Source organism: Dorea sp. 210702-DFI.3.125, assembly GCF_020560945.1.
GTDB lineage: Bacteria > Bacillota > Clostridia > Lachnospirales > Lachnospiraceae > Dorea > Dorea formicigenerans.
Genome location: NZ_JAJCNF010000026.1, coordinates 1 through 53787, shown reverse-complemented (window position 1 = coordinate 53787; position 53787 = coordinate 1). Strand labels below are relative to the sequence as shown.

Sequence of the window (53787 nt, the reverse complement as noted above, 5' to 3'; positions counted from 1 at the left end):
AAACTGTCGGCGTTTAATCTGTATGCGGTTGCCATTCATAATGAGCCAGCCAGCGCCCTTGTTTTCCTCTGCCAAGCGTCTTAACTTGTTTTCTCCGATACGGAAATACTTTGACGCTTCTTCAATGGTAAGGGTATATTTTTCCCATACGGGAATATCCTGTGCATTACTCATAAAACACCCCCTCACTTTCGATTACATCTGCTATATCCGTACACATCTGTTCTACAAGCATTTCCTGTTTTTCGGAAAGGTGGGTACATTCATCAATCATTTTCATGTAGTTTGAGCCTGTCAGCCTGTCGATTTCCTCTATCATCACGATTGACGGCATGACCTGTCTTTCCAGCCATTGCAGAGTGCGTTCCATATTGACAGGTACGGGGTTCATTTCAAAAGGTAAACTGTCATGGGAAATGAATATCTCCCACAGCGGATAATCGGGAAATTGCACAAAATCAGTAATAAGGTAAAACACCAACCCATGAGGGTTATATGTCAATAACAATTCCTCAACTGCCTGTACTGCCTTTTTATCACGCAGACGAATTTCAAAACGGTTGATAATATCCGTATGTTTCTTTTTGGTTGCCTGCTCCTTTTGTTTTTCATACAGGCAGAAATATTTTGTGCTTGCCTTTGAGCCGATATAAAGGGTACTTGCTAAATTACGTTTTTTTTCGCTTAGTTTTCCACCTTGTACATTTTCATAGTTTTTACAGCGACAATCCGCACCGCCATTTTTGTATTTTTCAGACAAAACGGGAATATCCAGCAGACCGCACATATCATTGATTGCCAAGTCAAAACGTCGGATAACACCGCCACAGTCAAGACAGCGGTTTAAAAATGAATACCAATCCCTGTTCTGTGCCTGTAAGACATATTCCATGTTGCGTGAGCCTGCCCCTTTTAATTCTAAAAATACACCCATGTGTTCATCATCAGAAGCCATGACCTTGATTTCCCCGTAGGCATAATGCTCCTTATAGCCATAATACCCATAGTCATAATGGATAAAATAGTCCGCTTTCATGCCAAGCACCTTTCGGATAACTTCTAATGCGTCAGTCGTTGGAAAACGGACAGACAGATAATCAACGAGCAGATAAAAAGGCTTATCACAGACATAGTAATTCAGACAACGCAGGATAATGTTCTGTGTTTCTTTACTTGCGTTGGCTTTTCCGTTCTCAAAGCGGTTGATACTATATCTTGATACATGGGTAAGACTTGCAAGTTCTCCTTGTGAAAGACCGCTTGCAAGACGTTTGTTCTTCATTTCAAGTGCAAATTCTAAATTGTTCATTGTATTCCTCCAATCCCACAACAGCCTTGAAATACCTGTAAACCACTATTCAAAAGAATGTGAAATTACTATCTTCTTAAAACTTCTCATTACTACTCACAGGTTTGGGGTTGTATGGTTTTTGACTTGTCTTTTGTGAAATAGTGCCCCCCTGTTAGATAACGGGGGCACAGTCAAGGCTCGCAGGCTCGCCAGCCGACAAAGCATTTCTTCCCCTTGACACAAGATGTCATGGCGGTAAGCCTGAGAGGCTTCCGCCACCGTGTCAGAAATACTTTGTCAGCAAGTCCTGTTTTGCCTTTTCTAACAAGTTCCATTTCAACCAATATTCATATCTACGGGTTTAATCAGATGGGGATTTCTTTTTGAATGTTTTTGTATTTCATTCTATTGTACTTATTCACTCACAATAGCATAGTAATTCTTATATGCTTATTTGTCAATATCTTTTTTTGTCTTTACAAATCATATTAAGCATGATAGACTTATAACAGTGAAGATATAACGAGATATGGAGGGTTGTGCAATGAAAATAAGCCATTTAGGAAATAATATACAGACCATAAGAAAATTTAGGGGAATGAAACAACAGGAACTTGCGGACAAAATCGGTATCAATATGCAGAGCCTTTCCAAGATTGAAAGAGGGTTGAACTATCCTGCTTATGAAACGCTGGAAAAGATAATGGAAGTGCTGGACGTAACGCCGAATGAATTATTATCGGGAGAATGGAAGTATGTCAATCAGTCTGAAAAAGAAGTCTGTCAGTTTTTAAGAACAGAAGAACGTCTAAATGCAGAACTGAAACACGGACACTATGATAACTTCTTTGACAGCGAGGAAGAATGGCTGGAATATGAATTGGAAAAGTTACGGGAATACATTACAGACTATATCAACGGGAAAAGCATTGAAGCGTCCGACCTTTACCCAATCAAAGAATTTATCCAGCATTTGAAGTTTCAAAAATTACTAGACCGCTATGATGATTTATACAGTATGGATATGTTTGGGGAAAGCATAGAGGGACATAAATATAGGACACCTTATCAAGTCGTGAAAATGATAAATCCGAACTCAAAAGAGGATATGGAACTGTTACGGGAAGTATTAAGAAATAACCATTTTGATGATGAGGACGAGTAATCTTTTTCCTCTTGCGAGAAGATACAGCAAACAAAAAGCCCGATCAAGAGTGCAAAGCACCACCAATGGTGGCAAGCTCTTGACAGGGCTTTTTCTTTTCTGTTGTGGGTACTCAAGAGGAAAAAAGGAAAAGTGTGATGTCTCAATTTTTTTATCTTGCACGCATAAAAAGATTGAAAGAGGTGTTTGTTTCCAGTATAATGTTTTTTGTATAGAAGCAAGGATTGAATTTTTTTGAAAGAAAGGGTTGACAGTCATGTTCACACATTGTTACGCTTGCGACAGACAGACAGACAGACAGACAGACAGACAGACAGACAGACAGACAGACAAGTAAATTCTGCCCTTTTTTCAATTCTATCAATAATAAACAGAACGCACAGATTATCCAGTTATAAAGGGGAGTTTGTGCGTTTTTCTATGCAAAGAATTTATGAAAAATAAGGAGTGAACAAACTATGAAGAAAAAACAAGTCCTTGCAGTAAGTTCCGCATTGATGATTGGAACAACAACTGCACTTACAGGGCTTCCTACTCCTGTCATGGCACAGGAAAACACAGAAGTTGTGCAGGAAGCCGTTGTAGAAGAAAACAAGACAGAGCAAGTTCCTGTGGAACAGAAAACAGAAAACGCAGAAGTACAAGAGAATATAACAGACAAGGAACAGGAAGAAACTGCTGAAAATGCAGAAACTTTAAAAGAAGAAAGTACAAAACAGGAAACACCTGCAACACCAGAAAAAGAAGTGGTTACCGAAGATAAGACCGTTGAAGCAAGCAAAAATACAGAAGTAAAAGCTGGAAGCATTGCTATTGATGAAACACATTTTCCAGACAAAGTATTTAGAGAACAAATCATTGCAGAATTTGATAAAGACGGCGATAGTGTGTTATCTGTTGATGAAATATCAAAAGCCCAATTCTTAAACTTACATGGTATGAAAACGATATCTTCATTAGAGGGTATTCAATATCTAACAAATTTGCAGTCTTTAGATGTTTCTACGACTTCTGTTTCAGACTTAAGTCCGGTTAAAAACTCATCTTTAAAAAGATTAGATTGTCGTTCTTCAAAAGTAGGAAGCGTTGATTTAACACGTTATCCGAATTTGGAAGCTTTCCTTTGCGATAATACATCAATTAACAGTCTTGATGTATCTAAGAATGAAAAATTGAATACGTTATTTGCAGATAGTACCTCTATTTCCAATTTAGATGTAACAAACAATCCTAACTTAGAACAACTATCTTGTAGCAATACAGGATTAATGGAACTTGATGTCACACATAATCCGCAATTAGTCACTTTAGATATAGGAGATACAAAAGTAAAAACACTTGATATAAGTAAGAACCCTAATTTGAAACAACTATCATGTTATATGACAAATATAGCTGAATTAGATGTAACAAAAAACACAAAACTGACACGCCTTTTTTGTCATGATACAACTATTAAAAAATTAGATTTAAGCAATAATTTAGAACTTGAAATGCTACGTTGCGGTGAAATTTTTGAACAAGGGATAAGAGGTCTTGATATAAGTAAAAACACAAAAATTAAAAAATTAATTTGCGATGATTTATACTGGTTAAATGTCGGAGAGAATAAAGTTCTTGAAAATAATCATGCTTTTGTAGGCAACGGTTATATTGATATTAAAGGGAATAAAATCGACTTAAAAAAAGATGTTGAACAAGGAATAGATATTTCAAAAGTAAAAGTTACTGCAAATGGAACTTTAGATAAAGATACAGGAATTATAACGGTAGATGATGTAAAAAAACCAGTTACTTATGAGTATGATTGCGGTACTTATAAAGACGGAAACGTTGTTTTAAAAGTAGAATTATCGTTAAACTCACAAGGAGAAGATAATACAGCACCAACTATTTCTGCAAATGATGTTACATTGAATGTAGGCGATACTTTCGACCCATTGGCAAATGTAACAGCAACAGATAAAGAGGACGGAACTATCACTTTGACAAAAGATAATATTGTTGCAAATGATGTAGATACTTCTAAGGCTGGTACTTACCATGTGACTTATAAAGTAACAGATAAAAACGGAGCTTCTGCTAAAAAAACGATTACTGTAACTGTGAAACAAAATACAGGCGACCTTAACTCTGCTCCAATCATTTCAGCAAATGATGTTACATTGAATGTAGGCGATACGTTCGATCCATTGGCAAATGTGACAGCAACAGATAAAGAGGACGGAACGATTATTTTAACAAAAGATAACATTATTGCAAATGATGTAGATACTTCTAAGGCTGGCACTTATCATGTAACTTTCCGTGTAGTAGATAAAAATGGTGCAATTACTGAAAAAACAATTACAGTTACCGTAAAAGAAAAAGCAACAAATAAACCTGTAAGTCCACAACAGCCACAGAAACCGAGCAAGCCAACTACTCCAACAAAGCCTAGCGGACAAAAGAACCCTGTAAAAACAGGTGATATGACAAACGTAGGATTGTTTACTTCTATGTTTGCTGGTTCAACCGGTGTATTAGCTGTTTTATTCGGTAAAAAACGTAAAAGAAATAAGAACAATTAACAAAATGTATAATAACAATCAATAGCGACTAATGATTTTCATGTAAAAGGACACCAAACTATACGGTGTCCTTTTCAAATTCTTACGTCATATCAAGGCTCATTCAATCGTGGTAAATTCGTGGTAAAATGAGTGCTTTCCTATATTTCAAAATGCTTGAAAGTATAGTGTTTATGCGGATAATCAAAAATCAGATATAAAATTTATATAAAATAATCATAATATTTTTATAATTTTCTCGTAATATAAAAAGATCCCCCATTTATTAGAATGACTTTCATAATTCTGATAAATGGAGGATTCTTCTTTATATGTTACAGAAAAACAATTTTATGACCTTTGGAGTGTTTCCAGTCTTTTTGGATCAAGGATTGTGATTTTGCCGCGGGAGAGTTTGACGAGACCCTCGCCTTGAAAGTATCGAAGCATTCGAGTGATAACTTCCCTGTGGGAACCAAGATGATTAGCAATCGTCTCATGAGTGATTTTCAGCTCGTTTGTTCCTTCGATAGAGGTCTCTTCTAAAAGAAATGAAGCAACACGCTTATCCAAACTCTTCCACATGATTTGTTCAATCAGCCACATGACATCAGAAAAACGGGTGGCCATTAACTCATTGGTATAGTTTGCGACGGGAGCAGATTCCTTCATAATGCCCTTATAGATTTCAGCAGGGATGATCCAAAGATCAGTATCTTTTTCTGCTTCAATGGTTACTTCAAATTGAATGGAGCGTATGATACATGAGGCGGATAAAAGACACATATCCATATCGAACAGACGGTAAAGTGTAATCTCTCGTCCTTCATCTGAAAGTATGTAAGTTCGAAGCTGCCCGGATTTAACCAGTAATAATCCAGTACAATCTAGGTTTCCATTGTGAATGATTGTCCTTTTTTTTACATACTGTGTGATTAAATTGTCTGAAATTATTTTTTTCTGTGCTGTATTTAAGTCATTCCATAGTGGAAAACAATTTTCGAAGTTCATAACCGTTATCTCCTTTACGAACATAGTATACTTGCTTTTTTTAGATGCGTCAATTATATAACTGGCATATGCCATAAATAGAAATAAAAAGAAGTGTAATAAAGTAAATTATCTTTTCTGTAATATCATCACGGAAGCAAGCACTTATTTGGGGTATATTAAGTTCAAATAGGAGAAGGAGTTGAAAAATATGACATCTATAAATATAAATAAAGAAAAGTTTGGACAATTAATTCATAAGGAAAAACAGGTTTTGGTTGATTTCTGGGCACCTTGGTGTGGTTATTGCCGTAGAATTGGAGCGGCTTATGAAAAAATAAGTGAAGAATACAGCGATATTCTTATTGCTGGAAAAGTAAATATTGATGAAGAACCACAGATTGCAGAAGCTGAAAAGATTGAGATAATTCCTACGCTGGTTTTATATCGAGATGGAAAGGCAATAGATTCTATTGTTGCACCTAAATCAAAAATAATGATAGAGAATTTTATTAATGAAGCATTGGAAAAATAAAAGGAGGACTGCTGTATGAATGAAAATCATGTTTACGATATGATTATCGTGGGGGGAGGACCTGGAGGGTATACTTCAGCATTATACGCAGCTAGAGCAGGATTTGATACAATTGTTTTAGAAAAATTATCTGCAGGTGGTCAGATGTCATTGACCTGGCAGATTAATAACTATCCTGGTTTTGAAAATGGAATTGACGGATTTTCATTGGCAGAGAAAATGCAAAAACAGGCGGAAAAATTTGGCGCTAAAAGTGAATATGCTGAAGTTTTTAATATGGATTTAACAGGAAAGCTTAAGAGAGTAGAAACTAGTTCGGAAATTTATATTGGGAAAACAGTAGTGATTGCTACTGGAGCAAATCCAAGAAAACTTGGTCTCGCTAAAGAAAAAGAATTGATAGGTCATGGGGTTGCTTATTGTGCCTCCTGTGATGGTATGTTTTATAAAGATAAGATCGTGGTGGTTGTTGGTGGGGGAAATTCTGCTGTATCAGATGCTGTTCTTTTAAGTCGAATTGCTAAGAAAGTCATCATTGTTCATCGAAGAGATACATTACGTGCAACGAAAATCTACCATGACCAGCTGATGAAAACTGAAAATATAGAGTTACGATGGAACAATACAGTAAATGAACTGATTTATGGAGAACGATTGACTGGTGTGAGGTTGAAAGATACAGTTACAGGAGAAGAAAACATTATAGAATGTGACGGCCTATTTGTGAGTATAGGAAGAAAACCGACAACAGATTTTTTAGATAATCAGATAGAACTGGATAATAAAGGATATATTGTGGCAGGTGAAAACACTGAAACGAGTATTCCGGGTGTTTATGCTGTAGGAGATGTCAGAACAAAGTTACTCCGTCAGATAGTAACAGCAGTGGCAGATGGTGCTATGGCAGTACATATGGCAGAAGAGTATGTGGAGAAATAATAATCAGAATTTGAATAGTGAACTTTTTATACTGAAATATGTACGATTCCAATAATGATATGAACTTATGGGAACATATTGCGGATATTTTGTGAACTTTATTCTGATACAATGATTATGCTGATGAAAGAAGGCATAGATAACTGAATACAATAAAGAGACGAAAGCCTCAGTAGTTAAGAAAAAACTACTGGGGCTTTTTTTCGTGCCTGAATTTCTCAGCCAATAACTGCGGGCGTATCCCGGCAGGATAAAGGCGGAGCAGGCATGATCCTAAACAGAGGTCCGCCTTCTGGATTTGAAACGAGCAACAAGATTTCAAATTCAGGAGGAACGGATATGTATATTGAACACCCATATTTTTATGAAGGAAAGTATTGCGCAAAGTTATTTGACTTTAGTAATTAGAGGAAGTTAAAGGACTTCCTAAAATGAACCATGATAACTGAATATCCAATAATAACTGACGTGACATTTCATGCAGAGAGCACGAGGAAGATGTCGCTATAGGATTATAAGGACGTAAGAAACTATTTAGAGTCAATAATGCTGCGAAAAAGCACTGACCAAAGCCAGTCGGCAGGCTGGTGATGCGATGACATGTGTGAGATGCGATACACTTGCAGACCCTGAGAAGTCTGTAACTGGTAAACCTATGAACTGCTGGAGCCTGAAAACGAGAGTTTCCGGGTTGTGGTCCGGAGTATGCATCCGGGCAGGTTATTATTCCCTTCCTGCATATGCGGGAGTAATGATTCGGGGTATCGAGGATAAATAGAATCGAGCGAGCACTGTTTAATAATCAAATTGGCTATAGAGGTTATGCGGCAGAGCTTTCCTTATGGGAAAGAAACTCTGCCGTATTCCTGTGGAGCAAATATAGCGCTATGGATGCTTTACAAATAAAAATAACAGATTGGAGAGAGGACAAATGACAATCCGCAGAGGAGATATTTTATGGGCAGATCTCGGTATGTTTCCTACAACATCTGTTCAGGGTGGAGTAAGACCGGTGATCGTAGTAAGTAACAACAAAGCCAATACATACAGTTCAGTCATTACAGTAGTTCCGCTGACATCAAGAATATATAAGAAACGGTATTTGCCAACACATGTATTTATCAGTAAATATGATATGACGGGAATCCGAAAAGGAAGTTTGGCACTGGCTGAACAGGTTATGAGCATTTCCACAAAATGTATTATTGAGAAATGCGGAAGAGTAAATAAGTGGAGCCTGGATCGGGTACTGAAAGCAGTACGGATTCAGATGGGAATGGAAGGAGAAGGGCATGACTGCAGAAGAATATAGAAACTATCTGGAAACGGATTTTGATGATGTGGATCTGAAGGAATTGAAGGATATCCGAAAAATAAGGATTGACCGGAATAAGACGAAGGAAAAAAGAATAGCTCAATATCTCAGACAGGTGGGGATAATTCCAGTACGGTTTCTTCGGTTAGTGCAGAAGTAGAAGCATACGAACCACTAATCCGTCAGTATGCAAATCAATATGGCATTGGAGAGTATGTGGAACTAATCAAAGCCATTATGATGCAGGAATCAGGTGGGAGAGGACTTGACCCGATGCAGTGTTCAGAAGGGAGCTTTAATACAAAATACCCCAAACAGCCGAATGGAATCACTGATCCAGAGTATTCGATTTCTTGCGGAGTGCAGGAGATAAAAAGCTGTCTGGAACGTGCAGGGGTAAAAAATCCTCTGGATATGGAAAATATTAAACTGGCATTGCAAAGTTACAACTATGGAAATGGATATCTGGAATGGGCGAAAGCCAGAGGTGGATATACCCTTGCAAATGCAGCAGAATTTTCTGATATGATGGCACAGAGAATGGGGTGGAGCAGTTATGGGGACAAGCAGTATGTACCGCATGTGCTTCAGTATTATGCATTTGGAAGAATCCCGACAGGCATCGGTAATCAGGCAATCGTTCAGGTAGCAGCATCTCAGGAAGGAAAAGGCGGAACAACCTACTGGAGTTGGTATGGATTTGGAAACCGGGTAGAGTGGTGTGCCTGCTTTGTGTCATGGTGTGCAGACCAGAGTGGAGCTATTCCAAAATTCTCTCTTTGTTCGGACGGTGTGAAATGGTTTGAAAGTAAAGGCAGGTTCCGGGACGCCAGTTATACCCCGGTGGCAGGAGATATTATTTTCTTTGACTGGGGGAATAATGGAACGATTGACCATGTTGGAATTGTAGAGAGTGTCAGTGGTGGAACCGTCAATACCATAGAAGGTAACAGTGGAGATAAAGTGGCAAGACGGAGTTACAGTATCGGAAGCAGTAACATTTATGGATATGGTGTTCCGGCATATTAAAAGGCAGGAGAAAAAGTGTGATAGTCTAATGGTGAATCTGGAGTATACAATTCCTGAAAATAGACTTGACTTTCAAATATTACAAGTGTAAGATTTAAGAAACAAAAAAATTAGAAGAAAGGAATATCTATGAAAAGAAGACGAAAAAAGCAAAATATCCAAAAATCTTACGCTTGTAAGATTTTTGGGCTGATAGTAGCTATAACAGTAATTGCTGTTTCAGGAGGTGTTTTATTAAAAAGGACGATAACGGAATCACCAGAAGACACACTGGTGGAATATATGAATCATATTGAAAAAAAGGAATATGAAGTAATGTATACTATGATAGATTCAGATGAAAAAGTTTATCTGACAAAAGAAGAATACATACAACGAAATTCTAAGATATACGAAGGAATAGAGGTCAGTGACATTAAAATCAGTCATATAGCTGTGAAAGAGAAAAAAGCAGATACAGTTACGCTTTCGTATGAATCATCATGTAATACAATTGCTGGAGCAATACAGTTTGATAATATGGCAGAACTGAAAAAAACAAAACAGGGATATAAATTAGTATGGCAGGATAGCCTGATTTTTCCAGATTTAGAGAGTGATGATAAAATAAGTGTTACTACATCAAAAGCGGAGAGAGGAGAAATATTAGACCGAGATGGTAAAATGCTTGCAGGAAAAGGAGTAGCAACATCAGTTGGCATTATACCGGGAAAGCTGGAAGACAGGAATGTATCTATTGAAAAAATAGCGGAGTTATTAGAGATAGATGTAGAAACAATAAATAACAAACTCACAGCAAAGTGGGTAAAAGAAGATTCTTTTGTACCAATTGAAACTATTCCGAAAGTAGAAGAAATAGATTTAATGAAAATACAGCCAGAAGAAAAGACACTTGAGGAGCAGGATTGTCAGAATAAACTTTTGGAAATTCCAGGGGTTATGCTATCAGATGTGGAAGTTAGAACCTATGAGTTAGGGGAGGCAGCAGCTCATTTAATAGGTTATGTACAGTCTGTAACAGCAGAAGATTTGGAAAATCATCCAGGGGAAGGATATTCAGCAGAAAGTGTAATCGGAAGATCTGGGGTGGAAAAGTTATACGAAAAGCAATTAAAAGGAAAAGATGGTTGTGATATAAAGATTTTGGATAGTGATGGGGAAGTAAAAGAGGTTCTTGCAAGTATTTTTAAAGAAGATGGTATGGATATAAGATTAACGATAGATTCCGATTTGCAAAAATCATTATACGAGCAGTTTAAAGAAGATCCGGGGTGTTCTGTCGCAATGAATCCTTATACGGGAGAAGTATTGGCTTTGGTAAGTACCCCATCTTATGATAATAATGAATTTATACGGGGCATATCATCAGAGAAATGGACATCATTAAACGAAGATGAAAAGAAACCATTATATAATCGTTTCCGTCAAGTATGGTGTCCTGGCTCAACATTTAAACCAGTTGTGGCAGGAATTGGGTTGAAAACGGGAAGCATAGATCCAAAAGAAGATTTTGGAAATGAAGGTTTGGCATGGCAGAAAGATTCGTCTTGGGGATCTTATCAAGTGACAACACTTCATGAATATGAACCGGTTATTATGAAAAATGCAATTATCTATTCTGATAATATTTATTTTGCAAAGGCAGCTCTTAAAATTGGTAGTGAGAATTTTATGAATACTTTAAATGAAATAGGATTTAATCAGAATATGCCGTTTGAGATTGCGATGCAGGAATCAACATATTCCAATACAGATAAAATAGAAACAGAAATACAATTGGCAGATAGTGGTTATGGGCAAGGGCAGATTCTTGTAAATCCATTACATCTGGCAAGTATTTATACTTCATTTTTGAATGAAGGGAATATGATAAAACCGTATTTGAAATACAAAGAAGAAGCATCTGGTGAAACATGGATAGAAAATGCGTTTAGCAAAGAAAATGTAGAAGAAATTATGCAAGGGGTGGAAGGTGTTGTAAATGATCCGGAAGGAACCGGATATGCTGCACATCGTGACGATATTTTGCTTGCTGGAAAAACAGGGACAGCCGAGTTGAAGGCAACGAAAGAAGATACTTCTGGCAAAGAAATCGGGTGGTTTTCGGTGTTTACGGCAGATAAAAGCGTGGACAAACCAATTCTTCTTATCAGTATGGTTGAGAATGTGAAAGGAATCGGTGGAAGTGGTTATGTTGTTAAAAAGGATGCAACCGTATTGGAGGAATATTTTGAAAAATAAAAAAATTTTTACGGGGAATTATTACATATGTAAGAAAATTGCGATGATATTGATAGTTCTTATTGTTTTTACAGGATGCGGCCAAAATCGAATTACGGAAAAAGAAGAAAAGAAAGAAACCGTAGAATCTGAAATGAATGCAGAAGTAAAAAAAACAGCGCAAACTTTTCGGTCTGTTTATATGAAGGAGAAGTCGGAGTTAAATACATTAAAGGCGAAAAGAAAAATTATCAATTGTCTGGAAGAGAAAGGATATGCGGCAGTAGATTGTGATAATCAGATTGATATGGTCAATCGTGAAAAAGTAGAAGAATTTTGCAAAGCAGCGGAGAAAGAAGAACAGGCAGCAGTTGATATTGTTGTTGTATTTGATGAAGGGGAAATTATACAATATCATTTAGAGTCAATGAATGGAAAGATAAATGTTCGATTATGTCAGGTTAAATGGAAAGATAATAGTCCACAGGCTAATTATTATGATGAATATGAAGCATATGAGTGGAAATATACAGAAAAAGGATATTTGTTTCTGGAGGAATATCACCCACCGGGATTTGATGGAGCACCGGGTGAAACTGGATTCAGAGTGCAGCCATTAGATAAAACATGCCGGGAATTGAATCGAAAATATGTTATGCCGTTGGGGTATGCACTTAATAATCTGTTGATTACAAATTGGGATAACCAGAATTATACGGAACTTGATTTTTATGATCTTTATGAAAAAATGTATTATATGAAATATGGAAAGCAAGTTCCATATGAAGCAAATTATGGTGGAGTAGAATATGAAGTTCCAGAAGATGAGTTTGAAGAGGTTATAAAGACCTATTTACCATTTAGTAATACCGAGATTGAAAAGGGAACTTTTTATAACTCTAATAATAAAACTTTTAGATACAGACCGCGAGGGTTATATGATTGTGAATTCCCATATGAGCCATATCCGGAAGTTATCTCATATGAAAAATTACAAGATGGAACATTAAAACTTACGATAGAAGCAGTATGGGAAATCAGAATGGTAGATCAGGCAATCACCAGTGAATTGATGATAAAACCTATGGAAGACGGAAGTTTCCAGTATTTATCAAATAAGGTAATCAGTTCAGATCAAAATGCAAATGCAGGGTGGTATATGCCAAGGTTAACAGAAGAAGAGTGGGAAGAGAATTACAGTAATAATTAGGGGGCAATATGAAAAGAAAAAGTATTTTGTTAGTACTTTGTATAGGAATGATTCTGACTTCCTGTGAAAGTAAGATATCGTTAAACAGCACAGATGTAAAAAATGAGAAGAATCAGAAAAACACTACCATGGAAAATCCGGATAAGGGATATAATCTACCAATCGATGAAGACAAGAAAAAGGAAGTTGTGAACGATTGTGAAGAAATTATGGGCATTGTCCGAGACATTTATTCTGAATATAATGGAATACAAGAAGCAGATCAGAACACTGCTGAGCAAATGATGAATCGGATGAAAGAAATTATCAAACAAAATGGGAATCCGGTCATTGGTTCCGATCATTATTCTGTTATGGATAATTATCAGAAGATGGAACAATTTTTAAAATCTGCAGAACAAGAAGAAAAAGGAAGTGTAATTTTATATGAAGCAGATACAGATGGTGGAATTACTAGAAAAGAATATAGTTATGATGGAAAAGAAATGAGTGTGATGTCCGCAAAAATGATCTGGAGTGAGGATACAGAGCCTGTACTTACATACATATCGCTATCAAAAATAAAAGAATGGGCATATACTGAAAATGGGAATTTCTGTTATGAATTATGCGTACCTGAACCACCGGAAGTGACAGAGATTGTAGATGGAAGTTGTATTATCCGGGTAAAGCCTTTGAGTGAGGAGTGTCGGGAATATTCAAAAAAATATGTGAGTACGTTCGGCTATCAGGGAAACAATCTGTTATGTTCAAACTGGAATGCGGAGGATATGCAGGGGTTGGATTATAATGGACTTTATGAATATTTTTATCAAATGAAATATGGAGAAAAATTTACTGCAGAAAAAGAGGTTGTGGGAATTCCAGCAGAAGAGTTCGAAAATGTAATTATGACATATCTTCCTGTTACAAAAGAAGAATTGAAAGAATGGGCGGTCTACGATGAACAAAGTAATATGTTTATCTGGGAACGATTGGGATGTGGTAATTATTCACCAACACATTTTGGCTTGTCTTTACCGGAAGTAACAGAAGTCAGGAACAATGAAGATGGAACCATTGTTTTGACAATTCATGCAGTATGTGATTCTGTTGTATGTAATGATGTTGTTATTACACACGAACTTACGATGAAAATTCAGGATGATGGAACGATTCAGTATGTTGGAAACAGGATTTTAGATAATGGTATTGATAATATACCGAGGTATCAGTACCGGTTAGGTAATTTGCAGAATTGATCAGTAGAGAAGAATGAAATAAAGAGAACTGATAACGGGAAATTATGCTATCAGTTCTCTTTATTTATTTCCAAATACCAAGATTAGAAAGTACAGATTCTGTTATTTCGGTAGCCTGACTTCCAGTTGCATCAGAAGAGGATTGAATATTTGTTGCGAAGTAGTAAGTATTATTCGCTGTTTCAATGTATCCGATAAACCAACCATTGACATCTTTACCATTGACACGCCCAGTACCTGTTTTCCCGTAAAGAGAACCGGAAGAAGTAGTGGAAAGCAGCAGGGCTTTTTTTACTGCCTGGATATTTTTACTGTCAAAATGAAAATTATTTTGATAGAAATCCTGTAACAATTCCACCTGTTCTATGGGTGATATCTTCAGAGAGAAATCTGTCCAATAGAGATTTAGATTTGTTCCAGTATTCTGATTCCCATAGTTTATTGTCTGTAAAAATGTTCTTACGGCTTCAAAACCTGCCTGTGAATCAATTGCCTGAAAATACCAGTTTACGGAATTATGTATAGCCGAGGTTAAATCTTGATCGGCTTCCCATGAATTAAAAGGATATGGTTCTCCATTCCATGTGAAAGTGGAATGTTCTGGTGTAATAATTCCAGATTCCAAGCCAAGTAATGCATCATATATTTTATAAGTCGAATTCGGTGATACACGTGTGGAAGCATGCTCCATATTATAAATATTCCATTTATCAGCAGACTGATCATATAAAACAAAACTTCCAGTGTAGTCCCCAAAATTGGAAGAAAGATTTAGCTGAGTAATATTCTTTTCGGTTGTGTCAAAATGATAGCCAGTCTGATCAGAAGCATAAACAGAAAGTATGGGAATGCATCCAATGATGATAGTAGAGACGAATATGCATATAAGATATCCACGAATTTTTTGTTTAAAAGTAGGTTGGTGGAATGATGCAATATTTAAAATGCGTCCTTTTAACTGTTTTATATTTCCACTAATTCCCATAGTAAGAGGGAATGGAGACAGAGCTATTGTTTCGGCAAAGTTAATCAGTGTATTTCCATATGACTTGTATTCTGTTTCTTTCAATAATTGTAATACAGCACTGTCGCAGGCAAGTTCCCGTTCCTGTCGTATTCTTTTTAGAAAATACCAGATTAGGGGATTGAACCAGTAGAAAACATTTACTGTATTTATCAAATATCCAATTAGAATATCTTTATGCTTGTAGTGCTGCAGTTCATGAAGAAGCATATATCGAATATCAGTTGCGCTTATAGTTCCAGCGTTAAAATCTGAAATCAAGTGAATTGGAAGATAAATGCGAGGATGCAGGAAACTAGCCAAAACAGGAGATTTCAAAAATGCTGTACTATAAATCGGAATGGTATGCTTGCTGTTCACTTCGTTTAAACATTCTATATAAAGAGCGTTGAGTTCTTCATTTTGAAGAGGTAAAGCAGAACTATGTAAGGCTTTTACTTGTTTTACTGAGCGGTAGAGAAGAAAAAACATTATGAATATACCGATACTCCAGAAAAATACAAGTAATGTGTGAATAAAAGTTGGTATTTGGGTGCTGACAGAGACAGCAAAATCATTTATTTTATCCAAATTATAACCATTACCAGAAAGAAAAGTGGTTTGAATGTCACCATTGGTACTTGAACTGGCTGTCAGCAAATGGCTCCACGATATAGAAGATGGGGCAGAGTTTATCGGTAAAAAGGGAACAATTAGAACGGCAAGAAATATAATCGAAAGATTATATTGCATACGTGCGGATAATTGCCTTTGCAATAAATTTTTTAATCCCAGTAAACTACCTAAAAAAATACAAATGATGGCATTACAGAGTAAAAATCGAAAACTAAAATATATCAAAATATGCTCCTCCCATGGTTAATGATTGGAAAGAAGATTCCGTAAGCTGGCAATGTCTTCTTCAGACAATTTATCATCCTCAATGTAAGAGGCAAGCATAGAAGTGATATTACCATTATAATATCGCTTTAAAAAAGAATTACTTTCCTGCCGAATATATTCGTCTTCCTTGACTAATGGAGTATAGACAAAAACCCGGCTTTGTTTTTCATAGGTTAGTGCTTTTTTAGAAACGAGACGTTTAATCAATGTCTGAATTGTTTTAGGACTCCAACTGGAAATTTGTGTTAATTTTTCAGTAATTTCATTGGTGCTGATTGGTGCGTATTTCCAAACGATTTTCATAACTTCAAATTCAGCTTCTGAAATTTGAGGCAGATTTCTCATGTGATATTCCTCCAAATCTTACAAATGTAATAAAAATATTATATATTGAAAACGTCTGATCTGTCAATGGAATGAAAAAGTTTGACTTTAAATCTTGCAGATGTAAGATTTAAAGTGTGGCGAGAAGGATGGAGATGGAAAAATCAGTATTACGATTATTCAGAAATGGTTGAAATAGACTTAATCCTGGAGGAATATTTCAACGCAGCATGATGAAAAATAGAATAGTGGTGATAAAAAAGTACAAATGAAAATCGAACATTTGTACTTTTTTCTTGCCTTCATCTATATACTTTCAAAAAAATGTCTGATATAATAGGGACTGTTAATACTAAAATGATATGTTTTATAAGTAGCTAAAATAAGAGGATAAATAAATGAATCAAGAACATAAAATTGTTTTATATCAAGTGGAAGACACTAATATTTATGTGAATGTAATGTTTAAAGAAGATACTTTTTGGATGACACAAAAAGCAATGGCAGATTTATTTGAATGTACAACAGATAATATATCCTTGCATTTGAAAAATATTTATAAGGAAGAAGAATTAGATGAAAATCGAACTACCGAGTTTTTCTCGGTAGTTCAAAATGAGGGACAGCGTAACGTTAAAAGAAAAGTAAAATGTTATAATTTAGATGCAATTATAGCTGTTGGATATCGAGTAAATTCTAAGAAAGCTACACGCTTTCGGCAGTGGGCTACTAAAACATTAAAAGAATATATTACAAAAGGGTTTGTGTTGAATGATGATATGCTTAAAAACGGCAGACCTTTTGGAAAAGACTATTTTGATGAATTACTTGAACGCATTCGTGAAATCAGAGCCAGTGAGCGCAGAGCCTATCAGAAAATTACGGATGTATTTGAACAGTGCAGTTATGATTATGATAAAAACAGTGAGATAAATAGAATATTATTTGATAAACTTTTTAACCAAAGTTAGTAATTATGTAAATTTAGGAAGATTATTCAGGAGAAATCATATGGATCATTTTGAATTAGTATCAGAATATAAACCAACCGGCGACCAGCCACAGGCAATCAAAGAACTAGTCGAAGGTTTTAAAGAAGGCAATCAGTGTCAGACATTGCTTGGCGTCACCGGATCTGGTAAGACATTTACGATGGCGAATGTCATCCAACAATTGAATAAACCAACGCTGATCATAGCACACAATAAGACACTGGCAGCGCAGCTTTATGGGGAATTTAAAGAGTTCTTTCCAAATAACGCAGTGGAATATTTTGTCTCCTACTATGATTACTACCAGCCGGAGGCTTATGTCCCATCCTCAGACACTTACATTGCGAAGGATTCTTCTGTCAATGAAGAGATCGATAAGCTGAGATTATCTGCGACAGCAGCATTGATCGAGCGAAGGGACGTAATTGTAGTTGCCAGCGTTTCCTGCATCTATGGTCTTGGTGAACCGGAAAACTTTGAGCAGATGATGGTATCGCTCCGTCCGGGGATGGAGAAGGACAGAGATGAAGTGTTACGCCAGCTGATAGATATTCAATATGACAGAAATGATATGGATTTCAAGCGGGGAACATTCCGGGTGCGCGGAGATACAATAGAAGTTGTACCGGCAGACCGTGGCGATACAGCTATCAGAGTTGAATTTTTCGGGGATGAGATTGACCGGATTTCGGAGATAGACATGCTTACCGGAGAGATTAAAAATACGCTGAATCATATTGCAATATTTCCGGCATCCCATTACGTTGTACCGAAGGAGCGTATGGAAAAAGCAATTAAAAATATTGAGATTGAACTGGAAGAACAGGTGAAATATTTCAAAGGTGAAGATAAACTTCTGGAAGCCCAGAGAATTGCGGAGCGAACGAATTTTGATATAGAAATGATGCGAGAGACAGGTTTTTGTTCCGGAATCGAGAACTACTCCAGACATCTGGCAGGGCTTGCACCGGGGCAGCCACCCAATACTTTGATTGATTATTTCCCGGACGATTTTATTATGATGATTGACGAGTCTCATAAGACAGTTCCGCAGATTGGCGGTATGTACCACGGAGATCAGTCCAGAAAGAGAACGCTGGTGGACTATGGATTTCGGCTGCCGTCTGCGCTGGATAACCGTCCACTTAGTTTCGAAGAATTTGAAAGTAAGATTGATCAGGTACTGTTCGTGTCTGCGACACCTGGACAGTATGAGGAAGAGCATGAACTTTTACGTGCACAGCAGGTGATCCGTCCGACAGGACTTCTGGATCCTGAAATCGAGGTGCGCCCGGTTGAGGGACAGATTGATGACTTGATTGGTGAGGTGAAGAAGGAGATTGCAGGAAAACATAAGATTTTGATCACTACATTGACGAAACGAATGGCAGAAGATCTGACCGATTATATGCGGGAACTTGGTATTCGTGTCCGCTATCTGCATTCGGATATTGATACGCTGGAGCGGACAGAGATCGTGCGGGATATGCGTCTCGATGTTTTTGACGTTCTGGTCGGAATCAATCTTCTGCGAGAAGGTCTGGATATTCCGGAAATCACGCTTGTGGCGATTCTGGACGCGGATAAAGAGGGATTCCTGCGTTCAGAGACATCTCTTGTGCAGACAATCGGACGTGCAGCACGTAATGCAAAAGGTCATGTTATTATGTATGCAGATAATATGACAGATTCCATGAAGAATGCGATTGAAGAGACGAAGCGTCGCCGCAAGATCCAGATGGCATATAATGAGGAACATGGTATTACGCCAACTACGATTCAGAAGAGTGTCCGTGACCTGATCAGCATTTCTAAGAAGGTTGCTGCCACAGAACTTCAGATGGATAAAGATCCGGAATCTATGAGTGAGAAGGAGCTTTTGAAGTTGATTGCCGATGTGACAAAGCAGATGAAGAAGGCAGCAGCAGAGCTGAATTTCGAAGCAGCAGCAGAGCTGCGTGATAAGCTGATCGAGCTGAAGAAGATGCTTAAAGAGTAGTAAAGGTCATTCCACCATTGTGTAAGCATAGGAAGTTTTGAATCTTTTAAACCTGTTATCAATAAATGAACAGATATAGCATCCGGCAGGGCGCACATTGTCCGGTGGACAATGGTTTTGCGCCGACCGAAACGGAGTGTAGACTTGCAGAGGTGCGCAGTAGAAGTATGTCAAGCAATTACATGACGCGCACCTCGCAGCAAGAATTCCGAGGCATTCTTGAAATAATAAAAGGAAAGTTTAAAATATGGCAGCAAAAAATGAAAAAAGACAATTTATTAAAATACGAGGTGCAAATGAGCATAATTTGAAAAATATAGACTTGGATATTCCAAGAAATGAACTGGTAGTGCTTACCGGACTTAGCGGTTCAGGAAAGTCCTCTCTGGCGTTCGATACCATTTATGCGGAAGGACAGAGGAGATATATGGAGTCTCTGTCTTCTTATGCAAGACAGTTCCTGGGGCAGATGGAGAAACCGGATGTGGAGAGTATTGAAGGACTTTCTCCGGCAATTTCCATTGACCAGAAATCCACGAACCGCAATCCAAGATCTACAGTAGGAACAGTGACGGAGATCTATGATTATTTTCGTCTGTTATATGCGAGAATCGGAATTCCACATTGTCCGAAATGTGGACGTGAGATTAAGAAACAGACGGTAGATCAGATGGTAGATCAGATCATGGAACTGCCGGAGCGCACGAAGATCCAGCTCCTTGCGCCAGTTGTCCGTGGAAGAAAAGGACGCCATGAAAAGCTTCTGGAGAGAGCGAAGAAAAGCGGATATGTACGTGTGCGTGTGGACGGTAATCTGTATGAATTATCCGAAGAGATCGCATTAGATAAGAACATCAAGCATAATATAGAGATTATCGTGGATCGACTTGTGGTGAAGCCGGGAATTGAGAAGCGTCTGACGGATTCGATTGAAAATGTACTGCATCTGGCAGAGGGGCTGATGATTGTAGATATTATTGACGGGGAGCCGATGAATTTCAGTCAGAGCTTTTCCTGCCCGGACTGTGGAATCAGTATCGATGAGATAGAGCCGCGAAGCTTCTCTTTCAACAATCCATTTGGCGCATGCCCGGAGTGTTTCGGGCTTGGATATAAGATGGAATTTGATGAGGATCTGATGATCCCGGATAAGAGACTGAGCATCAGCGAAGGAGCGATTACCGTAATGGGATGGCAGTCTTGTACGGATAAGAAGAGTTTTACCTATGCGATTCTTGACGCGCTCAGTAAAGAATATGATTTTTCTCTGGACACACCATTTCAGGACTATCCACAGGAAATCCATGATGTGATTATCCACGGAACGAATGGACGTGAGGTGAAAGTTCATTATAAAGGCCAGCGCGGAGAAGGTGTCTATGATGTTGCATTTGAAGGACTGATCCGTAATGTAGAACGCAGATACCGGGAGACTTCATCTGAGACAATGAAGGCAGAATATGAAGAGTTTATGAGAATCACTCCGTGTAGAAAATGTGGCGGCCAGCGACTGAAGGCGGAAGCGCTTGCAGTGACGGTCGGTGGTAAAAATATCGCAGAAGTGACAGAGATGTCCATTGAAAACCTGCAAACATTTATGGGCAGTCTGGAGCTTACGCAGCAGCAGAAGATGATCGGAGGACAGATTTTAAAAGAGATCCAGGCAAGAATTAAGTTTTTGATGGATGTAGGTCTGGATTACCTGACTCTCGCCCGTGCTACCGGAACATTATCCGGAGGAGAAGCGCAGAGAATCCGTCTTGCGACACAGATTGGTTCCGGTCTGGTGGGAGTGGCTTATATTCTGGACGAGCCGAGTATCGGCCTGCACCAGAGGGATAATGACAAACTGCTCGGAACACTGAAGCATCTGCGTGATCTCGGGAATTCTGTCATTGTCGTGGAACATGATGAGGATACGATGCGTGCGGCAGACTATATTGTGGACATTGGACCTGGTGCCGGTGAGCATGGAGGAGAAGTAATTGCATGTGGAACCGCAGAGCAGATCATGAAGAATAAAAAATCCATCACAGGGGCTTACCTTAGTGGAAGAATGCAGATTCCGGTACCGGAGCACCGCGCGGATCCGTCAGGCTGGATTAAGATTAGAGGAGCAAGAGAGAATAACTTAAAAAATGTGGATGTAGAGATCCCGCTTGGTGTGATGACCTGTGTGACAGGTGTGTCTGGATCTGGAAAGAGTTCGCTTGTAAATGAAATCCTGTACAAACGTCTTGCAAGAGATCTGAACAGAGCAAGAGTGATTCCGGGAAAACATAATGCCATTGATGGCCTGGAGCAGCTGGATAAAGTGATTGCCATTGACCAGTCACCGATTGGAAGAACACCGAGATCAAACCCGGCAACCTATACGGGAGTATTCGATCTGATCCGTGACCTTTTTGCATCTACAGCAGACGCAAAAGCACGTGGTTACAAAAAAGGAAGATTCAGTTTCAATGTGAAAGGCGGACGTTGTGAAGCCTGTGCCGGAGACGGAATCCTGAAAATCGAGATGCATTTCCTGCCGGATGTTTATGTACCTTGCGAGGTTTGCCACGGAAAGAGGTATAACCGGGAGACACTGGAGGTAAAATACAAAGGAAAGAGTATTTATGATGTACTCAATATGACCGTGGAAGAGGCATTGCATTTCTTTGAAAATGTACCAAGTATCCGAAGAAAGATGGAGACGCTTTATGATGTGGGACTTTCCTATATCCGTCTCGGTCAGCCTTCCACACAGCTTTCCGGAGGAGAGGCGCAGCGGATCAAGCTGGCGACAGAACTGAGCCGGAGAAGTACGGGAAAGACCATCTATATATTAGATGAACCTACGACAGGATTACATTTTGCAGATGTGCATAAACTGACAGAGATTCTGCATAGATTATCAGCGGACGGCAATACAGTCGTAGTCATTGAGCATAATCTGGATGTGATCAAGACAGCAGATTATATTATTGATATGGGACCGGAAGGCGGTGACAAAGGCGGAACTGTTATTGCAAAGGGAACGCCGGAAGAAGTGGCTGAAAGTCCGGTATCATACACCGGAAAATATATCAAGCCGATGCTTGAAAAATAAGTATCTTCACAAATATTTAAGGAAAAAAGGGTTGCACTTCCTGAGAAAACGAAAGATAATGATATGGATAAAAGGGATAGCAGAAAGAAAGAGGTTATATCATGGCAGTAGATATTGGAATAGATCTGGGAACAGCCAGTATTCTTGTATATGTGAAGGGAAAGGGAGTCATACTCAAAGAACCTTCTGTCGTTGCATTTGACAGAGACAGCAATGAAGTGAAGGCAATCGGCGAGGAGGCACGTCTGATGCTGGGAAGAACGCCAGGCAATATTATCGCAGTGCGTCCTTTGCGTCAGGGAGTTATTTCCGATTATACTGTGACAGAGAAGATGATCAAGTATTTTGTTCAGAAAGCACTGGGAAGAAGAACATTTCAGAAACCACGTATCAGTATCTGTGTGCCAAGTGGTGTGACGGAAGTTGAGAGAAATGCGGTACAGCAGGCGACATTTGCGGCAGGAGCCAGAGATGTCTATCTGATCGAGGAACCTGTGGCAGCAGCAATCGGGGCAGGCATCGACATTTCCAAAGCATGTGGTAATCTGATCGTAGATATCGGGGGAGGTACGACTGATGTGGCCGTGATCTCTCTTGGAGGTACGGTAGTCAGTACCTCACTGAAAGTTGCCGGAGACGATTTTGACGAGGCAATTGTACGTTATATGAAGAAAAAACACAATCTGCTGATCGGAGACCGGACCGCAGAAGACATCAAGATTAAGATTGGAACGACGTATCCTCTGATTGAAAATGAAGCGATGGAGGTCAGTGGACGGAATCTGGTTACAGGACTGCCAAAGACAGTTACGGTGACTTCGGCAGAGACAGAACGGGCACTTCAGGGAACATCCAACCAGATTATTGAAGCAATTATCAGCGTTCTGGAGCGTACGCCGCCAGAGCTTTCCGCAGATATTCTGGAACGCGGGATCATGCTGACCGGAGGCGGAGCAAAGCTTCGCGGGCTGGAAGAGATGATCGAGGAGAGAACCGGAATCAATACAATGACTGCAGAGGAGCCTACGCAGGTCGTAGCAATCGGAACCGGAGAATATGTGGAACTTATGAGCGCAAGACGGGAACTGTAAAGAATGCCGAGGCATTCTTGAACTGTCGGGCAGATTTGGGACAATAGATGGAAGAGATTAAGGGATATGTAGAGCACATTGTATACCGGAATGAAGACAACGGGTATACAGTATTTAATTTGAATAATGATGACGGAGACCTGACCTGTGTAGGAAAGTTTCACTACATTGAAGAGGGAGAACTGTTGGAACTGACGGGAGAGTACATTGTACACAAAGTGTATGGAACCCAGCTTCAGGTAGAGACTTCGAAGGTATGTCAGCCGGAAGATAAGGTGTCGATTGAACGTTATCTTGGTTCCGGAGCCATCAAAGGTGTCGGACCGTCGCTGGCAGGACGGATCGTGAAGAAGTTCGGTGGTGATACATTCCGCATTATTGAAGAAGAACCGGAGCGTCTTGCCGAGGTAAAAGGGATCAGCGAGCGGAAAGCCAGAGAGATCGCCATTCAGGTAGAAGAAAAAAAGGATATGAGGGAAGCCATGATCTATCTGCAAAAATATGGCATTTCTACGACACTGGCGGCAAGGATTTATCAGCATTATGGTCAGAGCGTTTATCGCGTAATAGAAGAAAATCCATATCAGATGGCAGATCATGTGCCGGGAGTTGGCTTTAAGACGGCCGATGAGATTGCGTCGAAGGTCGGGATACACACAGATTCCGATTACCGGATCCGAAGTGGTATTTTCTATACATTGATTCAGAGTGTCAGTGAAGGACATGTCTATCTTCTCCAGGAGGTTCTGCTATATCGTGCCAGTCAGCTTCTTGATGTAGAGGTTCAGCACATTGAAAAGTATGTGATGGATCTTGCCATGGAGAAAAAAGTTGTTCTGAAAGAGTCTGATGAAGGACTTCGTGTTTATTCCGCCCATTATTATTATATGGAACTCACGGTTGCAAAGATGTTGCATGATCTGAATGTAGATTTTGATGTGACACCGTCTGTTTTGGAGCATCGCATCCATATGATAGAAGAACAGGCAGAACTGGCACTGGATGACAGACAAAGAGAAGCTGTAATGGAAGCAGTGCGGCACGGAATTCTGATCGTGACTGGAGGACCGGGAACCGGAAAAACGACGACGATCAATGCAATGATCCATTTCTTTGAGGAAGAAGGAGCAGATATCCTTCTTGCAGCACCGACCGGACGTGCGGCGAAGCGCATGACAGAGGCAACCGGCTGTGAGGCTCAGACCATTCATCGCCTGTTGGAAGTCAGTGGCAATCCGGAAGATGATGATAAGAGAGATAAGGTCGGATTTGGAAATGGATTTGGAAGAAATGCAGAGAATCCGCTGGAGTCAGATGTGATTATCATTGATGAAATGTCCATGGTAGATCTGCCACTTATGAAGGCACTCCTTGACGCGATTATGCCGGGGACCAGACTGATCATGGTCGGAGACGGAAATCAGCTGCCAAGTGTAGGCCCTGGAAGAGTGCTTAAAGACATGATCGCATCGGATTGTTTCCCAGTTGTAAAACTGGAGAAAATCTTCCGGCAGGCAAAAGAGAGTGATATTATCGTAAATGCACATAAAATTAACCGTGGAGAACCAGTCATATTGGACAATAAAAGTATGGACTTTTTCTTTTTAAAACGGTCTGATCCAAATGTGATCATCAGTGTTGTAATTACGTTGATCCAGAAAAAACTTCCAAAGTTCGTAGATGCCTCACCTTATGACATTCAGGTGCTGACACCGATGCGAAAAGGAAATCTGGGCGTGGAGAGGCTGAATAAAATCCTTCAGCAGTATCTGAATCCGCCATCACCCCAAAAGCAGGAAAAAGAAGTGGGAGACCGCCTGCTGCGTGAAGGTGACAAGGTGATGCAGATTAAGAACAATTACCAGTTAGAGTGGGAAGTCTGCACGAAATACGGAATGACCATTGACAAAGGACTGGGCGTATTTAACGGCGACATAGGAATCATCAAGAACATCAACGCTTACGAGGAGACGGTTACGGTTGAGTATGACGAACAGCGCCAGGTGAAGTATCCGTATGCGATTCTTGATGAGTTGGAGCTTGCTTATGCGATCACGATACATAAAGCTCAGGGAAGTGAGTATCCGGCGGTTGTGATCCCGCTTCTTCAAGGACCAAGACAGCTTTACAACCGGAATCTGATCTATACAGCAGTGACAAGAGCAAGAAAATGTGTCACACTTGTGGGCAGTGATTCAGTATTTCAGGAAATGATCCAGAATACCAGCGAGCAGCGGCGAAATACAAGTCTGGCGGAGCGAATCCGAGAACTTGTATAGTGATCATAGAAAAATATAATAAAAAAAAGAATGTAAAATATAATAAAAAGTACGAAAAAAGCAGAGAAAGACAAGGAGAAACATGGTCAGAAAAGGTGTTGGATATTTTCTGGCCTTCTATCTGCCCTTTTTGTGGAAAGGTAAATCGTGGGGGAGTATGCCCTTTGTGCAGGAAAGCTGTGGAAAAATTAGAGATTCATGAACCGCGATGCCTGAAATGTGGGAAACCAATCCGCTGTGAAGAGAGGGAATTTTGCCATGACTGCTATAACACAGAACACATTTATGAAAGAGGGTTGTCGGTGTGGCTTCATAAACCTCCGGTGAACCAGGCAATTTACCAGTTAAAATATCATAATCAGAGATATGTTGCGAAGTATTTTGCACAGGAAATCTGTATAAAATATGCAGAAGAGATCCGAAGATGGAGACCGCAGGCAATTGTCCCGGTGCCTCTGCACAGAAAAAGGCGCAGGAAGCGTGGTTACAACCAGGCGGAGCTTCTGGCAGAAGAGATAGGGAAAATACTTGGGATTCCGGTCGTTGCGAATCTGGTAAAACGGGTTCATTACACTGGTTATCAGAAAAAGCTGGATCCCATAGGGAGAAAAAAGAATCTGGAACATGCATTTGCTCCGGGAGGAGATCCGGACAGACTTCCGATAGATTTTCGACGTGTCATTATTATCGATGATATTTACACAACAGGGAATACCGTGGATCAAGTGGCAAAAGTATTGAAAACTATGGGGTTCCAAAAAGTTTACTTTTTGACTATAAGTATTGGACAAGGGTACTGAGATTTGCTATACTGAAAATGATGTTTCATCGATAAAAAAGGATTTTGAGGTGCATATATGTTAGATGAGCGAAAAGTCAAGCTAATGACTCAGCTTGCTCTGTATGATCAGACGCAGGGAAAAGAGGATTTTAAAATCAGTGAATACTATCGAAAAGATTATGCCGGAGTGCATATTTTATATACGGTTCTGTGGGTGACAATAGGCTATATAGCAGCCTGGGCAATTGCGATGATCGCAGGACTTGATACTCTGATGGAGAAGATGTCAACAGCATTACTGATTACGTTGGTTCTCGCGGCAGTTGTCGGATATGTGGTAGTTCTTGTGTCTTATATTGGAATTGCAAGCCACCTGTATAATAAAAAGCATCAGGAAGCGAGACAGCGGGTAAAGAGATATAATCACATTCTGACGAGATTGTTGAAGATGTATGAAAAGGAGACAAAGTAATGGACAGTTTATATGTAATACGGGAGAGAATGCAGGATTTGTATTCCAGATACTCAATTGTGGCGGATAAAGCAATACAATTTGTTCTGGCGGTCATGACATTTTACATGATCAACAATAATGTAGGATTTATGAAGACACTGGCATCGCCGGTGGTGGCATTGGCACTTGCAATTATTGCAACTTTCTTTCCACCGATCATTACAGTGATTCTGGCAACAGCACTGATCCTTGTACATATGTATTCAGTATCCATCGCAGCACTTGTTGTAACAGCATTGATTTTCCTGATTATGTATATTTTTTATCTTCGTTTTACACCGAAGATGGCAATCGTTGTACTTTTGACACCACTGGCATTTGCACTTAAGATTCCGGTTGTTGTTCCAATCTCATGTGCGCTTTTACTGTCACCGATTTCCATGGTGGCAGTGGGATGTGGAACGGTTGTATATTATATGATGGCTTATATGAAAAAAGCAGCCTCCGGTATGCAGGGCGGTTCTGTGAAAGGTATGATGGGACAGATTGGGAAATATGCAAAACAGGTCTTCCAGAATAAAGAACTGTGGATTGTCCTTGTTGCATTTATTATCTGTATATTGGTTGTTTATACGCTTCGCAGACAGGCAATCGCACATGCATGGACTATTGCGGTTATAACGGGAGCTGTTGTGAATATTGTAGTAGTGGCAATCGGAGATGTCGCTATGGGAGTCCATGCATCTTATGGTTCACTGATTTTTGGAAGTATCGGAGCAGCGGTTATCGGAGTGATTCTGGAACTGTTCTTTTTCTCCGTAGATTATTCAAGAAGTGAGAATCTTCAGTACGAAGATGATGAATACTATTACTATGTAAAAGCAGTTCCGAAGATTGTAGTATCTACACCGGAGAAGACGGTGAAGCGGATCAATGAACGACAGGAAACAGAGATCATGGATACTGCGGAAGTTAGAAAAAAAGCAAAAAAACAGGCACAGGAAAAGGCACGTCAAAGCGAGCAGGGACAAAAAAAGAAAAAACGTCCGGCATCAAAAAGACGTAATGTTATGGACGCTGATGTGGATCAGGAGCTTTTAAGAAGAAGTTTTGAAAATGATCCTGATATGAGATAAAAAAGAATTTTAAATGGGAAGATAAATAATTATAGCAAAAGGGGGTGACCGGGTGAAACAGTATATTATGCATGTATTAGGAGCCGTCAGTCAGGAACTGTATTTTCCAGATGCGCATCTGACAGATATTATTGAAATCCTGATTTTGACATATCTGATCTATCATATTGCAATGTGGCTGATCAATACAAAAGCATGGATGCTGATGCGAGGAATTGTTGTACTTGGTATCTTTGTATTGCTTGCAGCAGTTTTTAAGATGCATACAATTTTATTTCTGGCAAGGAATTCGGTAACGGTACTGGCTACGGCGGCAGTTGTAGTATTTCAGCCGGAACTTCGAAGGGCTCTGGAAAAGCTTGGGGAGAAGCAGTTCCTGAGTTCGATCGTACCATTTGAGACGAACAAAGAAAGCAGCAGGTTCAGTGAAGATACCATGGACAGTATTATTGATGCAGCTTACAATATGGGCCGCGTGAAGACAGGAGCACTGATCGTGGTGGAACAGGCAATACATCTGACGGAGTATGAAAGTACAGGGATTAAGATGGACTGTCTCGTATCCATGCAGGTACTGATGAATATATTCGAGCACAACACACCACTTCACGATGGCGCTATCATTATCCGTGGTGACAGAATTGTATCTGCGACATGTTATCTGCCATTGTCTGATAACATGGGGCTTAGCAAGGAGCTTGGAACAAGGCACAGAGCAGCGGTAGGCATGAGTGAGGTCAGTGATGCTCTGATCATTGTTGTGTCTGAGGAGAACGGCAAGGTATCTGTAGCACAGGGAGGTGTGCTTGACCGGGCAGTAACGAGGGAAGAACTTCGCGAGAAGCTGACTTATATACAGAACAGAAAGCCGGAGAATAAGAATTTCCTGCAACATATATGGAAAGGAAGGAATAAAGATGAAAAAAGGACTGATGAATAATTGGGGCCTTAAGATATTATCCTTCCTCCTGGCAGTGATGCTGTGGCTGATTGTGGTAAATATCGATGACCCGGTAACAACCCAGACATTTAATAATATACCGGTATCGGTAACGAATGCAGAGGTGCTTGCGGCGACCAATCAGACTTATCAGATTGAGGATGGCACGCAGAATGTCTCTGTGACAGTACGGGCGAAGAGATCTGTACTTAATAAGATAAAAGCAGATAATATAAAAGCGACTGCAGACATGAAAGAGCTGACGCTTCAGACACAGATTCCAATCAGCGTTGAGATTACAGGAGTCAACTATGAAAGTGTAGAAGTATCTCCACGTAATCTTCAGGTAAAACTGGAAGATGAAGAGACGAAGAAATTCCCGATTGTTCCAAAGACGACAGGAACCGTCCGAGATGGCTATACACTTGGAGAGATTCAGGCAGTGCCGGAGATGGTATCTATCCGGGGACCGAAGTCTGTCATTGATTCCATCAGTAAAGTCGAGGCATCTGTCAGTGTATCCGGATTATCTGAAGATGTTGTGACAAAATCAGAGCTTGTATTATACGATAGTGATAACAATGTGATCGACCAGTCACTTCTTGCCAATAACCTTGGTACGGAAGGTGTATCTGTCAGTGTACAGGTGCTTGAGACGAAGAGCGTTAAGGTTGAATTTGATACTTCACAGATTACAGCAGCAGACGGATATTCTGTCAGCGATATCAAGTATGAGCCGGATCATGTAAATGTGACCGGCAGAGCGGAAGAACTGAAAAAGTTGAAGAAGATCTCAGTTCCGGCATCGGCACTCAATATGTCCGGACTGACTTCTAAGACAGAGAAAGTTGTGGACATCACAGATTATCTTCCGGAAGATATTTCACTGACAGATGAAAATGCCGGATCTGTAGTTGTGACTGTAGGAATTGACAAAGATGGAACAAAATCTTATGATATTTCTATGGGAGCCATCAAGGTAAATAACCTGGCAAATGGATTATCACTAAGTTATGAATCAGCAGATGTACTGGAGATTCAGATCCGCGGGCCGGGAGATATACTGGATCAATATAAGATCAGTGATAATGTAAGCATTGATCTTAAGAACTACCAGACGGCTGGAACTTATACAGTCCCGGTAACGGTAGGCGTTCCGGATGGCTGTGTGCTTGAGAGCACGGTATCTGTAAATGTTATATTGGAAGAGAAATAAGGAGCAGAGCTATGGTAAGTCAGAAAGTAAAAATCACAAATCCAACAGGACTGCATCTGCGTCCGGCTGGAATTTTCAGCAATATTGCAAACAAATTTGAGTGCCGGATCACATTTGAGTATGAGAATTCTATTGCCAACGCCAAGAGTGTACTAAGTATCCTTGGTGCCGGAATCAAATCAGGAGATGAGATTCTGCTGATCTGTGAAGGGGAAGAAGAAGAAAAAGCATTAAAAGCAATGATAGAAGCTATAGAAAGCGGGTTAGGGGAGTAATAAATTGATTCGAAATATTTTATGCTATGCAGAGGAGTCTGCCCGGAGATTTCCGGGTAAGACTGCCTTTGCAGATGAAGAGACAGCGTGCACATACGACGAACTGATCAAAAGTGCCAGAGCAGTAGGAACAAGACTGGGAAGGGAAGTAACTCCTGGAAAACCGGTTCCTGTACTTATGGAGAAAGGCGTAAAAGCTATTTATGCATTTATGGGAATCGTATCCGCAGGCTGTTTTTATATTCTGTTGGATCCGAAACTTCCGACAGAACGTCTGAGATCAGTGTTGGATACATTACAGGCAGAAGTCCTGTTGACGGATCCGGCTTATGATAAACCAAGAGAGCGTCTGGAATTTGACGGCAAAGTCATTATGATGGAAGAGGCACTTCAGACACAGGAAGATGCGGAGTATCTTGATAATGTAAGAAAACAGAGCCGGGATGTGGATCCGCTCTACGCAATCTTCACTTCCGGTTCCACTGGTGTGCCAAAAGGTGTAGTTGTAAGCCACAGATCGGTTATTGATTTTATAGAAGAATTTACGAGATTATTCAATATTACAGAACATGATGTTATTGGAAATCAGGCACCATTCGATTTTGATGTGTCGGTAAAAGATATCTACTCTACTTTAAAATGTGGAGCAACTATGCAGATTATTCCAAAGAAGTTTTTCTCATTTCCGACAAAACTTCTGGATTATCTGGTCGAGCGGGAAGTAACGACTCTGATATGGGCAGTTTCTGCACTATGCATCATATCAACATTAAAAGGATTTGATTATAAAGTGCCGCAGAAGATCCGTAAAGTCATATTCAGTGGAGAAGTAATGCCGGTGAAGCATCTGAATATCTGGAAGAAATATCTGCCGGAAGCTATGTATGTGAATGTTTACGGTCCGACTGAAATTACATGTAACTGTACGTATCATATTATTGACCGTGAGTATGAACCAGGAGAAAATCTTCCGATTGGAAAACCATTTCCAAATGAAAAGGTATTTCTCTTGGATGAAGAAGACCGGGAAGTGACAAAACCTGGAGAAAAAGGAGAAATCTGCGTATCCGGTACTGCTTTGTCACTTGGATATTACAATAACCCGGAACAGACGGCAAAAGCATTTGTGCAAAGTCCATTGAATCAATCTTATCTGGAGCCAATCTACCGGACAGGAGATCTGGCATATTACGGCGAAGATGGGAATCTGTACTTCGCATCACGAAAAGATTTCCAGATCAAGCATATGGGACATCGCATTGAACTTGGAGAGATTGAGACTGCACTGGAGACAGTGGAAGGACTAGGTCGGAGCCTTTGCATGTATGATGAGGCAAAGGGAAAAATTCTTGCATTCTATGAAGGAGACCTGGAAAAGAAACAAATCGTCCGAGCAATCGGGACAAGACTTCCGGGATTCATGATTCCGAATGTATTTGTGAAAGTAGAAGAATTTCCACTTACGAAAAATGGAAAAATCGACCGTAAGAAACTGGAGGAAGCTTATGAATCAGGAAATCTTACAAACTTATCTTAGACAGGAAGAGACTCCTGCGTATATCTTTGATCTGGATATGCTAAAATCCAGAGTTCAGATGATGAAAACGATACTGGGCGAACGGGCAGAAATCTGTTTTGCAATGAAAGCCAATCCATTTCTGATCGGACCGTTAAAGGATACGGCAGACAAATTTGAGGTATGTTCCCCGGGAGAATTTCACATTTGTGAGACAGTCGGAATTCCAATGGAGAGAATTGTACTGTCCGGTGTGAATAAGGAAAAATGCGACATTACCCATGCGATGCATACTTACGGGAATGCAGGCGTGTATACAATCGAATCCAGGAAGCATCTGGAACTTTTGGAAATGTGTGCAAAAGAAGAAAACATTACGATTCATACACTGATCCGTGTGACAAGTGGAAACCAGTTCGGCATAGACGAAGAAGAAGTTTTTAATATTGTTTCTAAAAAGGACTACTACACGCATGTGCGAATTGAAGGGATTCAGTGCTATTCCGGTACTCAGAAAAAGAAGTTCTCTAAGATTGAAAAAGAGCTGCACTGGCTGGATGACATACTTACCCGTCTGAAAGAAACATGCAATTTTGATGCTGAAGTTCTGGAATATGGACCGGGATTTTATATCCCTTATTTTGAAAATGAAGATGAGGTAGATGATGAGTCATTGCTGCAGCAATTTGCAGATACACTTGCAACATTAAAATTCCAGGGGAAAATCACTTTGGAAATGGGACGCTATATTGCAGCATACTGTGGTTATTACGTGACTCGCATTGTAGATCAGAAAATCAATCATGGACAGAATTACTGTATCGTAGATGGAGGACTGAATCATCTGAATTACTACGGACAGGCAATGGCTATGAAGATGCCGCATCATAAACACATTCCGGATGCTCCATCGGAGGCATCGGACGAACAATCAGAAGAACAATCAGAAGTTCTTTGGAACATCTGTGGCTCTCTATGTACGGTCAATGATGTACTGGTGAAACAGATGCCGCTGAAACAAGCAAAGATTGGCGATGCTCTTGTATTTGAACGGGTGGGTGCTTATTCTGTAACAGAAGGAATCTATCTCTTCCTGAGCCGGCGCATGCCAAGGATTCTGTTCTGGTCTGAAAAAGACGGATTTACAGAGGCCAGAAAAGCAACAGAAAGTTACCCGATCAACACGGAATGTACAGAAAAAATGAAAAATTAGAAAAGGAGATAATAACTATGGAAAAATTAATTGAGATTTTAGAGGACATTCAGCCGGATGCTGACTATGAGACATGTACAACATTGATTGATGATGGAATCCTGGATTCTTTTGCAATCCTGTCTATCGTAGGAGAATTGGAAGACGAGTTCGATGTATCAGTAACACCTGCTGACATTATTCCGGAAAACTTTAACTCAGCACAGGCACTTTGGGCTATGGTACAGAGACTGCAGGCTGAATAAGAGAACAAACGGGGACACGAGAATGACAAAAAGTACCATGTTGACACGAGAAAATGCCTGACATGGTACTTTTATGTTTTGCGATAACATTTTTTTATCGCAGATAGTCCGGCCAGTCTTTGGCCGGATGATACATCAGAAAAGTGGAAAGGCTGGCTAAAAAGTCTCCGACAGATGGTCTTGCGGTCATACGATATCCAACAACAATCTGGAATAAAAATTGGTTCTTCTCCCAGATGACTGCAATCATTGTACGGATATTCCGTTCAACGCAAGGAAGCGCAATTTCGCAGGATTCGGCAACTTTTGGGTAAAGTCTGGTGGTAAGAGATGTCAACAGCTGTTGGTCCGCCAGAACATATTGAAGAGCTGTTACGGCTGGCGTAAAGCCGGCATAGACCGGAGAAGCACCAAGAGTCCGAAGCAGCTGTTCAATATCCTGTGCTGAGACATCAGAACCAGATAAAGGAACCAAAAAAACCCCTCCTTTTCAACAAATCTCACCTTATTATAACAAAAACGAATAGGTATGCAACATTTAAACTAGAAAAAGAATAGTTCCGTATTATGAGACAAAATGTTATAATTGAAACAGTGCCAGAGGATTTGGTTCATAAATTGACGAAAGAGAAAACAGGTGACAGCATGCAAGTAGGATTGAACATTAAGATTAAAAGAATCGGAAGAGGGTATACACAGGAAGAGATTGCAGATGCCATCGGTGTCGCCCGTTCTACATACACAAGATACGAGTCAGACAAGAGACTGCCGGACATATACAAATTATGTGCACTGGCAGATTATTTTGATGTATCATTGGACGACCTGGTGGGAAGAGACTGGAAACCGAAAAAAGATCACAAAGGGCGGAACATTGCGATCAAACCACAGCCGAAATGTATATAAGGTAAGAGGTGGAAACAGAATAAAGGCAGAGAAAAAGACACTTTCGGAGGAAGGTGTCTTTTTACAGTTGCATTAAAAGAAAAGATTGTATATAATACATATATAAGAACGGAAATGCGGATAATGAAAGGTGGAAAATATGGCTGAAGTAAAAAATTTTGTGTATTGTTTGGATGCGGATAATTACGAAGGAAAAACCAATATTACAGGTGTGCTTAGAGCTTTAACACCAGAATATATTCCTGGATTGTATTCTTTTTCTATTAGTTTTTCAATATTAGGGTTGGAAGAGGGAGAGTATAAGTTCGGATTTGCGTTTAAAGATCCACAGGGACAAAGTATTTCGTCTATTGAAAATGTTTTGATGAACTGCGAATGGAGTCAGGAAAAAAATCTGCCAGAAAAATATAAAGGTGTAGATATTATATTACGTTTACAGAATATGGATTTAAAAGTACAGGGAGTATATAATACCGAAGTTTGGATTGATGATGAAAAATTGGGTGAATTTCCAATATTTGCAAAAGGGAAAAATGAAAAATGATTAAAATGATAAAAAATGTAGAAAAAGCAAATGAATTTAGGGATAACAAATATATTTTTAATATAAAGAACGACTGTGAACAAAGAAAAAAAGAATCGGGAAGTGTGTTGAAACTTCAGATGGAAAAAGATAAGTGGGAATTTGTTTGCTCGCATAAATCTCAGAAGAAAAACAATGCTGTGATGCTTTTTTATAATAAAGCAAACAACATAATGGTTACGAATCCGACAGTTATAAAAAGTATGAAACGCTTAGAAGATATAGCGAGATTGGGAAATGACTGGAATGGTTATGGGGCAACAAAATTTACAGCTGCTTTAATTTTGAAATGTGAGAAAATTATTGAAAAATTATCATACCAGCCTGAAATATATCCTACTGGAAGAAAAAGTATTCAATTTCAATATGAACTGAATGATAAAAGCTATTTAGAATTTGAAATATATGAAGATAAAATCATGTGTTTAATGGTTCCTAAAAGAGTATATTCTAAAGCGGTGGAAATGCAATTGACAGATTCACAAGAGAAACGAATTGGGGAGATTGTAGATGAATTTTACAGGGGAGAAAGTACAAAAGACGGAACAATTATATAGAGTTGTAAAGCGCTCTCAACCAGACGCATTAAATGCAGAAGGAAAACCTACGTCGGCTTTATTTAAGCAAGACGATGGAGTATCGGTCGATCGAGATGGCGGACGTTTGGAGACTATAATAATTGATAGATTTAAGAAGAGTTTTAATGCTAGATATAAAGGATTAACAAAGGTAGCTGCCAAAGTATGTTTGGAAAATGATATGGCGGTTATACCTGCACCAACAGAAAATCCATATCATGCAGAAATATTTGAAAATGTAGATAAAGAGCCCTTGAGTCAATTAAAGGCTTTGATTTTAGCAGACAATGCTGAAGTAATAGATTATGAACCAAAAGTGAAATGGGTAGGAAAATAACACAATGATATCCAGTGATTGTAAAAAGACATTCACTGGATATGTTTTATTGCGGGAAAATACGGTGTGTGGTATAATCATGGAAGTTTAACAGGTGTTTGTGGAGTAGAAAGAATTTTATATGGAAAAGAATACAAAGGATAAAAAATGGTTAAAAATCACAGGTGCGGTGTGTTCATTTATTGTCATAACAGTAGCTGTTTTAATATGCTTCAGCATAAAATGGATGTTTGATACGTGGACGAATCTTTCGATGGAAGAGCTGGTCTATCATCTGACAGCACCGTTAGAAGGAACGAATGAAGAAATGATCTGGCAGTATGTCAGAGTCTGTGTGGTACCAACCATTTTGATTATGGCTGGGATTAGTGCACTGGTAGTTTTTGGACGTAAGAAAGAAAAACCATACTGGAGAGTCATTGCCGGAGCAGTTGTTATCTCAGTTTTAGCACAGACTTGTTCTGTATATGGAGCGTGGAAAAAACTGGACATAGGCGGCTATATGGCAAATCAGGGAGAAGTATCTACATTTATCGATGATAATTATGTGGATCCAAGAAGTGTGGAGATTACTTTCCCGGAGCAGAAGAGAAATTTGATTTACATTTTCCTTGAATCTATGGAAACAACTTACGCGGATACAGAGAATGGCGGAGCATTTGAGAAAAATGTAATTCCGGAGCTCACAACTCTGGCTCAGGAAAATGAGGATTTTTCCGGAAAAGATGACACGACACTGAATGGTGGATATTCTATGCCGGGAACAACCTGGACTATGGGAGCGATGTTCGGTCAGACTTCTGGTTTGCCACTTAATATTTCGATTGATGGAAATGATATGGACACGCAGGATGATTTCTTCCCGGAGATTATTACAATCGGTGATATCCTGGAAAGCGCAGGATATTCCCAAACATTGATATTAGGCTCTGATGCAACATTTGGTGGAAGAAGAACCTATTTCACTCAGCATGGGAATTATAATATCAAGGATTATAATTATGCAATCGAACAGGGATGGATTCCGGAAGATTACAAAGTATGGTGGGGATATGAGGATCAGAAGTTATTTGATTATGCGAAAGAAGAACTTCAGAATCTCGCTGCAGGCAGCGAACCATTCAATCTGACGCTTCTTACAGTAGATACACATTTTGAAGATGGATATCCGTGTGAGATATGTCCAACTACATATAGGGATAATCAATATGCAAATGTTATGGCATGTTCCAGCAAGCAGGTGGATGAATTCGTAAAATGGATCCAACAGCAGGATTTTTATGAGGATACTACGATTGTAATTTCAGGAGATCACCCGACTATGGACAGTGACTTCTGCGAAGATGTAGATGAGGATTATACAAGAAAAGTGTACACCACATACATCAATGCAGAAGAGGATGCATTATCGTCACGAAGAGTATATACAACATTTGACAATTTTCCTACAACATTAGGAGCGCTTGGCGTTCAGATTGAAGGAGACAGACTGGGACTTGGAACGAATCTTTTTTCCTCTACACAGACACTGGTAGAACGCTATGGAATTGATATGGAAGAGTCCGAGCTTAAAAAGAAATCAGAGCTGATTGACAAGCTGGCAGATATCGATGAGAATAGCGAGGAACTTTTATTAAGACAAGGAAAAGTGCCAACAGGTGAAATAGCAGTCGGAGAGTATGATTATCATACCGCGGCGTTACCGGTTATTGCTTATAATATTGCAAATGATGACAGTATTGCATCTGTGACAGCAGCGGTTTGGCACAACGAAGATCAAAGTGATTTGCAATGGGTGGAGTTACCACAGAACGAAGATGGGACATATTCGACAAATGTGAACATTGCCAATTTTAATTTTGTATTGGGAGAGTATCATATACACGTATATGCTGTAAACACAGATGGACAGCAGTATTTCCTCGGAGAAGGAATAGGAAGTGTGCAATAAAAAGATGAAAAATATAAAACAGTATTTAGACTTGACTTTTTGGAAATTTATTTTAGTTGGAATTATAAACACACTTGTGGGGACAACAGTAATGTTCGTAGCATATAATCTGTGCCATCTGAATTACTGGGTATCGTCAGTATCCAATTATGTTGTGGGCAGTATTGTGAGCTACTTTTTAAATAAATATTTTACCTTTCAGGATAAGAAAAAATCCTGGAGACAGGTGGGGATATTTGTAGTTAATATTACAATCTGCTATTTGCTGGCATATGGATTGGCAAAACCGTTTGTCAACTGGATACTCGCCGGACAAGCGACTGTTGTTCGCGATAATGTTTCTATGCTAGTTGGAATGGGAGCATTTGTAGTGTTCAATTATTTGGGACAGAGAATAGTAGTTTTTAAAAGATGAGTATATAGAGGAAAAAGTGGAAAAGAGTAAACGAATTTATTGGATTGATGGTTTAAAGTGAATTGCCAGTATAATGATATTTGTACATCATTTCTTTGTCGGATTCATGCCGGCCTCCTATTATGGTGTCGGTGCAATGCAGCATGGAAACGATGGTTGGGAAGTATTGCTGAGTCAAAATCCTGCGAGTGTGCTGATAAATGGGAAATTCTGGGTCTGTGTGTTTTGTGTATTGAGTGGACTAGTACAAGGATATAAGATATTTTCAATGGAAGGTTTGGATAGATTGCCGAAAGATATGGTGAAAAGATATTTCAGACTTTCCTTGCCTGTATTTTTTATTTCACTGATTGTGTATTTAATGATGAAGGCGAAATGTTTTATAATGTTCAGGCAAATCAAATTGTACAGTCTCCGTGGCTTGGAACATATTATTCGGAAAAAAAGACGTTGAAAGATGTATTTTATACTTCTTTCATTTCTGTTTGGTTTGTGAGAGAATCTACATTTTCTAATGCATTTTGGATGTTAAAAGAAATTTTTGTGGGTTCATATCTGACATACATTCTTTCAATGATTGGGTATAAGAAAAGAAAAAATGTATTGGTAATTTATGCTGGATTAGGAATTGTATTTTGGATATTACAGAGTTATATGTTAGCATTTGTTGCAGGGGTAATTATTGCATATATTATTGCAAATACAGAAAAAATTAAAGTATCAGCCAATCATTGGAGGACTGGAAATACTTGTAGGCTGCTTTTTGGGTGGATATCCAACAGGGGTAGTACCAACAAATATTTATCGTTTGTTTAGTTTTCAAAGTTATGTCATCTGGCATATATTGGGAGTTTCTTTCTTGGTTTTGGGAATATATCATTGCAGAATCGTACAAAAAATATTAGGTATGAAAAAATTCTTAGTATTAGGAGAAAACTCATTTGCAATATATCTTGTACATATTCCGATTTTATTTAGCTTTTCTTCATGGGCATTTGTGAAGATTTATGAAAGACTGAACAGATATCAGTTCAGCGTAATGCTAGTGTTTATAATGTCATTATTGGTGGTATTTGTAGGAGCATATTTGTATCATAACATAATTGAAAAAATATGTGGAAAGATAGAATATAAGATAATTGAACAAGTGTAACAGATAAAATGATATTAAATATTTAAAACTTAATAAATGGTCTCTTTAATTTATTTATAGTAAAATATGAAGAAATTTGACTTTTGTTGTTGTAACTAATATAATAAATTAGTTAAAGTAAACAGAGAAAGGTGTAAGAAATGTATACAGCAGAAAATCACACATTTGTAATATGTGCATATAAAGAAAATCCATATTTGGAGAATACCGTAAAAACATTGTTGAATCAGACTGTCAAAAGCAAAATTATATTGTCTACATCAACACCAAATGATCACATAAGAGGTGTGTGTGAAAAATACAAAATACCAATTGTAGTTAATCCAACTCCTCATTTAGCAGGAGATGATTGGAACTATGGATATAATCAGGCGAATACAGAATTGGTAACTATTGTTCATCAAGATGATTTGTACGCAAAAGAATTTTTGGAGCAATCATTGAATGCGCTGAACAATGCAAAAAATCCGTTATTTTGCTTTACAGATTACTGTGAATTGAAACAAGGAAAAAAAGTGGAAAATAATCTTCTTTTGAACATAAAAAGACTTATGAATACACCGTTAAGATTTAATTCTATAAATGAAAAAAAATGGATTCGAAAAAGATTATTAGGTCTTGGCTGTGCAATTTGTTGTCCGGCAGTAACGTATGTGAAAGAACGTTTAGGAGATTCAATATTTGATACGACTTACAAGAATAGTTGTGATTACAAAACTTGGGTTGATCTTGCAGAGCGAGATGGAAGTTTTGTATATGTTCCTAAAAAGTTGTTACTGCATAGGATTTACGCAGAGTCAGCAACAACACTAAATTTGAGTGAAAATATAAGAAAAGCTGAAGATCAGGAAATTTTGTCTACATTATGGCCAAAACCGATTGCAAGTATGATAAATAATGTATATGCATTAAGTGAGAAAAGCAATAAAATATAGATGAGGAGTTTTATATGAAAAAGGTGTTAGTAACAGGAGCTGCCGGATATATAGGAAGACATGTTGTGAATGAATTACTGCAAAAAAAGCAGAAAGTCATAGTGACAGATTTAGATATGTCTTGCTTTGGTGATGAAGTTGAAAAAATAAGTGTGAATCTTTTCGAAAAAAATGAAAATATTTATGAAGAATTAGGAAAACCAGATGTATGTATTCATTTGGCCTGGAAGGATGGATTTTCACATAAATCACATGCACATATGGGCAATTTGTCAGGACATTATGAGTTTATAAAAAATATGCTTGCTGGTGGATTACCTCAAATAGTAATCATGGGATCTATGCATGAAGTCGGTTATTGGGAAGGCGCTGTAACAGAGGATACACCAACTAATCCATTATCATATTATGGGGTTGCAAAAAATGCATTAAGAGAAGCTGCGAGAGAGTTATGCAAGGAATATAATGCAGTTTATCAATGGACAAGAGCGTATTATATTCTTGGTGATGATTTGAAAAATCATTCTATTTTTTCGAAATTGATTGAAGCTGAGGAAAATGGGCAAGAATATTTTCCATTTACAAGCGGAAAAAATAAATATGATTTTATGGATATTGATGAATTAGCAGAGCAGATTGTATTAACTGCATTACAAACAGAAATAGATGGTGTGATTAACTGTTGCTCTGGTATACCGATGAGTCTTGGAGACAAAGTTGAAGAATTTATTAAAAGTCATGACTTTAAAATTAAATTGAAATATGGGGCGTTTCCAGATCGCCCATATGATTCTCCAGGAATTTGGGGAGATAATACGAAAATAAATAAAATAATAAAAAATTATCGCAGTACTAAGGGAGAAAGAACGGGTGAGTACTAAATTAAGCAAAGCACATGGAATGAGTCATAATTTACATTTTTTAAGATTTGTAGCAGCAATTTTAGTGATTATGAGTCATTCTTTCGTGCTGTCTACGGGGGATTTTGAAAAAGAGTGGTTTTACCGAGGCTCTGGTGGACAAATTACAATGGGCGCATTTGCTGTTGCAATATTTTTCCTATATTCAGGATTTCTTATAGCCAGAAGTTTTAGAAAAAAAACTACAGTAAAAGAGTTCTTGATGGGAAGATGCGTTAGAATATTTCCGGTTTTGATAGTTACAGTTATATTATCAATTGGAGTATTGGGACCGCTATTTACAGGATTTTCATTAAAAGAATATTTCAGTAACGCTCAGACATATAAGTATATGTTGAATTCAATTTTTTTATTACAACATAATCTGCCGGGTGTTTTTGAACAGAATGTATATGCAGCTACTATAAATGGAGCGTTATGGACGTTACCTGTTGAATTTTTTTGCTATATATTATGTCTGATCTTATATAAAACAGGATTGCTTCAGAAAGAGAAAATGTGGATTACAATACCTATTGTTACAGGTGGAAGTATTGGAATATGTATAGTTGCTTCGAAAACAGGAATAGAAATGTTAACGACGGTTCTTTTCCCAATGATATGCTTTTATATGGGAATATTATATGAAGTGTATAAAGAAATGATTATATTAGATTCAAAAATATTTGTAGCCTCAATAGTAGTCTTTGGTATGGCTTCAGTTTGTGGATTTTTGAAAGTAGGATTTGTTTTATTCTTAAATTACAGTTTGATTTATTTTGCTTTCGGCTGCAAAGATATGTGTAAGCGAGTATGGAAAAGTGGAAATTGGTCATATGCCATGTATTTATGTGGTTTTCCGATTCAACAGGCAATTATATCAATATGTGGTGGTGAGATGAACCCATATATAAATATTTTAATATCCATACCAATTATCATAGTAGTATCAATAATATTGTATGGATTTGTGGAAAAGAAAGTAACGGAATTGTACAAGATAAAAGGAAATAAATAAAAGGAGAACTAGAGATTATGGAAAAATATATACAGCAGGTAATAGATGAAGAAAAAGAGTGTTTAAATAAATTTGAACAAGAAGAAAATAAAAAGACATTAGCTCAAATATCCGAAAAAGTTGTAGAAACTTTAAAAAATGGTCATAAAATTTTGATAGCAGGTAATGGTGGGTCGGCAGCAGATGCACAACATTTTGCGGCTGAAATTGTAGGAAGATTTACAACAGAAAGACAGGCTCTTCCAGCATTAGCTTTGACAACAGACACTTCTATACTAACAAGTGTTGGAAATGATTATGCATTTGATAAAATTTTTTCCAGACAAGTAGAGGGGCTTGGTGCAGAGGGAGATTTGTTTATTGGAATTTCTACAAGTGGAAATTCTGGGAACATCATAGAGGCAATTAAGGCGGCGCAGAAAAAAAGAATTTATACAGTAGGAATGCTTGGAAAAGATGGTGGTAAAATAAAATCTATGTGCGATAATTCGATTGTAGTTCCATCTAATGTGACAGCAAGAATACAGGAAATTCATGGTATGTGTATTCATATAATGTGCGCATTTGTTGATCAGGCTTATGATAATTAATAAAACTTTGGAGAAGTGTTATGAAAAATAATTCATATAATGTATCTGGAAAATTTTTAAAAGCAAATCAAATGTTGTGGAAAATGTCCTTTTTACAAAAAGGAAGAATGTTGTTCTATTTTATAGATAAAATCCTTTTACTGGGAACTGCAAAAAGAGCAAAAAAGGAACAATACAAATGCAACAGCAATAGAAAAAAAGTATTGATTGTATATAACATGGCTCTGGGTGATGGGATCATGTTTTTGGGGGTGGCAGACCATTTTAGAAAGCTATATCCTAAAGAACAGTACGAATTAACTATCGCATGCCAGACAGCGTTTAAGTCATTATATGAAGAAACAGGATTGTTTGATTATGTGTTACCGTTTGATTTTGCAGGTTCTATTGTTAATCTGAAAAATCGCAGAAATTTATTAAAAAAAATAAGAGAAAAACAGTATGATATTGTAATTGACCCGGTTGGTTGTGATAATTGTACTACCAATGTTTTTGTAACAAATGCTGTTATAGCTAAAGAAAAAATAGGAGTATTAGATTGCACACTTCCACATGTTCAAAGTCCAAAGTGGATGTTAAAAAATATATATACAAAAATTATTAAATTACATGAAAAAGATGCGCATTTAATAGAGTTTTATTCGGAGTTTATAAGAATGCTGGGAGATAATACTTGCGAAGCACACCCTGCTAAATTCTCCCAAATTACATTGCCATTCGAAACACCAGAAAGATTTTTTATAATATTTCCTACGGCAAGTATGGCAGTGAAAAGATGGCCGTTAAGCCGATATGCATATTTAGCAAAAAAGATACAGAAAGAAACAGGAATGCCATTAGTTGTATGTGGTACCAATCACGATAAGTCGACAATAGATCAATTCTTGAAACTAGTGCCAGATCTTGAAGTAATAGATTATATTGGAAAAACAAGTATAAGAGAGTTTATAGAACTGATAGGAAGAGCAGAAATGGTTTTGACTAATGATACAAGTGCTTATCATATAGCGGTTGCAAAGCAATGTAAAGTTGCTCTTATTTGTGGTGGATATACATATACGAGATATGCTCATTATGATTATGAGAGCAAAGGGTATAGGAATCCGGTTCTTATATGTGAAAAAATGAAATGCTATGATTGTAATAATTATTGCAAATATAATAATCGAGATATATTTCCGTGCATTGAAGCTATTACAGAAGAAAAAGCATGGAATGTTGTTAAAACTATGATTGAGAAGAGGTAAATATGAACGTAGAATTGTTGCACAATGTGAAAAAATTAAGAGTTTTGGTAATTGGAGATTTCATGATAGATAAATATATTGAAGGATCCGTATCGAGAATATCACCTGAAGCACCAGTTCCGGTTTTGGCTGTAAAAAATAAAATCAGCAAGTTGGGTGGGGCTGGAAATGTAGTGAATAATCTAGCTATGCTAGGTGCAAGTATCAGAGTTGCTGGCTGTATTGGAACAGATATAGATGGAATCTGGTTAAAAGAAGAGTTGTCTAGACGAAATATAGATACCAGTTATTTGAGACAGGAAGATAATACTCAGACAATTGTTAAAACGAGACTGGTTTCTAAAAAGCAACAATTTTTAAGATATGATGAAGAAACGATACAGGATGTTTCGGATACTTTTGTTGAGTTTATAATTGCTAATATAGAAGATGTTTTCAAAAAAATAGATGTATTGATAATTTCAGATTATGGAAAAGGAACTATACGTGAGGATCTTGCACAGGTTTTAATAGGATATGCGAATAAAAATAATATTATAAGTATTGTAGATCCGAAGGGCAAAGATTATAAAAAGTATAGTAATGCTACCGTATGCACTCCAAATCTGAATGAATTACGAGTTGTTACTGGAGAAAAAATTGAAACAGAAGAAGAAATTAGTATATATGGAAAACAATTAAGAGAAACAATAAAACTAAAAAATTTAATGATTACAAGATCTGAAAAGGGAATTTCGATTATTACAGAGAAAAATGAAAAGAAAGATTTTCCTGCCGTGGAAAAAGAAGTAATTGATGTCAGTGGGGCAGGTGACACAGTTGTTTCAGCATTAGCAGTATGTATGGGAGTTGGATATTCTATTGATGATAGTTGTATAATTGCAAATATTGCGGCGTCTATTGTTTGTTCTAAATTTGGAACGTCTACAGTATCGTTAAATGAACTTATTGGTGGAATTGTTTCTAGCGGTGAATTTAAAGAAGTTGATGTACAAGTAGCAAAATATATTACATTGGGATTAAAAGAACAAGGGAAAAAAGTGGTTTTCACAAACGGTTGTTTTGATCTGATCCATGCAGGACATATTTCGTCTTTTTTACAGGCTAAAAAATATGGTGATATTTTAATTGTTGCTGTCAATAGTGATTCATCAGTAAAAAAAATAAAGGGTGATAAAAGACCTATTGTTGGACAGAAAAATCGTGTGAAAATGTTATGCGGTTTAGAATGTGTAGACTATGTTATAGTAATGGAAGATACAACCCCAGAGAGAATTTTGAATATATTACAACCAGATATTGTTGTGAAAGGGAAAGATTGGGAAGGCAAAGAAATGCCAGAAAGAAAAATTATTGATTCCTATGGTGGAACTATGAAATTTATTGATTTGGAACAAGGACTTTCGACTACTAACATTATTAAGAAAATATCAGAGGTTTATTAATAAATGAATGGAAAAATAAAAGCTGTTTTTCTTGATCGAGATGGAACTATTAATGTTGATTATGGCTATGTATATCAAAAAGATAAATTGAAATTTATTCCAGGAGTATTAGAAGGATTAAAAAAGTTACAAGAAGCAGGTTTTAAGTTGTTTATAGTGACTAATCAATCGGGAATTGCGAGAGGTTACTATTCAGTAGAACAGATGAATGAATTTCATGAATATATGACAGAAAAACTTAAAGTAGAAGGGATAGTAATCGAAAAAATTTATTATTGTCCACATTTATCAGGGTGCGACTGTAGAAAACCTAAGTTGAAATTATTTTATCAAGCTGTAGAGGAATATAATATTGATCTTTCAAAATCATATGCGATTGGAGATCGAATGAGAGACTTGGCATTGTGCAATGTTGAACCTGTAGGGGGATATTTGATAGGAAATGAAGAAAGTGTATTGGTAACATCCCCGATAGTAGTATGCGACAATTTGTTACAAGCAGCAGAAGATATTGTGAGAAAAGAACATGATAAATAAAGTACTAAAAACAAGAATTATAGAAAAACAACCCACTGACAGACAAAATTTTTTGTGGAATATGATAGGAAGTGGAATATATTCTGCATCGTCAATGTTGTTGTCGTTGATTGTTATAAAGATTATAGGAGCTGATTCAGGTGGTGTCTTTTCGATTGCATTGACAATTAGCCAAATGTTAGTTTATATAGCATATTTTGAGATGCGAACATATTTAGTCACAGATGCAAATGATGAGTTTAAGTTTGAAGAATATCATACGACAAAAATATTGTTGTGTATATTGATGCTTGGAATTAGTATTTTGTATACAGTGATTAAAGGATATGGAAATGAGAAGGCTGTTATTGTAATTTTAGTATGTTATTCGAGATTTCTAGATGGATATGCAGATGTCTATGAAGCACAATTTCAAAAAATAGGTCGTTTGGATATTGCGGGAAAATCATTGACGTATAGAACAAGTGTATATTTTGTCGTTTTAGTGGGCATGTTGATCTGCAGTAAAGACATAATTATTTCTTTGATAATTGCGAATATCTTTGGAATGATAGGTGTTTGGATATGCAACATAAAAATCATGCATATGATAGAACCGATACACTTGAGTTTTGACATGGTTAAAGTGAAAAAAATAGTGGGAAAATGTTTTCCATTATTTATAGGGGTATTTTGCTGGACATATATATTGAGTGCTTCGAGAATGGCAATAGATGGGAATATGAGTAGCAATTATCAGTCATATTATCAGATTATATTTATGCCAGTCTCAGTAATTAATTTGTTTGCTGGTTTTGTTTTAAGACCGTTGCTTCCACAAATGGCAGAAGATTATGCGAAAAAAGAATTAAAAAAATTCAAAAACGTTATTTTAAAAATACTGGCAGGAATAACTGGAATAACAGTTGTGTGTATGGCAGGAGCATGGTTGTTAGGAATACCGGTGTTGTCGATTCTTTCAGGATGTGATTTGAAAGAATATAAGGGAGTATTAGTATTTTTATTATTTGCAGGAGGAATAAATTCTGTATCATTTACATTATATTACGTTTTAACAGTTATGCGAAAAATGCGAAGTATTTTAATAGGTTATGCTGGAGCTGCTCTGTTTGCGTTTGTGATATCAAGTCCGTTGGTACGACTGAATGGAATAAATGGGGCTGCATTTAGCTTTTTTGCAACAGTTGTATTGCTGTGCATATTGTTTTGTGTTTCAATTTTCGGTGAAGTAATTAGAATGAAAAATAGATAATAAAGGTAAAGGGTAATGGTAAACAATATGAAAAAATTGGTAATTATACCAGCGTATAATGAAAGTGAAAGTATTGAAAAAACAGTAAATGAAATAAAAACGAAGGCAAAAGGATTTGATTATGTAGTTATCAATGATTGTTCGACTGATAATACAAAAGAGATTTGCGAAAATAATGGATTTAATATAATAAATCTTCCGATTAATTTGGGAATAGGTGGAGCAGTACAAACGGGATATCGTTATGGATACAATGAGGGATATGATATAGCTGTTCAGGTCGATGGAGATGGACAACATAATCCAGAATTTCTGGTGAAAATGGCAGATTATTTAGAACAAGAAAATGCGGATATGGTCATTGGATCACGATTCATAGAAAAAGAAGGATTTCAGTCTTCGGGAACAAGGCGGATTGGAATTAAGTATTTTACTATTTTGATTAAGCTTTTAACAGGAAAAACGATTACTGATCCAACATCAGGACTTAGAATGGTTAACAGAGATGTGATGAAAATTTTTGCATATGACTATCCTAAAGATTATCCTGAACCGGAAAGCGTGGTAGCAATTTTAAGAAAAAAGAAAAAAGTTGAAGAAATTCCGGTAATAATGAGAGCACGTAATGGGGGAGTGTCTTCAATTTCCTTAAAAAAATCTGTTTATTATATGATAAAGGTTACATTGGCGATTTTAATCGAAAGAATCAGAAAGTAGGTTTATAATGAATATTAGAATACAAATTATTATTGCAATACTAATTATTGTTGCTTTGACAGTAATTGTAAATATGATTCGAAAAAAAGGACTGGAATTAAGGTATGCTTTATCTTGGTTGATTGTGGGAGTTGGGGTATTAATATTAGATATCTTTCCACAGTTAATAGAATGGATAGCGCACACTATGGGAATTGTAAGTCCGATAAATATGTTATTTTTTGTGGGATTTTGTTTTTCACTTTGTATTATTTTTGTATTAACAGTGGCTGTGTCAAGGATGTCGATAAGAATAAAAGAATTAGCGCAGGAATTAGCATTATACAAGAAGGAAGAAGAATAATTTTAAAATAAAAAGGAAAGTGCATATGGCTGATAAAGTAAAAAAGATTTTTCCAAGGTTAATATTTTTAATTTGTGTATGTTTAGTTGTCGAAATATTATGTAATATAAAAGTAATGACATTGGACAAAAAAGAGAGCGGAGAACATATCATAACAGAGGCGGTATCAGAAAAAGAAGGCTTTGAAAAGAAAGAAGAGGGGTATGAATTAGAAGAATCAACAGGGACTATAAAATGGGAACTTAATGATAGATATGTTGATAAATTTATATACTATTTTAAAAGTACGAAGGAATTAATGTCGACACAAATAAGAGTTGGATATAAAAATGGATTTGGCAAAGAAGAGATAATGGAGATTAATGATGCTAATCCACAGGTGTTGTCAACAAAGTCGGTAGTTAATATTAATAAAAATGTATCGTGGATTACGTTAACGATTAATAAAGAACGTGATGATGAAGAATTTCAAATATTAGCGGCAAAAATAAAAAATAATGTATTGATTAATCCATTAAGAATTTTAATGACATTATTAATTGGAATATTATTTGTTACAGCATGGGATTCTCGGAAAGCCTCCCGAATAAGAATAGAAGTAGGATTTGCATTAATTGCTAGTGTGGCAGGTATAATTATGGCAATATCTTTGCCAACGAATAAGGTTGGTTGGGACGAGGAAACACATTTTAAATGGGCATATGAAATATCAGTGTGGCCGGGAGGAGAAATGGTATCTTCGCAACCGGCGGGACAAATGGCTGTTACAACATATAATTGGCCTTATAATCAGCCAGAAACTTATGAAGAAAAAGTGGAATTGAACAATACATTGGATGACATGTATAGTAATGGTGATCATGCAGTACCTGTTGCTGGTAGATTACACAAAATGTATTTTACGGGGTTGGTTTATCAAGCGATAGGTATAAAATTAGCAAGGGGAATAGGATTGCCATTTCATTACATGTTTTTAGCTGGTAGATTGGCTGGATTAGTAATGTATATTACAATTATGAGTCTAGCAATTTATTTTATACCAATTGGAAAAAAATGCTTGGCATTTATAGGAGTAATGCCTACTTCTTTATTTATAGCTATTTGCTATTCATATGATACGGCTGTAATGGCATTTATATCGTTAGGAATAGCATTGTTGTTACGTGAATGGTTAGACAAAGAAAAAGAGAATATAGAATTAAAAAATATGTTTATTGCGTATTGTTGCTTGGCATGGGGAACATTACCAAAAGCAATATATGCTCCAATAGCTCTGATTGGATATGCCATACCAGAAGAAAGATTTAAAAATAAAAAGCAGGCAAGAATATTTAAAATTTGTATAACGTTGTTATTTATAATGCTTATGGCAAGTTTTATAATACCTCAATTATTGAATCCAGGAGCGAGAACTGATGCAAGAGTACAAGGTACAGATGGAGCGAGCCAAATGGGAATGATTATAGGTCATGTTTTTGTTTACGCAAAGGTATTGCTGAAAAATGTTTGGGATTCATTAGGTTCATATACTATTGGAGAAGGAACATATTTATTAATGGGGCATTTGGAAATGAGTGGTTATAAATATTTAATTCCAATTATGGCTGTTTTGGTAATAGTTACAGATCAGATATACGACAATGTATATGAAATAAATATGAAGCAAAAAATTTGGCTTTCTGTTTTGATTATGGGTATGGTTGCGATGATTTGGACAGCTTTATATATCTCCTTTAATGAAATAGGGGCTACGTCAATACAAGGTGTTCAAGGTAGATATTATCATCCATTGCTTATATTATTATATATTGTTTTAGGTGGAAGGTATATAACTGTCAATATTGAAAAAAGGAAATTTGATTATCTTTTTTTAGTAATGTGCGCAATTATAACTTGCACTACTGCAGAAAAAGTATTTGTTACATTTTGTGTATAGGGTATGTGTAATTCAGAACTAGAGGAGGAGAAAATGAAAAACAAGTGGAAGAAAGTGTTGGCTTCGTTTATGTGCGGTTTACTAGTGCTTGGAATTGTACCAATACAGAGTACATATGCGGCAACAGATTCAAGTGTCAGTAGTATTAAGGATTCAATCAGTGATAATGAGACTTTGGATAGTCAAGATGTCGAAAATGTTGAACAGGCAGATGAATCAACAGATGCCCAGACAAATCAAGATTTGACTGAAGAAACAGAAAAAAGTACGGATGCAAAGATAAATTATCTGTATGTTGAAAGTCCGTATTTAGAAACACCGGCACAGGAAAATATAGTATTATCAATTGGTGATGGTACACAAAATGTGTTAAATGTACGTTTGATTTATAGTGATGAAAATGGTGTTAGTGAAGAATGGGGGTGTAGTGAACAAAAAGAAGAAACTTTTCTTTTTAAAAAAAGTTTTGAAGGTTCAGAACAAAATTCTTATCAGATTGTTTCAGTAAAATATAATGAGAATGGTGAAGAAAAGGAAGAAAATTTGGCATCTATAGGGATAGATGCCCAGTTCGGAGTAAATAAGACATATGAAGGATATCAACCATATGAATCAAGTGAAGAAGATGTATCTGATTCAGAAGTTGAGGCATCAATTGTTACGATTGATGGAGATACAAGTGTTGAAGAAGCTGCACAGGATGTAACAGAAACGTTGGTAGATACACAAACATTAGTTGATGGTATTGCGGTTCAAAGTGGAATAGAAGAGAATGCTTCAAGAAACAAAGATTTGGTAGTTGTGATTGATCCTGGACATGGAGGAAAAGATTCGGGAGCAACTGCAAACGGATTATATGAAAAGAATCTTACACTTTCAATTGCTAAATATTGCAGGGAAGAATTAGAAAAGTATGCTGGCGTGAAAGTATATATGACGCGAGAAAGTGATACGTATCCAACTTTAACAGAACGTGTAGAATTAGCAAAAAACTGGGGCGCAGATGTATTGGTGAGTATCCATATCAATTCGGCAGATGCAACTGGAGCTAACGGTGCTGAAGTCTGGTATCCAAATAGTAATTACAATGCAGAAATTCATAATGAGGGACAGGCATTAGCAGGAAAAATTCAAAAGGAATTAGTAGCACTGGGGTTAACTGATAGAAAAATTACAACAGGTAATTCAAAGGATTATAAATATCCAGATGGTTCAGTAGCAGATTCGTTAAGTATAATACGAAACAGCAAGTTGAATGGATTTCCGGGAATAATTGTTGAACATGCCTTTATTAGTAATCCAAGTGATGCAGCAAAATTAAAGCAGGATAGTTTCTTGAAACAACTTGGAATTGCGGATGCAACTGGAATTGCTAATACATATGGGTTGATAAAAAAGACGGCTCTGAATTTGCAAGTTAGTAATAAAAATGATTTTGTTGGTACAGCTAATATTCAAGTAAGTGGTATTGGAACAAATGGGAAAATAGTAGTCTCTAATGAAAATGGAACAACACGCCAGTATAGTGTCTCGACAGGAAGCACAACAGTAGCATTTGATATTAAAGATTTTAATAATGAAAGAGGAACATATAAAGTACAGGCATATACGGCAACTGGTGAATTAAAGAAAGAAATTACCTTTTATGTTTCAAAAGATGTATCAAGAACGATAAGTGCGACTTCTGTAGATGATAAAGATATGGAAGTTTTGTTAAAAACTAAATTTGCAGATATGCCTGCAGAAGTAGTTGCAGTGAACTTTGCTGTTTGGAGTGTGGAAAATGGACAGGATGATATTATTTGGTATAATGGAAGCCAAAAAACATCAGGGGAGTGGACTGCAACAGCAAATATTCAGAAGCACAAGACAGCAGGGGATTATAATGTGCATGTATATGCAACATTATCAGATGGTACACAACTATTTTTGGATAGTACAAATTTTGAAATCGAAAACCCGACAGTATCAGCTAGTATAAGCAATTATGATAAGGATTTAGGGACATTTGATATAATTATAAAAGCAAATTCGAAGTCTGGAATAAAATCAATTAAAGTGCCGGTATGGTGTGCGGCAGATCAAAGTGATATAAAAGAATATTATGCAGAAAAGCAAAATGACGGAACATATAAAGTACATGTTAGTGTAGCAAATCATAAGTATGCAGTAGGAACCTATACTGCACATGTATATATGACAGCAGGAAATGGCTTGACAGGATTTTGCGGAGCTGGACATCAAGATGTAGTAATGCCAGAGGTTAAAATTAGTGCTACGAATAGTGATGACAAGGAAATTTTGTATAATTTGAAAGCGGCAAATACAGGATTGTTAGGAAATGTTCGTGCTGTGCAGTTTGCAACATGGAGTGCGGAAGGCGGACAAGATGACATCATCTGGTATGGAGGAAGCCGGAATAGTGCAGGAGAATGGACAGCAACAGCAGATATCCGAAAGCATAAGACGGCAGGAACATACAATGTGCATGTATATGCAACGATGACAGATGGAAGTATGAGATTTTTGGGTTCAACAACATTTGAAGTGAGCAGTCCGAAAGTGACAGCGGAAATCCGTAACTATGATGAAGGAAAAGGAACATTCGATGTTGTAGTGACACCGGAGAGTAAGAGTGGAATTCAAATAATACAGGTGCCGGTATGGTGTGCGGGCAACCAAAGCGATATTAACTGGTATACGGCAGAGAAACAGAGTGATGGAACGTATGTAACGCATGTAAGTATGTCAAACCATAAGTATGCAGTAGGAAGCTATAAAGTGCATGTATACATGACCTGTGAAAATGGATTGAAGGGATTTGTAGTAGCAGGGCAGCAAGAAGTTACAATGCCGAAAGTAAGTATTAGTGCCACTAATAGTGATGGAAAAGAGATTCTGTATAATTTAAAAGTATCAAATGCAGGATTAATGGGAAGCGTTCGTAATGTGCAGTTTGCAACATGGAGTGCGGAAGGCGGACAAGATGACATCATCTGGTAT

At 37.6% G+C, this 53787-nt stretch carries 49 protein-coding genes and 1 pseudogene; 44 read left to right on the top strand and 6 right to left on the bottom strand.

Annotation, left to right across the window (positions count from 1 at the left end; all coding sequences use genetic code 11):
- Both LI164_RS12100 and LI164_RS12095 read right to left on the bottom strand, forming a co-directional pair.
- Positions 1-174 (bottom strand): excisionase (locus LI164_RS12100; protein WP_227070153.1); only part of this gene is annotated, 174 nt, incomplete at its 3' end.
- Complete coding sequence (locus LI164_RS12095) at positions 167-1309, bottom strand: XRE family transcriptional regulator (RefSeq protein WP_005336080.1); 1143 nt, start codon at positions 1307-1309, stop codon at positions 167-169. The genes LI164_RS12095 and LI164_RS12100, both read right to left, overlap by 8 nt.
- Positions 1310-1835: 526 nt before the next feature.
- On the opposite strand from LI164_RS12095, the gene LI164_RS12090 reads away from it, so the two are divergent.
- Positions 1836-2456, top strand: a complete 621-nt coding sequence (locus LI164_RS12090) for a helix-turn-helix domain-containing protein (protein ID WP_009242236.1) — start codon at positions 1836-1838, stop codon at positions 2454-2456.
- A gap of 458 nt (positions 2457-2914) precedes the next feature.
- Positions 2915-5026 (top strand): immunoglobulin-like domain-containing protein, encoded by a 2112-nt coding sequence (locus tag LI164_RS12085; RefSeq protein WP_025654485.1) that lies wholly within the window; start codon positions 2915-2917, stop codon positions 5024-5026.
- Between the two features lie 330 nt (positions 5027-5356).
- On the opposite strand, the gene LI164_RS12080 is transcribed toward LI164_RS12085, so the two are convergent.
- Positions 5357-6040: a Crp/Fnr family transcriptional regulator gene (locus tag LI164_RS12080; protein WP_040015228.1), complete on the bottom strand. Its 684-nt coding sequence runs from the start codon at positions 6038-6040 to the stop codon at positions 5357-5359.
- Positions 6041-6206: 166 nt separating this feature from the next.
- Here LI164_RS12080 and LI164_RS12075 point away from each other — a divergent pair, with 166 nt between their 5' ends.
- The 9 genes and pseudogenes from LI164_RS12075 to LI164_RS12035 all read left to right on the top strand — a co-directional run bounded on the left by LI164_RS12075 (position 6207) and on the right by LI164_RS12035 (position 14484).
- Positions 6207-6530: a co-chaperone YbbN gene (locus LI164_RS12075; protein WP_227087223.1), complete on the top strand. Its 324-nt coding sequence runs from the start codon at positions 6207-6209 to the stop codon at positions 6528-6530.
- 15 nt (positions 6531-6545) lie between these two features.
- Complete coding sequence (trxB, locus tag LI164_RS12070) at positions 6546-7469, top strand: thioredoxin-disulfide reductase (RefSeq protein ID WP_227087222.1); 924 nt, start codon at positions 6546-6548, stop codon at positions 7467-7469.
- A 595-nt stretch (positions 7470-8064) separates the two neighbouring features.
- Positions 8065-8247 (top strand): hypothetical protein, encoded by a 183-nt coding sequence (locus LI164_RS12065; protein WP_005330453.1) that lies wholly within the window; start codon positions 8065-8067, stop codon positions 8245-8247.
- A gap of 153 nt (positions 8248-8400) precedes the next feature.
- Positions 8401-8781 (top strand): type II toxin-antitoxin system PemK/MazF family toxin, encoded by a 381-nt coding sequence (locus LI164_RS12060; RefSeq protein WP_005330455.1) that lies wholly within the window; start codon positions 8401-8403, stop codon positions 8779-8781.
- Positions 8762-8944, top strand: a complete 183-nt coding sequence (locus tag LI164_RS12055) for a DUF6870 family protein (protein ID WP_227079185.1) — start codon at positions 8762-8764, stop codon at positions 8942-8944. Before LI164_RS12060 ends, LI164_RS12055 begins: the two co-directional genes overlap by 20 nt.
- A pseudogene (locus LI164_RS12050) lies at positions 8896-9813 on the top strand (lysozyme family protein); the annotation flags it as partial. The gene LI164_RS12055 and the pseudogene LI164_RS12050, both read left to right, overlap by 49 nt.
- Before the next feature lie 129 nt (positions 9814-9942).
- Positions 9943-12054 carry a penicillin-binding transpeptidase domain-containing protein gene (locus tag LI164_RS12045; RefSeq protein ID WP_227087221.1) on the top strand — a complete coding sequence of 704 codons (2112 nt, stop codon included), beginning with the start codon at positions 9943-9945 and terminating at the stop codon, positions 12052-12054.
- On the top strand, positions 12044-13243 hold the full coding sequence (locus LI164_RS12040) for a DUF6070 family protein (protein ID WP_227087220.1): 1200 nt from the start codon (positions 12044-12046) through the stop codon (positions 13241-13243). Before LI164_RS12045 ends, LI164_RS12040 begins: the two co-directional genes overlap by 11 nt.
- A gap of 8 nt (positions 13244-13251) precedes the next feature.
- Complete coding sequence (locus LI164_RS12035) at positions 13252-14484, top strand: DUF6070 family protein (RefSeq protein ID WP_117605907.1); 1233 nt, start codon at positions 13252-13254, stop codon at positions 14482-14484.
- Between the two features lie 64 nt (positions 14485-14548).
- Here the strand turns inward: LI164_RS12035 and LI164_RS12030 are convergent, their stop codons facing one another.
- Entirely contained in the window at positions 14549-16348 is a 1800-nt protein-coding gene (locus tag LI164_RS12030) for a BlaR1 family beta-lactam sensor/signal transducer (protein WP_227087219.1), read from the bottom strand.
- Between the two features lie 18 nt (positions 16349-16366).
- The gene (locus LI164_RS12025) at positions 16367-16735 is read right to left on the bottom strand and encodes a BlaI/MecI/CopY family transcriptional regulator (RefSeq protein ID WP_227087218.1); all 369 of its coding nucleotides are present in this window, start codon (positions 16733-16735) and stop codon (positions 16367-16369) included.
- 377 nt (positions 16736-17112) lie between these two features.
- On the opposite strand from LI164_RS12025, the gene LI164_RS12020 reads away from it, so the two are divergent.
- The 14 genes from LI164_RS12020 to LI164_RS11955 all read left to right on the top strand — a co-directional run bounded on the left by LI164_RS12020 (position 17113) and on the right by LI164_RS11955 (position 33942).
- Entirely contained in the window at positions 17113-17685 is a 573-nt protein-coding gene (locus LI164_RS12020; RefSeq protein WP_117495582.1) for a virulence RhuM family protein, read from the top strand.
- A gap of 40 nt (positions 17686-17725) precedes the next feature.
- On the top strand, positions 17726-19705 hold the full coding sequence (gene uvrB / locus LI164_RS12015; protein WP_117614250.1) for an excinuclease ABC subunit UvrB: 1980 nt from the start codon (positions 17726-17728) through the stop codon (positions 19703-19705).
- Between the two features lie 247 nt (positions 19706-19952).
- Positions 19953-22796, top strand: a complete 2844-nt coding sequence (gene uvrA / locus LI164_RS12010) for an excinuclease ABC subunit UvrA (RefSeq protein ID WP_117682550.1) — start codon at positions 19953-19955, stop codon at positions 22794-22796.
- 101 nt (positions 22797-22897) lie between these two features.
- Positions 22898-23887, top strand: a complete 990-nt coding sequence (locus LI164_RS12005; RefSeq protein ID WP_005330478.1) for a rod shape-determining protein — start codon at positions 22898-22900, stop codon at positions 23885-23887.
- Between the two features lie 47 nt (positions 23888-23934).
- The gene (locus LI164_RS12000) at positions 23935-26166 is read left to right on the top strand and encodes an ATP-dependent RecD-like DNA helicase (RefSeq protein ID WP_227087217.1); all 2232 of its coding nucleotides are present in this window, start codon (positions 23935-23937) and stop codon (positions 26164-26166) included.
- A 95-nt stretch (positions 26167-26261) separates the two neighbouring features.
- Positions 26262-26966, top strand: a complete 705-nt coding sequence (locus tag LI164_RS11995; RefSeq protein ID WP_334301062.1) for a ComF family protein — start codon at positions 26262-26264, stop codon at positions 26964-26966.
- 57 nt (positions 26967-27023) lie between these two features.
- Positions 27024-27419, top strand: coding sequence for a hypothetical protein (locus tag LI164_RS11990; RefSeq protein WP_005330484.1), 396 nt, complete (start codon positions 27024-27026; stop codon positions 27417-27419).
- On the top strand, positions 27419-28537 hold the full coding sequence (locus LI164_RS11985; RefSeq protein ID WP_227087215.1) for a hypothetical protein: 1119 nt from the start codon (positions 27419-27421) through the stop codon (positions 28535-28537). Before LI164_RS11990 ends, LI164_RS11985 begins: the two co-directional genes overlap by 1 nt.
- Positions 28538-28604: 67 nt before the next feature.
- Positions 28605-29477 (top strand): diadenylate cyclase CdaA, encoded by an 873-nt coding sequence (cdaA, locus tag LI164_RS11980; protein WP_005330488.1) that lies wholly within the window; start codon positions 28605-28607, stop codon positions 29475-29477.
- On the top strand, positions 29455-30693 hold the full coding sequence (locus LI164_RS11975; RefSeq protein ID WP_227087214.1) for a YbbR-like domain-containing protein: 1239 nt from the start codon (positions 29455-29457) through the stop codon (positions 30691-30693). The genes cdaA and LI164_RS11975 overlap by 23 nt, the downstream gene beginning before the upstream one ends.
- Positions 30694-30704: 11 nt before the next feature.
- Positions 30705-30968 carry an HPr family phosphocarrier protein gene (locus LI164_RS11970; RefSeq protein WP_117605898.1) on the top strand — a complete coding sequence of 88 codons (264 nt, stop codon included), beginning with the start codon at positions 30705-30707 and terminating at the stop codon, positions 30966-30968.
- Between the two features lie 4 nt (positions 30969-30972).
- Positions 30973-32505: an amino acid adenylation domain-containing protein gene (locus LI164_RS11965; RefSeq protein WP_227087213.1), complete on the top strand. Its 1533-nt coding sequence runs from the start codon at positions 30973-30975 to the stop codon at positions 32503-32505.
- Positions 32474-33697: an alanine racemase gene (locus LI164_RS11960; RefSeq protein WP_227087212.1), complete on the top strand. Its 1224-nt coding sequence runs from the start codon at positions 32474-32476 to the stop codon at positions 33695-33697. Before LI164_RS11965 ends, LI164_RS11960 begins: the two co-directional genes overlap by 32 nt.
- A gap of 17 nt (positions 33698-33714) precedes the next feature.
- Positions 33715-33942 (top strand): acyl carrier protein, encoded by a 228-nt coding sequence (locus LI164_RS11955; RefSeq protein ID WP_005330499.1) that lies wholly within the window; start codon positions 33715-33717, stop codon positions 33940-33942.
- A gap of 94 nt (positions 33943-34036) precedes the next feature.
- Here LI164_RS11955 and LI164_RS11950 read toward each other — a convergent pair whose 3' ends face one another.
- The gene (locus tag LI164_RS11950; RefSeq protein ID WP_005330501.1) at positions 34037-34417 is read right to left on the bottom strand and encodes a sporulation initiation factor Spo0A C-terminal domain-containing protein; all 381 of its coding nucleotides are present in this window, start codon (positions 34415-34417) and stop codon (positions 34037-34039) included.
- Between the two features lie 170 nt (positions 34418-34587).
- Between LI164_RS11950 and LI164_RS11945 the strand changes: the two genes are divergently transcribed.
- The 19 genes from LI164_RS11945 to LI164_RS11855 form a co-directional block, all read left to right on the top strand.
- Positions 34588-34848 carry a helix-turn-helix domain-containing protein gene (locus LI164_RS11945; RefSeq protein WP_117614261.1) on the top strand — a complete coding sequence of 87 codons (261 nt, stop codon included), beginning with the start codon at positions 34588-34590 and terminating at the stop codon, positions 34846-34848.
- Between the two features lie 139 nt (positions 34849-34987).
- The gene (locus LI164_RS11940) at positions 34988-35392 is read left to right on the top strand and encodes a hypothetical protein (RefSeq protein ID WP_227087211.1); all 405 of its coding nucleotides are present in this window, start codon (positions 34988-34990) and stop codon (positions 35390-35392) included.
- Positions 35389-35988 carry a hypothetical protein gene (locus tag LI164_RS11935; RefSeq protein WP_227087210.1) on the top strand — a complete coding sequence of 200 codons (600 nt, stop codon included), beginning with the start codon at positions 35389-35391 and terminating at the stop codon, positions 35986-35988. Before LI164_RS11940 ends, LI164_RS11935 begins: the two co-directional genes overlap by 4 nt.
- On the top strand, positions 35942-36346 hold the full coding sequence (locus LI164_RS11930; RefSeq protein WP_227087209.1) for a hypothetical protein: 405 nt from the start codon (positions 35942-35944) through the stop codon (positions 36344-36346). Before LI164_RS11935 ends, LI164_RS11930 begins: the two co-directional genes overlap by 47 nt.
- 121 nt (positions 36347-36467) lie before the next feature.
- A complete protein-coding gene (locus LI164_RS11925; RefSeq protein ID WP_227087208.1) occupies positions 36468-38297 on the top strand; it encodes a GBS Bsp-like repeat-containing protein in 1830 nt (609 codons plus the stop codon).
- A gap of 4 nt (positions 38298-38301) precedes the next feature.
- Complete coding sequence (locus LI164_RS11920) at positions 38302-38712, top strand: GtrA family protein (protein WP_227087207.1); 411 nt, start codon at positions 38302-38304, stop codon at positions 38710-38712.
- 450 nt (positions 38713-39162) lie between these two features.
- Entirely contained in the window at positions 39163-39528 is a 366-nt protein-coding gene (locus tag LI164_RS11915) for a hypothetical protein (protein WP_227087206.1), read from the top strand.
- Between the two features lie 477 nt (positions 39529-40005).
- On the top strand, positions 40006-40800 hold the full coding sequence (locus LI164_RS11910; RefSeq protein ID WP_227087205.1) for a glycosyltransferase: 795 nt from the start codon (positions 40006-40008) through the stop codon (positions 40798-40800).
- A gap of 14 nt (positions 40801-40814) precedes the next feature.
- Positions 40815-41681, top strand: a complete 867-nt coding sequence (locus LI164_RS11905) for an NAD(P)-dependent oxidoreductase (RefSeq protein ID WP_227087204.1) — start codon at positions 40815-40817, stop codon at positions 41679-41681.
- Entirely contained in the window at positions 41671-42717 is a 1047-nt protein-coding gene (locus LI164_RS11900; protein ID WP_227087203.1) for an acyltransferase, read from the top strand. Before LI164_RS11905 ends, LI164_RS11900 begins: the two co-directional genes overlap by 11 nt.
- 17 nt (positions 42718-42734) lie before the next feature.
- The gene (gene gmhA / locus LI164_RS11895; protein ID WP_227087202.1) at positions 42735-43307 is read left to right on the top strand and encodes a D-sedoheptulose 7-phosphate isomerase; all 573 of its coding nucleotides are present in this window, start codon (positions 42735-42737) and stop codon (positions 43305-43307) included.
- 20 nt (positions 43308-43327) lie between these two features.
- A complete protein-coding gene (locus LI164_RS11890) occupies positions 43328-44554 on the top strand; it encodes a glycosyltransferase family 9 protein (protein ID WP_227087201.1) in 1227 nt (408 codons plus the stop codon).
- A 2-nt stretch (positions 44555-44556) separates the two neighbouring features.
- Entirely contained in the window at positions 44557-45999 is a 1443-nt protein-coding gene (gene rfaE1, locus LI164_RS11885) for a D-glycero-beta-D-manno-heptose-7-phosphate kinase (RefSeq protein ID WP_227087200.1), read from the top strand.
- Positions 46000-46002: 3 nt separating this feature from the next.
- On the top strand, positions 46003-46536 hold the full coding sequence (locus LI164_RS11880; protein ID WP_227087199.1) for a D-glycero-beta-D-manno-heptose 1,7-bisphosphate 7-phosphatase: 534 nt from the start codon (positions 46003-46005) through the stop codon (positions 46534-46536).
- Positions 46526-47788: a lipopolysaccharide biosynthesis protein gene (locus LI164_RS11875; protein WP_227087198.1), complete on the top strand. Its 1263-nt coding sequence runs from the start codon at positions 46526-46528 to the stop codon at positions 47786-47788. The genes LI164_RS11880 and LI164_RS11875 overlap by 11 nt, the downstream gene beginning before the upstream one ends.
- 27 nt (positions 47789-47815) lie before the next feature.
- Positions 47816-48505 (top strand): glycosyltransferase family 2 protein, encoded by a 690-nt coding sequence (locus LI164_RS11870; RefSeq protein WP_227087197.1) that lies wholly within the window; start codon positions 47816-47818, stop codon positions 48503-48505.
- Positions 48506-48512: 7 nt separating this feature from the next.
- Positions 48513-48848, top strand: coding sequence for a DUF2304 domain-containing protein (locus tag LI164_RS11865; RefSeq protein ID WP_227087196.1), 336 nt, complete (start codon positions 48513-48515; stop codon positions 48846-48848).
- 25 nt (positions 48849-48873) lie between these two features.
- A complete protein-coding gene (locus tag LI164_RS11860; RefSeq protein ID WP_227087195.1) occupies positions 48874-50784 on the top strand; it encodes a DUF2142 domain-containing protein in 1911 nt (636 codons plus the stop codon).
- A 33-nt stretch (positions 50785-50817) separates the two neighbouring features.
- On the top strand, positions 50818-53787 hold a 2970-nt coding region (locus tag LI164_RS11855), incomplete at its 3' end, for a GBS Bsp-like repeat-containing protein (protein ID WP_227087194.1).

Coding starts and splice junctions, on each gene's coding strand:
- LI164_RS12095 (WP_005336080.1), bottom strand. CDS start 1,309: ATGAACAATTTAGAATTTGCACTTGAAATGAAGAACAAACGTCTTGCA.
- LI164_RS12065 (WP_005330453.1), top strand. CDS start 8,065: ATGACATGTGTGAGATGCGATACACTTGCAGACCCTGAGAAGTCTGTA.
- LI164_RS12035 (WP_117605907.1), top strand. CDS start 13,252: ATGAAAAGAAAAAGTATTTTGTTAGTACTTTGTATAGGAATGATTCTG.
- LI164_RS12080 (WP_040015228.1), bottom strand. CDS start 6,040: ATGTTCGTAAAGGAGATAACGGTTATGAACTTCGAAAATTGTTTTCCA.
- LI164_RS11920 (WP_227087207.1), top strand. CDS start 38,302: ATGAAAAATATAAAACAGTATTTAGACTTGACTTTTTGGAAATTTATT.
- LI164_RS11970 (WP_117605898.1), top strand. CDS start 30,705: ATGGTAAGTCAGAAAGTAAAAATCACAAATCCAACAGGACTGCATCTG.
- LI164_RS11990 (WP_005330484.1), top strand. CDS start 27,024: ATGTTAGATGAGCGAAAAGTCAAGCTAATGACTCAGCTTGCTCTGTAT.
- LI164_RS11905 (WP_227087204.1), top strand. CDS start 40,815: ATGAAAAAGGTGTTAGTAACAGGAGCTGCCGGATATATAGGAAGACAT.
- LI164_RS11940 (WP_227087211.1), top strand. CDS start 34,988: ATGGCTGAAGTAAAAAATTTTGTGTATTGTTTGGATGCGGATAATTAC.
- LI164_RS11875 (WP_227087198.1), top strand. CDS start 46,526: ATGATAAATAAAGTACTAAAAACAAGAATTATAGAAAAACAACCCACT.
- trxB (WP_227087222.1), top strand. CDS start 6,546: ATGAATGAAAATCATGTTTACGATATGATTATCGTGGGGGGAGGACCT.
- LI164_RS11910 (WP_227087205.1), top strand. CDS start 40,006: ATGTATACAGCAGAAAATCACACATTTGTAATATGTGCATATAAAGAA.
- LI164_RS11945 (WP_117614261.1), top strand. CDS start 34,588: ATGCAAGTAGGATTGAACATTAAGATTAAAAGAATCGGAAGAGGGTAT.
- uvrA (WP_117682550.1), top strand. CDS start 19,953: ATGGCAGCAAAAAATGAAAAAAGACAATTTATTAAAATACGAGGTGCA.
- LI164_RS11925 (WP_227087208.1), top strand. CDS start 36,468: ATGGAAAAGAATACAAAGGATAAAAAATGGTTAAAAATCACAGGTGCG.
- LI164_RS12090 (WP_009242236.1), top strand. CDS start 1,836: ATGAAAATAAGCCATTTAGGAAATAATATACAGACCATAAGAAAATTT.
- LI164_RS12005 (WP_005330478.1), top strand. CDS start 22,898: ATGGCAGTAGATATTGGAATAGATCTGGGAACAGCCAGTATTCTTGTA.
- LI164_RS11880 (WP_227087199.1), top strand. CDS start 46,003: ATGAATGGAAAAATAAAAGCTGTTTTTCTTGATCGAGATGGAACTATT.
- rfaE1 (WP_227087200.1), top strand. CDS start 44,557: ATGAACGTAGAATTGTTGCACAATGTGAAAAAATTAAGAGTTTTGGTA.
- LI164_RS11955 (WP_005330499.1), top strand. CDS start 33,715: ATGGAAAAATTAATTGAGATTTTAGAGGACATTCAGCCGGATGCTGAC.
- LI164_RS12055 (WP_227079185.1), top strand. CDS start 8,762: ATGACTGCAGAAGAATATAGAAACTATCTGGAAACGGATTTTGATGAT.
- LI164_RS12060 (WP_005330455.1), top strand. CDS start 8,401: ATGACAATCCGCAGAGGAGATATTTTATGGGCAGATCTCGGTATGTTT.
- LI164_RS12045 (WP_227087221.1), top strand. CDS start 9,943: ATGAAAAGAAGACGAAAAAAGCAAAATATCCAAAAATCTTACGCTTGT.
- LI164_RS11870 (WP_227087197.1), top strand. CDS start 47,816: ATGAAAAAATTGGTAATTATACCAGCGTATAATGAAAGTGAAAGTATT.
- LI164_RS12025 (WP_227087218.1), bottom strand. CDS start 16,735: ATGAGAAATCTGCCTCAAATTTCAGAAGCTGAATTTGAAGTTATGAAA.
- LI164_RS11935 (WP_227087210.1), top strand. CDS start 35,389: ATGATTAAAATGATAAAAAATGTAGAAAAAGCAAATGAATTTAGGGAT.
- LI164_RS12075 (WP_227087223.1), top strand. CDS start 6,207: ATGACATCTATAAATATAAATAAAGAAAAGTTTGGACAATTAATTCAT.
- LI164_RS11860 (WP_227087195.1), top strand. CDS start 48,874: ATGGCTGATAAAGTAAAAAAGATTTTTCCAAGGTTAATATTTTTAATT.
- LI164_RS11960 (WP_227087212.1), top strand. CDS start 32,474: ATGAATCAGGAAATCTTACAAACTTATCTTAGACAGGAAGAGACTCCT.
- LI164_RS12085 (WP_025654485.1), top strand. CDS start 2,915: ATGAAGAAAAAACAAGTCCTTGCAGTAAGTTCCGCATTGATGATTGGA.
- LI164_RS11865 (WP_227087196.1), top strand. CDS start 48,513: ATGAATATTAGAATACAAATTATTATTGCAATACTAATTATTGTTGCT.
- LI164_RS11890 (WP_227087201.1), top strand. CDS start 43,328: ATGAAAAATAATTCATATAATGTATCTGGAAAATTTTTAAAAGCAAAT.
- cdaA (WP_005330488.1), top strand. CDS start 28,605: ATGCATGTATTAGGAGCCGTCAGTCAGGAACTGTATTTTCCAGATGCG.
- LI164_RS11975 (WP_227087214.1), top strand. CDS start 29,455: ATGAAAAAAGGACTGATGAATAATTGGGGCCTTAAGATATTATCCTTC.
- LI164_RS11930 (WP_227087209.1), top strand. CDS start 35,942: ATGAATTTTACAGGGGAGAAAGTACAAAAGACGGAACAATTATATAGA.
- LI164_RS12020 (WP_117495582.1), top strand. CDS start 17,113: ATGAATCAAGAACATAAAATTGTTTTATATCAAGTGGAAGACACTAAT.
- LI164_RS11985 (WP_227087215.1), top strand. CDS start 27,419: ATGGACAGTTTATATGTAATACGGGAGAGAATGCAGGATTTGTATTCC.
- gmhA (WP_227087202.1), top strand. CDS start 42,735: ATGGAAAAATATATACAGCAGGTAATAGATGAAGAAAAAGAGTGTTTA.
- uvrB (WP_117614250.1), top strand. CDS start 17,726: ATGGATCATTTTGAATTAGTATCAGAATATAAACCAACCGGCGACCAG.
- LI164_RS12000 (WP_227087217.1), top strand. CDS start 23,935: ATGGAAGAGATTAAGGGATATGTAGAGCACATTGTATACCGGAATGAA.